Raw genomic sequence first — 57,671 nt, forward strand, 5'->3', positions numbered from 1 at the left:
ACCGACGACCTTCGATTCTTTCCAGGTTTAGCGAGTCCGACGAATGATTTATCATTCTGCTCCATCCCGCGCCTGTAAATTCTTAAAAAGGACTTCCTTTTCAAGAGGCCGCTATAATAATGGATTAAAATTTTATTGCAAGGGATTTAACGCTTAAAACAATCCAAGTGCGCAAAAATCCCACAACCTTCAACTTAAACCGTTATTTATTCTATCGTTCGATGATGTGGACTGATCAACTTTTGCCATTGCCAATCGGGGTGCCCCATAACAATAAAGTCTGGGTTTTCGGTAGTTTCTCGTCGATTGTAGGTCAGCGGGTTAAACTCTGCATCGGTAATACAACCCCCGGCTTCTTCCACGATGATTTGTGACGCGCCAGTATCCCACTCTCCAGTTGGTCCTACACGTAAAAAACAATCCGCCTTACCTTCTGCGATAATGCAGGCTTTTAATGAACATGATCCAAGTGCCACAGTGTCAAACTGACTATTTAAGTACTGACTTACCGCTTCAAGCTTTTGTCTACGACTTACAGCCAATGTCAGCGTTTCTCGTGGCGAGACGAAAATACGTTTACTTTCGCCTGAGTCACTACGTTTAAACGCTCCTTCATCTTTGCTGGCGTAATATGTCAGCCCTTGAGATGGCCAGTAAATGACGCCTAACACAGGATGATTATTTTCGATGAGCGCAATATTGACGGCAAAGTCACCGCTTTCAAGAATAAACTCCCCAGTGCCATCCATAGGATCGAGTAACCAGTAGCGCTGCCAACTTTGTCGCTCACTCAATGGTGGAATTGGTGTTTCTTCAGACATTACCGGAATGTCAGGTGCTATTTCAGCAAGACCCGCCATTAAGATCTCATTAGATGCCAAATCTGCAGCAGTAACAGGAGTGTGGTCAGACTTTTCTTTTTTACCAATATCGTCAGCTTGATAAATTGCCATAATGGCTTCACCGGCACGTTTTGCCAGTGCGATGCAAGGCTCTAAATAGGACTGCAATTTACGCCTCCAAATTCAAATGTGCTTTTAATAACAGTAGTGCCGCGACACTTCTTGCTTCGGTAAAGTCCTCTTGATGTAACAGGTCATATAGTTTATCTAGCGGCCACTTCACTACTACCAGTGGCTCTGGCTCATCACCTTCAAGCTGCTCAGGGTAAAGTTCACTAGCGACCAAAATATGCATTTTGGCATTAAAGTAACTCGGTGCCAGTGACACTACTTTGAGTTCAGAGAAAGCATTTGCACCAAAACCCACTTCTTCTTTTAGCTCTCGGTTACCCGCTTCCACCGGGGTTTCGCCAGGGTCAATTAGCCCTTTGGGAAAGCCGAGTTGATAGTCATGTGTTCCTGCACAGTATTCTCTCACTAATAATAGCTCATTATCAGCAGTTATGGGCACGATCATTACTGCGCCACGACCACCGCCACGAACTCTTTCGTATTCTCGTTGCTCGCCATTCGAAAAAGATAACGAAAGTGCTTCTACCGTGAACAATTTGCTTTTAGCCACGACGTCGCAAGCTAAAATTTCTGGTGGTGTGGGATGCTTTTTATGTGACATAGATCATTATTTGCTATCATGGCGAATAACCTAATCATAAAGCCTTTGAAGTTAAATGCCTATGCTAAATTGGTCAAATATCGATACCGTTTTGTTAGATATGGATGGCACATTACTCGACCTCCATTTTGATAATCACTTTTTTCTCGACGTCGTGCCTAAGGCACACGCAAAACGTCAAGGCTTAACCCTTGAGGCTGCAAGGGCCGACATCCTCGCCCGTTATGACGCAGTAATGGGCCAGATAGAATGGTATTGCCTAGATTATTGGCAGGAGCAACTACAGCTGCCCATTATGGAGCTTAAACGTGAAGTACAACACTTGATCTCAATTCGTGAGGATGTACCAGCGTTTTTAGAGGCCTTAAGAAAGAGTGGAAAACAGCTTATCTTGTTGACCAACGCTCACCCAAACAGTCTAAGTTTGAAAATTGAGCGTACCCAATTCGATAAGTATCTCGACAAATTGGTTTCAACCCATGAATATGGCGTAAGTAAGGAAAGTCAGATATTGTGGCAACAGGTAGAGCGTGATTTGGGCTTTGATAAGTCCCGCACTTTATTTGTGGACGATAGCATTAGCGTGTTAAATGCTGCGAAAGAGTTTGGTATTGGGCATTTGCTTGCCGTTGCTAATCCTGATAGTCGGCAACCAGAGCGAGAGATCACTGAATATCTTTCAGTCTCCGATTACCGTACCTTGCTACCTATTATAGATTAAGCTGGGTAGCGAGCTTTTAAGCCGTCGTACACGTGTGTTTTAAAGTCTGGGTGCGCTGTATCTAGACTTTTCACCACTTCGACTAAGTGTTCGTTATCTTCTTGGCCATTCCATACCTTGATATAAGAACCATCTTTATAGCCATGGTCTTGACGGAAGAAGTTAAGCGTGTTTTTACCGACATATCCACGGTATAGGTCATCAATAGACATCCCGATTTGCTGCATACATCCCGCAAACGCATGGGCATCAAATTCGCGTTTGGTCACAGCCGCACTTGCAAGCAATTCAAGGGTTTCCTTGAAGTCTTCTGCGGTAGTCGGCTTTGCCAATTCAGCTTCTAACTGAGTCGCTAGTTGCTCAAATGACGTTTCGCCATCGATACGTAAAGACAAGCCAAAATGAAAAATATCCACTAGCTCTAAAATCACTTGCTCAGTATCTGGCGTTTGCTTTTTCCACCATTTCCAACCGTAGTGATCTAGCATTTCTGCACACTCAACCCAAATTGCGCGGTACCATTCAAACCCTTGTTCAAACCATTGTTGGTGTACTTTGGTGTTCATGGCATGTTGCATTTCTAGCATAACCACAAGCTTAGTGATGTTTGCAGACATTGTGCTCTCTCTTCATGGAAATCAATTACGAGCGATATCATACCGAAGTGAAAGATTTTCGCCAGCGCTTAGGTCTTCTGAGTCGATATCAACTTGAAACCCTAGGAACTTTTTATGCGTCATTTTATTTTATCGCTCGCTTTGGTTTGCTCAGCCTTTGTCAGCGCAGCTGAAATCACCAATATCGCCGCAGCACCTGAGCAAGTGAGCCCACTCCTTCCCGGCATTGATGCCCCTGCATTACAACTCAAAGATAAGTCAGGTAAAACTGTCGACCTCGCGACACGCTATAAAGAAAATATCACCGTACTGGTGGTTTATCGTGGTGGCTGGTGTCCATACTGTTCAAGACAGCTCGCGGGGATCCAAGAAATTGAACCACAGCTTGTTAAAATGGGGGCACAAATTATTGCTATCGCACCAGACTCACCTGAGGCGCTGGCAAAAAGTACAATTGAATCCCCTCACTACCAACTGTTGTCTGATAACGAAATGCGGATGAGCCAAGCGTTAGGTCTCGCCTATTTCCTAGATGATAAAACAGCCCTTGCTTATCGCAACAAGTTGGGCGTAAATTTTGTTGATTTTGAGGGGAACGATAAAGTTGCCTTGCCGGTGCCGGCGGTATTTGTAGTCGATAAGAAGGGCTTGATCCAATTTCAATACGCAAACCCAAATTACAAAGTGAGATTGGATGAAAGTGTGCTACTAGCTGCGGTAAAAGCCGCGAGTCAACTATAGGAAAAGCACATAAAAATGGAGTCCGAAGACTCCATTTTTAGCGATTTTCTAACCGGTTATAATCAAATAAGCCATATTCAACGCCACGTGTTTGCTTGGCAATATCGTGGATCAAATCACTGTAACGCCAAAACTCTGGGTGAGTCCTGCGGATCCCGTATTTCGCTCGTAGCGCTCGGTAATCCGACTCACTATTCATGTGGCTAAATGATGAGACGAAGTCCTCTTGTGCTGCCTCGCTTTCTAAATACCAAATTGCCTCTGGGTAATCTCCGATAAAGCCTGGCACAATCGTCGCAGTGTCTTCTGTATAAGCTCTTTGCCCTTCTTCATTTAACAAACTGGAGATGTTGTAGTGAGCATTATGGTGTAATAGCGAGAACGCTTGATGTGAACCGTCGCTTTGTTTAGTAATAATAAACGAGACCTGAGGAAGCAAATTAATCGCCCTAACGGACATGCTATTGAGTGCCTGCAGTGGCTTGCCTACGGCTTGATAGTCATAATCCCGATTTAGAACGGGTTTAAGCACAGCATGCAGTTTGTCATACAGCTCTTGCTTTGGATCGTCCGTTTCGTATTTTATCCCCGTTGGCGCACCGATTAGTGATTTACGATTGATAAACTCACTTAAACTCAAGTGTGACTTACGATACCAATAGCGTTTAATTTCCTGACGATGACTAAGTGGCAGTAAATTTAAAAAGTTTTGCTCACCTTCAAGCCTCAAGAAGTCCATATATAAGCGTGTGATCAGCTGATGACCAATGTTGCCATACACGTCAAAACCCGCCACCAGCAAGTAGTGAATGCGCTCGAACAAAGCATAGTCTAATACCCAAGCTGTTTTGGGAGGCTGACCAATAAAACCTTTAACCACCGTTGCGCTATCAAAATGACGGAAGATAGTTAATGCTGCATTCGGGTTTTCCCCCTCACCACGCCAAATCAAGTCCATATTGAGGCGCTGCCCATCGGCAAACATCTTATCTGCAAGCTCAGTTTTAGCATGTAAGTAATCCTGCTGCTTAGTGGCGTATTTAGCCCAACTGGAAAGCGGTAACGCATTACTTTGCTCAGCCGCAGGTAGCACCAAATCTTCATCATGTTTAAGCAGCAGCTGGTTCACCGCTTCATTGCTATTTTTTTCAGGATCAACAAACGCCACCCAAAAATGGTCGTTAATGACGTTAAGCGCTATTTGACCTCGGCATACAGGGCCTTTGATAAAGCCTTTTACAATTAACTCGGCCTCATCCAGCATAAATTGATAACGAGAATTGACCGGAATATCTTTGAATACCTTAAATGGGTTTGCTGCAAGCTCTGGCTCATAACCTAGCAGTTCATCCACGTGATAATCCGCTGCATAAAATTGCTGATGTAACCGTGATAGCTTAGCGTCGTTCAATGCCAGTGGCATGTGAGTTTTTGACAAAATAGTACTGCGCACTTGCATCAATCGATAATACACCCTATCGATCTTAGGATCGTCAAACGGACGCACCGAGCTCACCAGCGCGATTGGCTGACCAGGCGGTGTGCTTGAGCGTACCAATTGGAAAAACGCGGGGTCATCCAGATGAGGAAAGTGGATATGGGCTAAATACCAATGCTCAAAAATATAACGCGCGGCAAGGCGGTGTTTATTCGAGTCCTGATTAAGAAATTGTTCCCACTTCTTCACTTCTTTTTGTGCTGCAACACTTGGCTTCGCAATCTGGCTCATTTTACTGCCACTTTGCAGCCATGCTTCCAAGGTTTTGAATTCATCCTGCGTGAGCGCTGGTAAGCCGTAGGGCATACCCGCATGAGGCTGTTGTTTCGCAAGGGTAGAAAATTCATCCATGGTTGGGCAAGACTGCGTTCTATCTAAAGAGAAATCAAACTCTTTACCCAAGATGCCTTGCTCAGGAAAACGATGAGACATTTTTAACAGCAAGCTATTATAAAGCACACTTCCAGCTAGGTTGCTGTATTCAGATTGATTGCGCTCATTCAGCACTGGGGTAAAACCACGCTCACGCCACTGTGTCGTGGTTTGGGCGTCAAACAACAGCCGGGTTGGTGTTTGAGCTAACAACCGCGTGCCGTCATACACTAATTCCTTCGACAATCCCCTATCTATTCCTTCTGGAGATGACAGTTTGAGCTGGCAAGGTGCATCATAACAACCATGACAAACCACACAACGCGACTCCAAAATGGGCTTCACGCTTTGTAAGTAACGTGCACCGCCTTGGTGATATTGTTCGATTCGTGCTTGGGGTTGCTCTGGTCCAAACATATCATCATATTTAGACATACCCAAAGCCACACAGCCAGAAAGCACGGCGACAACCACCGCACAAAATAGTGCACGTTTAGACATTTACTCGCCCTCGTCGTCATCCAGCCCAAGATCAAAAGTAGGCATCATTTCTACTGGAGGCGAGACAAATAATGCATCGCTACTGGTGCTCAGCACAGCACTGAGAATAGGCCCACGATTAATGAGCAATTGCAACTGATGTTCTGCCCCTATCAACTCAGTCACTGTCGTACTAATGTTGTTGAGCGCATAGTCATCAATATGCAAGCTAATATTCTCATCTTCTTTTGGGTTTTGGCACAAATGAGCAAGGAGGTTCTCACTCAATATCACTGATACTTCAGCATCTGGAGAGTCGATATCACGATTCTCGATGTTGTCATCTAACAAAAAAAGCGGCAGTGACAATGGGGTATCTTGTTGTAATTCCATCAAAGGTTACCATCTGAATATTTGCTTTATATTAGCACAGTTAGATGGCTGATGGCTGAAAAGGGGGCGACGATGCGCCCAGCTTGATTACCAAGGAAGCGTGTCGCCATTGGAGTGCCAAAAACCACCACTGTTTTCGATAGTTAGGTGTTCAATTCTCTTAATTAAACGTTCCGCCGCAACATCTGGACCAATATCACCTGCAAATCCCACCATCTGCGTTTGTACAAAGCCTGGATGGAATAGTCCAACAGCGATATCTTGGTTTTTCAGTTCGTGAGCCATACTCACACTCGCCGCGTTTAATGCTGCTTTCGACATTCTATAACCAATGTAACCACCAGAACCATTATCTGCAATCGAACCCATACGACTTGTGATCATGGCAACTTTACTACCTGTTTTGAGGTTATCGAGCAGTGCATGAGTAACTCGAATTGGTCCTAACGCATTAACGTTAAATTGGTGGTCGATATTTTCAAAATCCATTTCCGCTAGCGTTTCATTATGAAATACCCCAGCGTTATTAATAAGAATGTCTATCTTCTTCGAGCCCAATGCCGCCAATAATTTTTTCGCACCATTTTCTGTCGCAACATCGATATCTTCAATGATATCCACGCCTAGAGATTCTAGTTCTGCCGATGCTTTGCGAACAACCGCAGTTACTTTGCAGCCTAGAGATAAGTATTGTTTACAAAACTCTAATCCGATCCCACGGTTAGCACCGGTCACTAAAACATGTAGTGTCATATCCTTCTCCTCACGATTTTTATGCTCAAACTATTACAATTGGTATGAGTTTACTAAACTCAAGGTCAATCTCGACTGAATTCATTTTTATGATGTACTTTTTCACTTTCTGACAACTTTGCTACAGTTATAACTCTGAAATCCGTAAGGATATGTTGTGAAACTCGCACTTAGCACCCTCTTGCTTCTCTTTATCCACAAGGCGGCGTTCGCCTACCAAATCAATGTCAGTGAGCTGGTCGCTTATCAGCTTGGCCAACAGCAAATCGCGCAACTCATGCAAAAGATATACGCACCTTTGGATATCACCCCCACACTCGTCGTGTTACCCAGTGAGCGCGGATTAGAATATGTAGATCAAGGGTTTTATGATGCGGAAGCAGGACGCACTAGCGCTATTGCAAATGCCTATCCTAACTTATACCAATTGCACTAAGTCTCCAATCAATTTGAAGGGTGAAATACCATATTAACGTCGTTAAAAATTTCTCATTTAGAACAACTAAATAGCAAAATTTTTGCCTAGCTACTAAAGCTATTTCTCCGCTTCAAATAGCTCATTTACCTAATACAATTGGTATTACTGCAAATACCCGAACCACTTGTAACCGTGCAAATGGCGGTGTTTTGTCTCAAGAAGGAACATTGTACTTTGTCGACCCAGCAAGACTATGTGGTCATACAAGGAAGTTTAATAACGGAGCAAGTTTGTCAGCGTAAGAAGTTGACCTGTAATGCGGTTTCTAACGACGTTTCTGCGTTTCAAGCGCTTGAAAAAGGTCATGTAGAACAAATTTTAGCTGATGACTTATTTGCGCTTGGTGCGCTATGTCAGTCAGGACTCGCCGCGGTTTATGTGCGTAGGCTACGAGATGCGAGTTATCCTATTTATCACTATATCAATCGCAAACACCAAGACCTACTGCCTAAATTAACTGCGTCTATCAAGCAGCTAAATAGCAGTGGCGAGCGCGACATTATCTTTAGTAAACTCTCAGGTCACTTTGCCACTTGCCATGGCAAAGTGATTGAATTAGAAATGCATTAAGTTGAAATATCATCCATAGCAGATTCTATGATAGAGAATACCGCCCCTTGAGGGTCGGTTATCACACTAAAGCGACCCACTTCTGGTATATCTGTCGGCGGTACACAAATTTCTCCGCCAAGCTTTTGGGCATATTCAGCTTTACTATCACAGTCCAATACCGCAATGTAAATCATCCAGTGCGGAGGAATGTCTTCACCCCACTCTGTCGTCATTTCTAACATGCCAGCGACGGGTTGCTCATTTACTTTAAATAAGGTGTAGTCCATATTTCCCATGTCTTTAACTTCGATTTGCCACCCAAATAATGCTGAATAAAAGTCACGACTTTTGGCGCTGTTTTTACTCACTAATTCAAACCAATAAGGGGTATTCGCTTCAAGGTGACGTTGCGTCCCAATATGACCACCCTCTTGCCATAACGCAAAAACCGCTCCACCAGGCTCCTTTAACATCACCATCCGCCCTGCCCCTGGGACATCGTGAGGGCCTGCAAGCACTTCAGCACCGAGTTCGTAGGCTTTGTTTAGACATTCATCGACATTGTCTACCGCCACATAAGCAAGCCAGTGACTAGGCATGCCTCCTTGTTGTTGCTCAGCGGTCATCTGATACATAGCAGCGACATCATCGGCTTCTTTTTGCAACATGGTGTAATAACAATCTTCACCAATGGGTTGGTCAAGAATTTGCCAATCAAATAGTTGGCTATAGAAGGGTTTTGCTGACTGCCAGTCGCTTGAACACAATTCAATCCAACAAAAATAACCGGGTCTAAATTCACTAATTATTGCCATGGGGATCACCTGTCAATCAAAGTCTAATGAATATAGCAGCAATCAGCCGATAAGAAAGCGTAGTCACAATATGGCTTATTTTTCAATTTGCCCATACTTAGGTGAGCGCACGCCATAAAGCAAACCATTGCTTGAGTCCGCTGATAATAATCTCTGTGATGCTTTCTGTGAAACTTCGAATCCTTTATCTGAAGTGCTTTCAATCACCTGATTTAGTACCGCGCCAATCAATGCGCCAGCCAAACTGTTATCATGGTCATCTCTGTCTTCACTACTTGACGCTTCTGACTTACCACGCCAAATTACTTGGCCAGTTTTTAAATCAACCAACCTTGCCGATAACGCGACTGTAGTGTCACTATCTAATACAACGTATGACGTACCATAATCTTGAATCTCTATGTATAAAGCAGCGTCGGCAGCAAATATTTCATAGAGCTTATCTATCGCGACACTGTGAACATCATGAGCCACAGTTAGACCGTTATTTTTAAAAGTCTCATTGACCAAAGATACTGGAAAAACATAATAGCCAGAGTCTGCAAGTGGCTTCACCACTGTCGCCATAACCCCAAAAGGTGCAACAATTTCATTGGAATTATTGATAGGCGGCAACACCAGTATCGACTTAGGATCGCTTTGGATAAAGGCACTATAATCCTGTTTAGGTGCTGTCGCACAGCCATTCAATAAGGCAAAAGTCAAAAGCACCAAGCTCGCTTTAATCCATTTCATCTTATTCTCCCTGTGCATTTTTTAGTAAAAAGTCGATATATTGCCTGGACTCAGGATACAGTTGTTTTTCCTGTTCAAAATACGCAAAACCTTTGCTGTCATCCCCTTGCATCAAATATAAGTAACCGAGATGCGCATACATGCCTGGTGCGGGACTGATCTGCTTTACTTCGGCGCGCGCTATGCTTGACTCTAACTGACTGATCTGCTGCTCAAGGGACTGTCCGTCACCTCGAAAGAACTCATAGAGGTTACGTTCGTAAGAACCGTAATAATATTGTGGTGTCGTACTCTGACACCCAGACAATATTAATAGTAAAGTGGCCACAAATATCGTTTGCTTCATAATTTACCTGAGGTTTAGATTAGCTGTCTGTGGGGGATTGCCTATAAAGGCTTCCAATCGCCTTTCTCAATGCCGCTAACCAAGTTATTAACGGCCTCGCGAATAGCTAAATCCAGTACCTTGCCGTTTAGCGTTGAGTCATACCCCGCAGTGCCACCAAAACCAACTACTTCGCGATTAGATAAACTGTATTCTCCAGCACCTTGCACTGAGTAGACGACTTCTGAACTAGTCACATCAACGATGTTCAGATTTACCTTAGCGTAAGCAATTTGCGATTTTCCTTTACCTAGAATGCCGAATAGCTGTTTATCACCTACTTCTTTTCGACCAAACTCAGAAACATCTCCCGTGATCACAAAGTTAGCACCCTTAATACTTTGTTTTGCGCCAGCAAATCCAGCTTCTTGAGCAATCTCTGTCATGTTTTCTCTATCTAAAACAATAAAGCGATTACTCTGCTGTAAATGGGTGGTCAGAATAGTTTTAGCCTGAGAGCCCAAGCGGTCCGGTCCTGAACTAAACACACCATTGTGAAAAGCTGAACGGTTTTGCAATTTACCAACCGCTAACTGGCTTTTTGGGCCATTGTAAGCTTGATTATATGAGGCCACTTTTGGTGTTTCTACCGTTCTTGATGCTTCCGTTGCGCAACCCGCGGTTAATCCGACAAACGTCAATGCAATTACTGTGGCGAGCGGTTTATTCATTATCATTCTCCTAGAGTCATATGCGTCTGTCTGTGACGCGACGATTCATTTTGTTAATAACAATGTAGATAAATTTAGCTGACTTTAGTGTTAATTTTTGTTTGGGAAAAATGCAATAACACTACATCTAGTGAGAATTTTAAAGATAGTGCAAAATCAAACCGAATACAGCACTGAAAAAAGTAGTGCAGACGACTTTTGGAAAGGCCATCAACAAACCTAGAATCCTTTTAGCAACAAACAGTTATGAATTTATAAGTTTGTGATTTGCTTAGTGCTGCACAAAGCACCAAGCAAAATTACTGTTAAAACGCACCATACACTTTCCAACAAATTATCGTTGGCGCATCACGCCTTCTTGAATAGTCGACGCAACTAACTCACCTTGGCGGTTGAAAAATTGACCACGTACTAGGCCTCGGCCATTAGACGCGCTCGGACTATCAACGCTATATAAAATCCATTCATCCATTCTAAACGGACGATGGAACCACATCGCATGGTCTATTGTCGCGACTTGCATATTTGGCTGCATAAACGACAAACCATGTGGTTGTAGTGCAGTTGGTAGAAATTCAAAATCAGAGGCATAAGCCAGCAAATAGTTATGGATCCTTCTGTCGTCCGGCATGTCACCATTGGCTTTAAACCAAACATTTCTCACCGGGTCCTGTTTTTTAGGTTTGAATGGATTTTGAAAGTTTACAGGGCGCATATCCAGCGGCATTTCTTGCGTAAATTTCGCTCGAAGTGATTCTGGAATGAGGTCCGCATGCTCTTGATAAAAGTGAAGTGATGACTTTAACGTTTCAGGCTCTGGCACATCCGGCATCAAAGATTGATGAGAAACGCCGGGTTCATCCCCTTGGAAAGAGGCAGTCATGTAAAATATCGGCTTACCATATTGAATGGCACTGATCCTACGGGTGCTAAAACTGCGACCATCACGAATGTTTTCGACATCGTAGACGATGGGCTTGCTTGCATCACCAGGACGCAAAAAGTAAGAGTGCAGCGAGTTAACAAAGCGCCCTTCTGGTAAGGTGTATTTTGCTGCGGACAACGCCTGCCCCATCACCTGACCTCCAAACACTTGAGGAAAACCAAGGTCTTGGCTTTGACCTCGATATATCCCTTGCTCAATTTCTTCAAGGCTGAGTAAATCCAACAGATTTTGTAACACTTGACTCATGTTGCACTCCGAACGTCTAGTAGAACTGGCGATAGTCGTTATAATGAGATAATACTTTTACCAAATCCAAGTAAGACTCGGACTGGTAGCAAACCAAGTACATTGCTCAAATGAGTATAATACATCATAACTCAAACTATTGGACTAACCCATATGGCTTATTGGCTGTTTAAAACAGAACCCGATGCATTTTCCATTGATGACTTAAAAAACGCGCCTGAGCAGCAAACTTTTTGGGAGGGAATTCGTAATTATCAGGCAAGAAACTTCCTGCGCGACGAGGTTAAGGTGGGTGACTCAGTGTTTATTTACCACTCAAGCTGTAAAGTGCCTGCGGTTGTCGGTATTGCCAAAGTGGTGAAAGCAGCAGAGCCAGATCCACATCAATTTGACTTAAACAGTGATTATTATGATGCCAAATCAAGCACCGATAACCCTCGCTGGGTAGGCGTCACGCTAGCATACGAGCAGCACCTACGCCCGGTAACCCTGCAAGCGATAAAAGCCAACACTGCGCTCACCGAACTGGCTCTAAAAAAAGGGGGGCGATTATCCATCATGCCCATCATCGAACCTGAATGGCAGGTTATTTTAGAGATGTCGGGGCAAAGCTAACGTTTTGCTTTGCCTTTTTGTCGCCCGTGTTTAGGCACAATGCTGATATATAGCAGCAAAGCAACCCAAGAAAATAGTAGCGTTCCTATCAGCCAGCCGTTTTTTTCATGCCCTTTGCTGCGCTTGCTTCCTGCAACTAAAGCTACAGGAAGTAAGTAAGCGCACACAACGGCAATCATCAAGAAGAGTTCTTCGAACATAGTGATGACCAGTCAACCTCTGATGCTAGCACCCGTTGCGGTGCAATATAGTGCAAAATATCTCCCCCAGTGATGTTGTAATCCAAAGGTGGGTTTAGATCCATATTTAACGCATTTATATCGTGCGCAACACCGAGCAACGTCGCATCATGATGCTGTTTAAAATAACCAAAAATATCGCCAAAGGTTAAACAGCTTACCTCTGCAGGTAAGGCTAAGCTGAATTGCGTATCGCCGTGCAGCGTCGACAGTAATTCCTCTTGTACTCGGCTTGAGCCTGGGTCTTGCATGGCTCGCACTAAGATTTCCGCAGACATAGATGCGGAGCATTCTACATTTTTACAATGTTCTCTTAAAAGAAGCGCTTTACTATCGTCCAAGAAATGCGCGCTAATATGCGCTTCGGGTTTTACTACCCGGCTAAGCTTTAGCGCGGTGGTAAATGTCTGGTTATCATCATCGCCATCAATGATGATTTTGTCAGCCCGCTCGATGTTAATCCGACTTAACTGTTCGTCATCAGTAAAGCTGGTTAAACGCGCAAATGCGACTTCCGGATAACTCAACAGCGGATGCTCCATGGCCTCAGTGACGGCCAATACGATTTTTCTATCTTCGCGTTTATTGTCACCTAAAATGTAGTCCACCATTTTTTTCGTTCTCACATCATGCCAACCAAAAATTACGATGTGGTTTTGCAAATGTGCAAAGTCTTTTTCCCCTGTCATGCCTCTTCTCACCCAATACGTCACAAATTGTCCAGCTTTTCCCAATAACACACCAAATAGCGCAAGGCCAAATGGGATCTGTATAATGGCAACGACTAAACGGCCAAAATCCGTTGTTGCACTAAAGTCTCCGTAGCCAACTGTTGAAGTCGTCACTACGTAGTAATAAAAGAACGTGCTCAGTGGCAATAATGCCGATTCATTGCTGAGCCATAACAACCCCCAAGTCACCGACATATGAATGAGCGTTGCCATAAATAACAGTTGCCAGCTGGCCTTATCCACATGAGCCCGCATCAAAACAACTAAACGCTTAAAAATTATAGGCATATTGCTTCCCTATCAAATACATACTGCTACCTTACTGCAGATTTTAGCCAAAAAACAACACGACATATCGACTTCTTTGATATAGTCTTAGAAAAGGTTACAAGAAGTAATGAGGGGTTAACATGGCTGGCGTATTGGCCTCAGTAGATCAACGTACACAACTGGTGGGTGAAAACCGCCTTGAGTTGCTATTGTTTCATCTTCATAGCCGCCACTTTTTTGCGCTCAACGTCTTCAAGGTAAAAGAAGTTGTTAAGCTCCCTCATCTCAATAAAATGCCCAATGCACACCCTAAAGTATGTGGCGTAACCAATATTCGTGGCGAGTCTATTCCGGTTATCGATTTACGACAAGCGATATGCATGCCGCCATGCGACCGAGACAAAGACTGCAACCTTGTGATCACAGAATACAACCGCTCAGTGCAGGCCTTCTTAGTTGGTAAAGTTGACCAAATAGTCAATACTACGTGGTCCGATATTATGCCAACCCCTAAGTCTGTTGGCCGCAATCACTACCTCACCGCACTGACTAAAATCAAACGTGACGGCGTTGAACACATCGTTGAAATTATCGATGTAGAAAAGGTACTTGCCGAAATCGTTGAGTACAAAGTTGAGATCCCGCAGGACATTCTAGATAAAGATATCATCAACGAGTTTCATGGCCGCAAAATTCTACATGCCGATGACTCGCCGACCGCTCGTCGTCAAGTTGCCGATACCTTGGCACAATTGGGCATAGAAATCATCCCAGCAACTGACGGCCAAGAGGCGCTCAATGTGTTAAAGCACTGGGCCGACGAAGGTATCGACGTACAAAAAGAATTACTTGCGGTGATCACCGATGCCGAAATGCCCGTTATGGATGGTTATCGACTCACCTATGAAATTCGCAATGACAGTCGCCTGAAAGACCTTTATGTCATTCTCAATACCTCTCTCAGTGGCAGCTTTAATAATGCCATGGTCGAAAAAGTGGGTTGTAATGCGTTTCTATCAAAATTCCAGCCCGATTTATTGGTGACAGAGGTACAAAATCGGTTAAAGGACGTTTTGCAAAAACAAACATAAACACTGTATAAAAAACCAGTTTATGTTTCTTTATAAATCATAATGTTACCTTTATTCAGTTAGGTTTGCTTTGCGATATGCTGGGATTTACGGCAGCGACTCGGTATACTTGCCATCATTTGAGCAAATAGGCAAAGCAATGGACGTATCAGAATTACTCGACGGCCTCAACGACAAACAGCGCGATGCAGTCGCCGCACCTCTGCAAAACATGTTAGTGCTCGCAGGTGCGGGGTCAGGTAAAACACGAGTACTGGTTCATCGTATTGCTTGGCTTATGCAAGTTGAGCACGCCTCTGCATTTAGTATTTTCGCGGTAACCTTTACCAATAAGGCAGCCAAAGAAATGCGTGCTCGTGTTGAAGCGACGCTCAATGGCCCTGTTGGTGGCATGTGGATAGGTACTTTCCACGGCCTAGCCCACCGCATGTTACGCGCCCATCACCGTGAAGCTAAATTACCAGAATCATTTCAAATTCTAGATAGCGATGATCAGCAACGAATGATCCGCCGTTTGCTCAAAGCCATGAATATCGATGAGAAAAAGTGGCCACCTAAGCAGTTAAGCTGGTACATCAGCGCGCGTAAAGACGAAGGATTAAGACCCAAAGATATTCAAGCATACGATGTCAATGAACAGCTGATGTTGAATGTATATAGTGCTTACCAAGATGCCTGTGATAGAGCCGGTCTTGTTGATTTTGCCGAGATCCTATTGCGCTGCTACGAGCTATTACAGCAACAACCTACCTTGCTACGTCACTATCAACAACGCTTCCGCCATATGCTAGTGGACGAGTTCCAAGATACCAACAGCATTCAATATTTGTGGTTGCGCCTGCTTGCAGGTAGTGACAACAATATCATGATCGTAGGGGATGACGACCAGAGTATTTACGGCTGGCGTGGTGCAAAAATAGAAAACATCAAACGTTTTCTGGACGACTTTAACGCCGAAACCATTCGCCTTGAACAAAATTATCGTTCTACCGCAACCATTCTAAAAGCATCCAACGCGCTCATTGAAAACAACGCGGAACGAATGGGTAAAAGTCTCTGGACTGACGGAAACCAAGGCGAGCCAATTTCAATTTATGCCGCTTTTAATGAACTTGATGAAGCACGCTTTGTGGTTGGCAAAATTAAATCTTGGCTACAGGCTGGCAATGCACTTAGCGACAGCGCCGTACTCTACAGAAACAACGCACAGTCCCGGGTGTTAGAAGAAGCCTTACTTCAAGAAGGGTTAAAATACCGCATTTATGGCGGTATGCGCTTTTTCGAGCGCCAAGAGATTAAAGATGCCCTGTCTTACCTTCGTATAATTAGCAATCGTAATGACGACGCGGCATTTGAGCGTGTGATAAACACGCCTGCCCGAGGTATTGGTGATAAAACGTTAAGCCATATTCGCGATTGTGCGCGTCACGAATCACTCTCACTTTGGGATGCAGCCAAAGCCGTACTTGCGCAAAAGCATTTAGCGGGAAGAGCAGCTACGGCGGTGACAAAATTTATTGAATTAGTCGAGCAGCTCGACGATAAAATTGCCGTGCTTGAACTGGCACAACAAGCGCAGACAGCCATTGAGCAGTCAGGTCTCATGGCAATGTATCAAGCCGAAAAAGGCGAAAAAGGCCGCGCTCGAGTGGAAAACTTGGAAGAATTGATCAGTGCTTGTGGTCAGTATGAGCTGCCTATCGATGAAGATTTTACTTCACCATTACAAGGCTTTTTAGCCTATACCTCTTTGGAGGCAGGCGAAGGCCAGGCTGACGAGCACGAAGACGCGGTACAAATGATGACGCTGCACTCGGCCAAAGGTCTCGAGTTTCCATTGGTCTTTATGGTTGGGGTCGAAGAGGGTATGTTCCCATCGCAGCAAAGTAATGAAGAGTCGGGCCGCTTGGAAGAAGAGCGCCGTTTGTGCTACGTCGGTATGACGCGTGCCATGGATAAGCTATACATTAGCCACGCAGAAAGTCGCCGCTTGTATGGTCAAGAAAAACATCACAGCCCTTCAAGGTTCTTACGTGAAATTCCTGAAGACTGCATGGAAGAAATCCGGATTAAAACGCAAATATCTCGTCCGGCTAACTCGGGCCGATTCAGTCCATCAATCAGTCACGCGACCTTTGAAGATAGCGGTTTTAATTTAGGCCAGCGTGTCCTCCATGCCAAATTTGGTGCAGGCACAGTGCTTAACTATGAAGGTGCGGGTGCTCAGTCACGCATCCAAGTTAGCTTTGATGATGTTGGTAGTAAGTGGTTAGTTACCGCCTATGCAAGACTTCAAGCACTCTAATCTGCAACTATTACGTTCTCAGCTTGCCGATGCCCGCCATCGGCAACTCTTGCTTATCACTGGCAGCCAAACTTGGTGTTACACGCAGTGCCAGCAGCTATTAGCAAACTCAAACGATAATCTAATCCTAAGTAGCAGTAAGACATTAGAAAATGCCGTTTGGCCCGAGCATTTACACCAAATACTCGGACAAGAATTTAGCAACCTAGTCTACGACAGCTTTAGTGGGATTGTGCCTAACAAAATCGCAGCGGCCGCGGGCACGGTAAAGGCAGGCGGCTTACTCCTACTGTTACTTCCCGAGTTAGATGAACTCGACCACTGGCTAGACCCTGCAATTACCCGCTGGTGCTCAGAGGGGCAAACGCCCATACGTAGCTACTTTTTAAAAAGGTGGCAACAACTCTGGCAGCAACAACCAGCTTGGCATATCAGTGAGCACTTTGGGGTTCAACTGCCCTTAGCGTATCTTGCTGCAAGTTCGGCGGTTTGTGGTATTGAGGAGCAACAAAACGTACTGACACAACTCTCCACAGCATTGGAAAACCAGCAAACACCTGTATTACTAAGCGCTGACAGAGGCAGGGGAAAGAGTGCGCTATTAGGCCTCTTGGCATCAAAGCATCCTACGCAACAATTTGTTATTTGTAGCCGTCACCTTCATGCTCTGCATAGTTGCTTTAGCATGCTTGCTCAAGCACTCAATACCGAGGTTGATGTAAAAACGAAGAAGCTGGCTAATCTCAGCTATGTGGCACCAGATGCGTTACTACAACAAGCCTCTGCACTTGATAGCAATACGGTTATTTTGGTAGATGAGGCAGCCGCCCTGCCAGTTCCATTTTTAATACAAGTCGCTCAACTTGGCTTTCGCTGCATTTTTTCCAGCACCTTAGTTGGTTATGAGGGTAATGGTAGAGGCTACACCTTACGGTTTAAACGCTACTTAGAATCACATTACCCAAGTTATCTTGATTTCACCTTATCGACTCCTATTCGTTACGCATCGAATGATCCACTGGAGCAGCAGATCAGGGATTTATTTGTACTCGAGTGTAAAGCGACATCACCCATACTCACTTCCTCAACCACAATGCGTGCTATTTCCCAGAGTGAGTTGATAGAAAATAGCTCGTTACTTGAGCAAGTTTTTTCACTGCTCGTATTAGCCCATTATCAAACCAGCGTGGATGATTTAAGGCAATTATTAGATGCACCCGATCTGCATTTACGAGGTGCATTTTGCAATAACGAGCTAATAGGAATTTGCCTTGCTGTTATCGAAGGCGGACTCGCTTCAGATCTCGCAGAAGATATTCTAGCGGGAAAGCGAAGACCCGCAGGCCATCTCATGGCGCAGCAGCTAACAACAAGCTTTGGTGATAGCCAGTTTGTCACCGAAAAAAGCGTAAGGATCGTTAGAATAGCCGTGCACCCGGATGTACAACAGCAAGGGATTGGCCGCCGCCTACTGGCGTTCTTTGAAACCACATTACCAGAAGATATCAGTTACATAGGAACCAGTTTTGGCCTTACAGCGCCATTGCTTTCGTTTTGGTCACAACGTCACTATCAGCCAATGAAACTGGGTTTTAAGCAAGATAAGGCCAGTGGTGAGTATGCGGTTTTGATGTTCAAAAAAGTCCGAGGCGACATAGGCAACACCTATACTCGAATATTTAAACAAGCTTTTTTCTATCAGTTACGCTCGCACTATCAACAACTCGATACTGAGGTGGTGAGCGCACTATTAGCGACCTTACCCTTTGAACATATAACTAATGAGCAGCTGGATTATTTGCACTATTTACGTAACAGCAATCCGGTTGAGCAACAAGTATGTCCTTTTATATGGCAGCTGATCACAACCGATCCTCGATTACTTAAAAACTTAACTAAAGTTTCCAAAGCATTAGTAATTCGTCTAATATTACAGCAACATTCGACCCAAGTCGTAATTAATCTGCTTGGATTATCTGGTAAAAAGGCCCTCACCACAACGCTAAGAGAGACAGTGCAGCAAGTATATGAGTATTTTCGGTGTTAAGTTTTTACTATTCGTTTTTGCTTCTGCTGTACTGAATTTTACAGTATCTGCTCAATCTGTGGTGAAAGTTGGCATGTCTACTGCCCTTTCAGGGCCCGCAAAAGAGATCGGTCAACAACTGAAAGCGGGTGCCGAACTACACTTTAACTTTTATAATCAGCACAAAGCGAATGGTGCTGCTGCGATTGAGTTGCAGGTATTGGATGATGGTTATGAGCCACACAAAACCGTAACCAATGCGCGTAAGCTCGTCTACGAAAATAAGGTCGATGCATTGTTTGGCGTCATGGGCACCCCCACATCTTATGCCATAAAGCCGATTTTAGAGCACTCTAAGGTTCCCTTTCTTATGCCATATACTGGCGCTGAGTTTCTTCAAGAGCCACATACATTTAATGTCTTCAACCTCCGCACTAGCTACAATAAAGAAGCACAAGATATCATCCGCTACTTTATTGATGAACAAAAGCTAAAGCGGGTGGGTTTACTCATTCAAGCCGATGAATTTGGTCTAACCGTAGAAAAAAGCCTTACTAGAGCGCTTGCGGAACATGGATTAAAACCCGTTGTGATAACGCGTTTTAGACGTAATACCGATGATATTGAACGAGCCCTTGAACAAGCACAGCAGCATAAAATAGAAGGCTTCGCGATGGTAGGCACCTACACGCCACTGTCTAAGTTTATTAATCGTGCCATGGAGGTTGGCCTTGAAACACAATACGCAACGGTTTCATTTGCTTCCTCAAATGAGCTGTTTGCTAGACTCAAAGGCAAACCCAAAGTTTTAGTCACCGAAGTTGTACCCGATCCTGCGATTTGCAAGGGCAAGCTTTGTGATACCTTTCGCGAGGCAGTTCGCAATACCACACTTTCCCATAACGAACAGGTTTTTGAGGGCTATCTCAATGCCTACTTATTGACGACTGCTATCCAGCAATGTGAGCTGCCCATTGATAGCGATTGTCTGCTAAACGCATTACAACAGGAGTTGGAGCACAACTCCGTTATTCGAGAGGTATTTATGCTCCAGCCAGCGCAAAAGAAATTGCCAGTTTACCGCTCCTTTTTCTAATAATGTTCTATGCTTAGTTGATACTGACCATATGCGAGGCTGACATGGATTTAATTAACTTTCGCGTCGGGAAAAAAACAATATCACTGCAAATCCTCGATATTCTATTAACTGAACGCTACGAAGAAAATTTAACGGATTTACCCAATGACAACCCCAGCTTTTTGGGCGTTAAAGATTACATGGGCGTACCTACCCCTATTTTTGATTTAGGGATCATATTGAACAAGCGCTCGTCCTACGAAACCAATCAAGAATTGGTCAGCATGCTAAAGCAGCGAGAGCAAGATCATAAAGAATGGCTTGTCGCACTCGAAGCAAGCATTTTTAACGATGTCCCCTTCACTAAAGCCAAAGATCCAAAACAATGTGCTTTCGGGCAGTGGTATTACGGCTTCAAAACTGAAAATGACGACCTCAAAGCACTTCTAAAACGCTTTGAAGAACCGCATGCAAAACTACATTCATTAGCAGATAAACTATTAGTGATGTGCGCACAGGGACACAAACAAGAAGCTATAGATACGCTCGCTCGTGAAAAGAGCACCACTTTTAATAAACTCATGCGATTATTTGAATCCGCTCGTGATCAGATCATGCTCGACCATAAACCTATCATCGTCTTTACCACTCAAGATGGCCAAAGTCCGCATATCGGTTTGCTTGTCGATAAGGTAGAAGATAACGTTCACTGTGATGAAAGCGATATTAAATCACTGCAGGAAATGACGAGTATTGGTTTTGAAATAGATGCGCAAACCAAAAAATTGATGAAAGGCTTAGTCAAGATGGGAAAACGCCACAGCGTATTGATTGACCCTAGCGCCATTTTCCGCCCTGAACATCTACAAAATTATGAGCCAGAAGAAACGGAAGAGTACGGCTTGTTTTAGAGTTAGTAAATGGAGCACAAAAAAACGCCGCAAAAATTGCGGCGTTTTTTGTATTCTAAGTAACCTGCCTTCGAGATAAGTTGTTATCTCAAGTCCAGGTCAATTATTATTTAGCTTGGCGGCTAGCGCGTTTACGCTCGCTTTCAGTCAATAATTTCTTACGAATACGGATGCTTTCAGGCGTTACTTCTACAAGCTCGTCGTCATCGATGAACTCAAGTGCTTGCTCTAAAGACATAACAACAGGTGGCACAAGGTTTTGTGCTTCATCAGTACCAGATGCACGTACGTTGGTTAACTGCTTACCTTTAAGCGCGTTTACCGTTAGGTCGTTATCACGGCTGTGAATACCAATAACCATACCTTCGTACACTTCAACACCGTGACCGATGAATAGGCGACCACGCTCTTGTAGGTTAAATAGTGCGTTTGTTAGCGCTTTACCTGCTGCGTTAGCGATTAGTACACCGTTCTTACGCTGACCGATGTTACCGCCTTTGTGTGGACCGTAATGTGAGAACGTGTGGTACATCAAACCAGAACCAGACGTTAACGTCATAAATTCAGTTTGGAAACCAATTAGACCACGTGCAGGCATCATGAAGTCCATACGCACACGGCCTTTGCCGTCTGGAGACATGTCAGTCATTTCTGCTTTACGCAGACCAAGCTGTTCCATGATAGAACCTTGGTGCTCGTCTTGACAGTCAATTGTCACTGTTTCGTACGGTTCTTCTAGCTGACCATCAACATGGCGCAAGATTACTTCTGGACGAGATACTGCAATCTCGTAGCCTTCACGACGCATGTTCTCGATAAGAATACCTAAGTGAAGTTCACCACGACCAGATACACGGAAGCTATCTGGGTTATCTGTTTCTTCAACGCGTAATGCAACGTTGTGCACAAGCTCTGCTTCTAGACGCTCAAGGATATTACGAGAAGTTACGTATTTACCTTCTTGGCCTGAGAATGGTGACGTGTTTACAGAGAAAGTCATTGTTACTGTTGGTTCATCAACAGATAGTGGCGGTAGTGCTTCAACATTATTCTGACAACAGATAGTATCAGAGATTTTAAGCTCACCAAGACCTGTGATTGCAATGATATCACCCGCCGTTGCTAGCTCAACTTCGTGACGGTCAAGACCTAAGTAACCAAGTACTTGGCCAACTTTACCGTTACGCGTCTTACCATCAGCACCCACGATAGTCACTTGTTGGTTAGGTTTAACTGAACCACGCGTGACACGGCCAACACCGATAACACCAACATATGAGTTGTAATCAAGCTGAGAAATTTGCATCTGGAACGGACCTTCAGGATCCGCGTTAGGCGCTTCAACTTCGTCTACGATAGCTTGGAACATTGGTTCCATGTTGTCAGACGGCTCATCTAGGTCAAGTGTTGCCCAGCCGTTGATTGCTGATGCGTAGATCACTTTAAAGTCTAGCTGTTCGTCAGTTGCACCTAAGTTATCAAATAGATCGAAAACTTGATCCATTACCCAATCAGGACGAGCGCCCGGCTTGTCAATTTTGTTGATTACAACAATTGGCTTAAGACCCTGAGCAAACGCCTTTTGCGTTACGAAACGCGTTTGTGGCATCGGACCTTCTTGTGCATCAACTAGTAGTAATACTGAGTCAGCCATCGAAAGAACACGTTCTACTTCACCACCGAAATCGGCGTGTCCCGGAGTATCTACGATATTGATACGGTAGTCGTTCCACTTGATTGCGGTATTTTTTGCAAGGATGGTGATACCACGCTCTCTTTCAAGATCGTTTGAGTCCATCACTCGCTCTTCATTGCCACCGCGCTGCTGTAGTGTACCTGATTGCTCAAGTAGCTTATCTACAAGCGTTGTTTTACCGTGGTCTACGTGCGCGATAATCGCGATATTTCTTAACTTTTCGATGCTCATATTATTACTCAGTGAAGTTGGCCCTCAGTGATCCTAGTCGATCTACGCAAAAATGCGCGTTGAGATTGCCCGATTGAGAATTAAAGGTCGCGTATTATCTACTATTAATGTGACAGATGAAAGTTTATCCAACATTTTTTTCAATAATCCTGAGCGGTGTGCGCATAAATCAACACCCAGTGTGGCTTCTGCACGGTCTTATGCAGCTAGAGTCCATTTATGGTCTTTTATCGTCCGATTATGGACTGAACACTTGTAAATAAAATACAAATATTATTAATATCAATAAGGTAAGTTTGGCATAGGCGTTGCTATTTCCCTATAGAGGAGAATAACTATCACAACATACCGATACACAATGTGAGCGGATTTGGAGTAAATATGGTAACGCATTCACTTAAAATGGCCTGGCAAAAACTTCGCTGCCATATCAGTTACACCCTAACAATAACAATTACCCTAGCGCTGACACTCGGTGCGCTAGTGGCAATGTATAACCTAAACTACCAATTGCTCGCAGCTCCGCTCCCATACCCAGATGCAGAACGCTTGGTATTAATGCGTGGCGCGTTGGTAGATGACAATAATGAAGTGAAGCAACGCAATTTTATTCCTCATGCAGGCAGTTTAGAGGCGTATGACAAGCAAGCACAATTTTCTGATATCGAAGTGATGGCCATTCAGAATATCAGTATTGATGTTGAACAAAGTTTACCGAGCAGCCCAACATTTAATACTGGCGCAATCACCCCCGAGTTTATGTCGATACTCAATGTACCACTGGCACTGGGACGGTACTTTTCAGAAGATGAAGGGATAGGTAGCCAACAACCTGTCGCGATCGTTTCGTACCAAGTGTGGCAACGTTATTTCGGCGGAAATGCAAATGTTCTAGAGCAAACGTTGGTATTTAAGGGAGTGAGTTTCAAAATTGTTGGCGTCACCGACGAACGATTTATTGAACCGGTATTATCCACACCTAACTGGCACACCGATGTATGGATCAGCTATGACTATAATGATTCTCCAACGCCAACATGGCAAAGGAATAATATCCAGACATATCAATTGCTAAAGTTGCATGATGTGCAACATGCACGTCGCACAAAGCTTTCTCTCGAAAACTGGCTTAATGAACAACTACAACAACAAACCGCAGGCGAGCAAACTTTCGCTAATAGTAAAGTACAACTCGAATTTGTACCGATAAAAATGCGCATTATTGGTGAAGCATCACAAGTGAGTATAATGATGCTACTCGGAAGCACAGTATTACTATTAATCGCATTAAGTAATATTTGTAATTTAGTGCTTTCTCGTGCCGCCGAGCAACAAAAAAGCTTTGCCGTTCAGGCTGCCTTAGGTGCCAAGCCTAATCATCTATTTTTTCACATTGCGATAGAGTTGGGGCTGTTATTTATCAGCGCAGCAGCATTATCGCTTTTAATCGCTGAGGGGATCATAGGGCTACTAAAATCAGGGGTTGTCGGCCCGCTCGCTCGGTTGCAAGAGCTACAACTCGAAGCACATACTATTGCTTTCGCCTTTACAGTCAGTACCTTATTATGTTTATTACTTTCTTGGATAGTAAGCCGTCAGCTTAACTACCGTCATATTATTCAACAGCTGCAAAGCAGTGGTAAAGGTACTGGCGTTCAGATTTCCGCGATGACCCGTACTTTATTAGTATCATTTCAATTATTTGTTTGCTTGTCACTACTCACTATTTGTCTGGGGATATTCCAAACAAGCTGGCAAAACTTGCAGCGTGATACAGGGATACGAGAACAAAATACCTATCAAGTAGCACTAAACTTAGGTACTTTGCTACAGCAGATGAGCCGCCAGGAGCGTTCACAATTGCTTTTATCTGCCGTTGACTCTTTAGCAAAGTTACCGCAGGTAACCAAAGTCGGCATTGGCGGCTATCCCCCCTTTTCCTATTGGCTACCGGGCTTTTCAAATCGTCAAATGCAATTTGAACCGGGTATAGAAAAAAACACGTTTGAATATCAAAGTACAGCTGGTACTTGGCCATACTTTGACACCTTTGGGGCAAAACTTATCGACGGTAGGGCTTTTACTCATGAAGAAGCCATTAATAATGCCCCCGTTGTCATTGTCAATCAGACCCTAGCTGCGCAATTACGCCAGCAAGGACAAGTATTGGGCGCTAAACTATATCCCCGAAATGGCCAACAAAGCGTTGAGGTGATTGGTGTTGTAGAGGATATTTATCTTCCCAAACAATCTAATATTGCAAGGGTTTTTATCCCCTCAGTGCCAACTGGTTACCCCTTTGTGTTAATTGAAACTCAAGCACATGCCGCAATTAGTCGAGCGGAAGTAAATCAGGTACTCACAGGTATCCACCCGCAAATGCGCGTCTATAACTTTCAGTCCACGACCATGCTTTTAGCTACGCACTTACAGCAAGCTCGCGTCATTAGCATGTTCACTTTGATGCTATCGATATTTGCACTTGCGCTTGCGGCCCTTGGTATTTACGGTGTATGTAAGTACAGTGTGGCGTTACGTCGGTTTGAGTTAGGCGTGAGAATGTCGGTTGGTGCAACACCGGCTGCCGTATTTAAACTGGTATTACAAGATAATTTGCGCCCCGTTATTGCAGCAGCGTGCGCTTCTATCTTGGTGTTATTGAGTATTGCGATACTTCAAGATACGCTTGTACCTATTACAATAGATAGCGCTATCCACTGGTTAATTTCACTAGCCACTGTTATCACCTTAGTCACAGGTGTTACGCTACTATCTTCAAGAAATATTATTGCCCGCCCCGCATTACATGCACTTCGCGGAGAGTAATGTAGTGACTGGGATGATAATAATAAATCAAGGAAGCTTACTGTGAGTGCTAAACCACAAATATTGCTAATAGAAGACAACAGAGAAGTTAGATTAGCTGCGCGATTTGTATTGGAAGATTTAGGTCTAGCCGTCGAAGAGGTCGAAAATCCAGTGCAAGCACTCAGCTTTCTTGAACAACACCAGCCTAGCTTGATCCTACTCGATATGAACTTTGAGTTAGACTCTACATCGGGGCAAGAGGGGCTGAGGTTTCTACGACAACAACAGCAACTTGGCAATACTACCCCTATTGTCGCTATGACGGCATGGTCACATACTGAGCTTGTGGTTCAAGCCATGCAACTGGGCGCGGCAGATTTTCTAGAAAAGCCATGGAAAAACCAGCGCTTTGAACAAGTTATTATAGGCCAGTTACAACTCAATAAACTAAAAAATAAAAGCCAAGCTTTTCAGCATGCCCTCGCTGGAGATGCTAAACCTGTGTTATGGCGCAGCAAAGCCATGCAACACCTAATGACGCAATTAGAAGTCATGGCTCCCACGGATGCCAATATTCTGTTAACCGGAGAGAATGGAGTTGGCAAAAGCTTAATAGCCCAATGGATACATCAACACTCGCTGCGTGCAGCGCAGCCATTTATTTCCGTTAACATGGCAACCATCCCTGAGCAACTGTTTGAGAGTGAGCTTTTTGGTCATACCAAAGGCGCATTTACTGACGCCAAATCAGACCGTGCAGGACGGTTTAAATTAGCGGATCTTGGTACCTTATTTTTGGATGAAATCGGCACTCTCCCGCTTGCACAACAAAGTAAGTTGCTGCGAGTGCTAGAGTCTCGAGAATATGAAGCAGTCGGCTCAAGCGTCACTGAAGTCGCTGACGTGAGGCTCATCAGTGCAACGAATGCAAAATTAGAGCAGTTAATCGCTCAAGCAGAATTTCGCCAAGATCTTTTCTACCGCATCAATACCTTTACAATCGAAATCCCCCCCTTGCGAACACGTCCTGAAGACATTGAATTATTAGCGGAGCACTTTATCAAAACCCATGGTCAGCGGTATGGAAAAACACAATGTTGGCTTACACCCACAGCGCTAAATCAGCTAAAACTTTACGATTGGCCAGGTAATACCAGAGAACTTGGGCACTTGCTCGAACGCGCCGTGCTACTAACACAAACGGGTGAAATCGGCCCCGAGCACTTACATATGAGCACGCCTTCACAGCCAAGTGCGAATAATTCCATGTCGCTGCCACTCATCACATTGGAGCAAGCAGAACAACAACTGATTACTCAAGCTTTGACTAATACGGCAGGAAACAAACAACAAGCTGCTGAGTTACTGGGGATCACTAAGCAATCACTCTACCGACGCCTTGAAAAATATGCACTTATTTAAAGAACCCTTGGCGCGCTATTTCGTAGGTAAGTTTTTGCTACTCATCGCCATTGAAATTGCGGGAGTGTGTGTCGTCAGTTGGCAAATGGGGATTCGCATACCTATTTCCATGCCTCTACCTACCTTACTCTTAATCGTTGGCCTGATTGCCTGCCAAGGATTATTACTAAAACAGCTTTACAATCGCTGTAAGCTATCGTTTGAACGCTGTGGTTACCAAGCCGAAGCGTGGCTTAAGCGCGACTTTAGCCTAAAAGCCAAATCGACATTTTCTTCGGGCGTTGTCGCCCAGCTGCACAATCAGCTGAATGCGCTCTCCGATATGCTACAAAGTGAAAAAACCGATGAAGATATGCAATCTTTCCTCGTTGCTGAACTGATCAGTGTGTTAAATACCCCGATGCTTATTTTCGACCAACGTATGCAACTGTGCTTTGGCAATGACGCCTGCTTTCAACTATTTCAAAGGCCATGGCAAACCCTACGATATAGCCACCCAGAGGCGATAGGGTTAACTCCTTCTCCACAGTGGCATTTTATCGATATACAGAACAACAAGCGCTGGCAAGTTAGACACAGCACCTTTACTCAGCAGAGTCAGTCATATCATCTTGTCGTCTGTATCGATATTCAGCAAGCACTGCGCGATCAGGAGCTTCAAGCTTGGCAACGCTTGATCCGAGTGATTAGCCATGAAATAAGAAACTCCCTCACCCCAGTGTCCGCCATACTGGAACGCCTACAAACTCGCGCAAAAAACCCAAGGGATCACGAAGCATTTAATATCGTACTTGAGCGGTGCTTCCATTTGCAGGATTTTATCCATAAGTACAGCCAGCTCAACCAACCAATAAAAGTAGAGATAAAACGTCTGTCGGGGTTAGAAGTAAGCAAAACCGTTCAAGGCCTTTTTACAGATGTAGCGTGGCAAATTGAACTTTCTCCGGTCTACTTCCATGTGGACCCGACCTTGTTTAATCAAGTGCTAATCAATATTATCAAGAACGCCATAGAAGCGAGCCCCGCGGGCTCTGTGCTTACACTGAAGCTATATACCAAAGACAATATTGCTATCTTGGAGGTGCTTGATGAAGGTACCGGCGTTGCCAACCACGATAACTTATTTGTGCCATTTTACTCCACCAAACAAACGGGGGAAGGTATTGGCCTTTATCTTAGCCGCTATTTTGTCGAGCAAATGTCTGGCTCCATTAGCCTAAGCAATCGTCAGGATAAACAGGGAGCGATTTGCCAACTCGCCTTTCCTGTGCCACTAAACTGACCCAATATGCTCAGTCCAGTTTTTGAATTCTCACGTCCACTATCGGACCTTTCGGTAAAACAAAAACATTAAACACCAATAAAAACAACAGGATAAAATTTGGCATATCGTTTGCTCTCATTGGTTAACCGATTAAAGTAAGGTAACTGATGATGGACGTAATAAAACAAAAACAAGCAAAGCCGCTACAAAAGCTAGGGCTTGTTATCGCAATTCCCCTAGTGCTGATATTCGCTTGGCTTAGCCTTAAGCTATTCTCAACATCGGACGAGTTCAAATTACCAAGACAAACCATCATTGTTGGACAAGTTAAGCAAGGTGATTTAGATGTTAGCGTTGACGGCTATGGTGTGCTTCGCTCTAATAAACAAAAACTGATCACCACCCAAGACCCTGCCACCGTCTATGAAATCTTAGTACGCCCCGGTGGTGAAGTTCAGCCTGATACCATCATTTTGAAGATGCAAGACCCGGACCTCTTACAGCAATTAGAAAGTGCTGAAATGGAGCTGAACCGTCAACAAGCAAACTTTCGCAGACAAAAGCTCGCAAACCAGCGCGAGTTATTAATGGAAGTCGCCACCCTTGCCGAACTTACCAGTGAGCATCAATCGCTAGTCATGCGCCGAGAAGCTCAGCAAACCCTCAGAGACCAAGGAGTTGTTCCCGCCATTGATGTAAAAACCGCAGAGCTTGAAGAGCAGCAGCTGTCAGAAAGAGTACAGCTCCAACAACAACGTATAGAGCAGCTAAAGCTATTACATTCGGAAGATTTAACCATCTCGCAAGAACTGATCAACCAAGCTCAGTCTCTTTTCGCCCGGTTAAAAGAAAGAGAAGCGAAACTAACAGTCCGAGCAGGTACAGAAGGTGTGTTGCAACGGCTCGCAGTTGAACTTGGACAAAGTGTTGTGGCCGGCCAAGAACTTGCTCAAGTTGGCAGTACCAACGACCTTCAAGCGCTGGTCAGAGTATCTCAGTCTAAGGCAGAACAAATTCAGGTAGGTCAATTTGCTATGGTCAATACACGCCGCGAACAAGTACCAGCAAAAGTCACAAGGATCAGCCCGCAAGTACAAGAGGGCACCATTGAAGTTGAGCTCACTTTTGTCAATGGCGTACCAGACTCTGCGCGCCCAGAACTTAACGTAGATGCGCAAATTAGCACACATCAGCTGAAGAACGCATTGTATGTTGAGCGTCCAAGTAACACCCAGTCACACAGCCAGCAAACGCTCTTTGTGTTAGACAATGACATCGCAACCCCTCAGATAGTGTCGTTTGGTATAGATGCAGGAAAATTCTTGCAAATTGAAAGCGGTGTCACCCCAAATCAGCAAATCATACTCTCTGATACAAGTACTTATAAAAACGCTAAACAAGTACGGATCATTCAATAATAAATCATCATTAGGATACGATTATGAAAGAAACTATTTTAACCATGTCAGGGATCACCAAAGTTTTTAGTACCGAAGAAATGGAAACTCATGCATTGCGTGGGATTGACTTGGAAATATATAAGGGTGATTTCGTGTCAATTTGTGGCCCTTCTGGATGTGGTAAATCTACCCTGCTGTCAATTCTTGGTCTGTTAGACATGCCAACAGATGGTAGCTATAAAATTGAAAATCTTGAGGTTAGCCAATTAACTTTGGCGGCTGCGGCACATATTCGAAACGAAAAAATTGGCTTTATCTTTCAGTCATTCAACTTAATTGATGAACTGACAGTCTACGATAATATCGCGCTGCCATTGCGTTATCGTAAAACTCCGATGAGCAATGCCGATATTGATCACGTTGTAATGAGCTGCCTAACAAAAGTAGATATGGCACACCGCGCAAAACATCGCCCAAACCAGCTTTCAGGTGGGCAACAGCAAAGGATTGCTATTGCCCGCGCACTCGTCGGCAACCCCGCATTACTGCTTGTTGACGAACCTACAGGTAACCTTGACTCAAAAAATGGTGATGCCGTTATGGACATGTTGAAAACGCTAAACCTAGAAGGGACAACATTATGTATGGTGACGCACGACCCTAGATATGCCGATATGGCGACACGCAAACTACACCTTCTAGATGGCAAAATACTGGCCCCCCAAACACACACTAACGCCAACACAGTCGTTGACACGTTTTAGTTCATGATGGAAGCGAGGAAAGTAATATGCTTGTCAAAGACATGAGTGCCAGTCTGTACTCTCTGAGTAAAGTAAAAGTATTTACCATCACGATTATCTCTACGCTTGCGCTCACACTAGGTACGCTCGTGGCGATGTTTAATTTAAACTTTACTATTCTCTCTGCGCCGTTGCCTTACCCCAATGCAGAGCAGCTTTACGTTTCAAAAGCAGTGCACTATATCAAGGATAGAGTGGAGTTTGATGATTTCACTCCGATACCTATGCTGCTTGAGATCTATGAAAATGAAAAAACGCCGGAGTCGCAAACCGCCCTATTTGGCTATTCCGAAGAGGTGATTAGAAGTAAAGTTGAAACGCCGCAAGTCAATACCACTTACACCACCCCTGAATTTATGCCGATGCTTGGATTTACTTTTCACTTAGGTCGTGGACCGAGCGCAGACGAAGGCCTTAATTCAATGCAGCCAATCGCGGTATTGTCCTATCAAGCTTGGCAAAAATATTATGGTCAAGCAGCCGATATCGTCGGTCAATCGATTCAAATAGACCAAGTAAATTTTAAAATCATTGGTGTGCTATCGGAGCAAAATCGCGAACCTGAAATGCTTACTCCGGGTCGTCTGACTGACGTATGGTTGCCTTGGGATTATTATTCATTCCAACGCCGCGATGCGCAGCACTGGGGGATCACCGGTCCTAATCGACACGTGTTGATTAAAAAAGCGGGGGCGGTAGACATTCCCACTATCAACCACCAGCTATCCACGCATTACAACAGCCGTTTTAAAACCCAAACAGCCAGCTCTTCTTTCTTTGATGATATGACCATTACGTTGGAGCTGTTACCGCTGCGAGAAAAAATCCACGGTGATAGTGCCAGCAAAACTATTTGGCTACTTTTAGGCGCACTTTGCCTGCTACTCATTGCTTGTGCCAACATTGCTAACCTTATTCTAGCCAGAGCAGTAAATCAGCAACGTGATATGGCTATCAAGGCTGCACTTGGCGCTGGACGCGGCCACTTATCTCGGGGCATATTTATCGAACTCTTAATCCTCACAAGCAGCGCCGCGATGCTTTCCTTCGCGGTGAGTGAATTATGCTACTACTTACTTAGGCTGGTAGCTGCTGATAGCCTACCTGGCGTACTCAACCTCAGCACAAATTTCATCACGGTTGCCTTGTGCTTAATTCTTGCCGTGTTATTGGCATCGCTCGGTGCATGGCTTGTGAGCAAACGCATTAACTTTAAGCAGCTCAATAGCCAACTCCAAAGCAGCGGAAAAGGCACTGGGATCCAAATCAAAACAGAAACCCGAAAAGCCTTAATTTTTAGCCAACTATTTCTAGCCAGCCTATTGTTACTCGCTTGCTCGCAAACTTTTATCAATGCATGGGGATTACTCAACCAATCTCCTAATTTCTCAACCTCTGAACGCTATGAGGTTGAACTCAACCAACTTGTAGAGCAACGTCCAGCCCGTGAACAAAGAGATGCATTTTATGCCGAGCGCAGACAACAATTACTAGATGTTACCGCTGCGCTCAAACAAAACCCACAATTCAAAGCGGTCAGCTTAACTACTGGCACACCGATTGAATTTGGACTCAGTACCTTTCTTGCAACTGATTCAGGATTCCAGACGCAGTATTCAGTGTCTGGTAACATCGTTGATGAATCTTACCTGCCACTGATGGAGATTAGTCTGCTACAAGGCCGCAATTTCACCACTGAAGAAGTGAATAGCCAATCAGCTGTGCTTATTGTTAATCAAGCCTTTGCAGAACAACTTGCGCCACAAGGAGACGCTATAGGTAAACGCTTTTATTGGCTCAATGGCCGTCGTAATGTTCAGTATGAAATCATAGGTATTAGTGAAAATTTAGCCATTCCAGATAAGCCTGATACCGCTCGCATGTGGGCTGTGGACAGACTGTCAGCCTATACACCAGCGTTTATTATTCAAACGCACACAGGGCAGCAGATACTTCCCCAATCCATAAACCAGACCATGGCGCAAATATCTAAACGCTGGCGCGTTGCTGAAATTCAACCTTTGTCTCAACAGCTATCTAACTCGCTCGCAATTCACCAAGTTGCAGGTTGGGCTGCGCTATCTCTGGCAACCATCACCTTACTTATCGCACTAATTGGCATATATGGCGTACTCAATTACGGTGTTTCTATGCGTCGCTATGAACTCGGAGTGCGTATGGCAATTGGTGCGTCGCCAAAAAGTATTGTACTTGGATTACTAGGAGAAAATACTAAAGTTATCTTTACGGCTCTTGGATGTGCGACATTTGCAACCGTTGCAGCGATGGCATGGCTGGCAAACTCGGAGGTCATGTTTAGTGTCTCCCTGCTTGGATTCGTATTACCACTGTCGCTTATCATCGGAATTACCGCTGCAACAACTGTATTAGCCGCCAGCGGGGTTATTACTAAGCCCGCGTTATACTCGCTGAGAAGTAACTAGGGCCTGTTTACCTTTCAAGTTTGTTTTTGCAGCAGTTTGATTGGTATTTGTACAAGGCAGAGCCTGCGTAGCATAGTTATTCTATGTGAGTCAGGCGATAACACAGTAGAAATGCTAATCAAGCGCTGCCCTTTGGGTTCACCTGAGTGCGCTTTGTTCATTGTTGCTCAACTTTTGCCTAGATTACTAGGCGGCAAGTCGAGCGTCGCGACCAAAACACACTCAGGAGAACAAAAATCAAACAGCAAAGATCAACAGGCCCTAGCCTGAGCTTCGATAAAGTCAACTCCCTGAAGGCATGGCGTCTCCCTCAAGGCGCCTTGCTTTTTTTATTAAAACACGACCCCTGATCCCAGCTATCACATTAAATTAATTTTTGCTTTGTTGCACTTCATAATCTATACCAATACTCCAAACACTTACTCGAAGATAAAGTGACTATCACAGGGAATCGCTTGCACCAACATTGCGCACCATAATGAAACATTTACGCACCAAGTTAGTGCAACAAGCTAATCCCTAAATTTCCCAAAAGTTAAAAATCAATACTTATCAAAAACTTAAAAACATGGCACAGATCAAGCTTATCTGTGTGCAATTGCAGTACATTGCAGCAAAAAATAACCCAACGAGTCGGAGGACACATGTCACAATCGGTTTTAGATTTTATTAAAGAGCACGACGTAAAATTTGTTGATTTACGTTTCACAGATACAAAAGGTAAAGAACAACACGTATCGATCCCACATCATCAAGCCGATGAAGACTTCTTTGAAGACGGCAAAATGTTTGATGGCTCATCTATCGCTGGTTGGAAAGGCATCAACGAATCTGACATGGTACTTATGCCTGATGCAGAAAGTGCAAAGCTAGACCCATTCGCAGAAGAAACAACGCTTATCGTTCGTTGTGACGTGGTTGAACCAAACACACACCAAGGTTACGAGCGTGACCCACGTTCAGTAGCTAAACGCGCTGAAGAGTTCATGCGTTCAACAGGTATTGCAGACACCGTATTATTTGGTCCAGAGCCAGAGTTCTTCTTGTTTGACGATGTTAAATTTAAAACTGACATGTCTGGCTCTATGTACAAAATCGATGCTGAAGAAGCAGCTTGGAACTCAGACAAGCACTACGAAGGCGGCAACACAGGTCACCGCCCTGGCGTAAAAGGTGGTTACTTCCCAGTAGCACCGGTAGACTCGTCTAATGATTGGCGTGCAGCTACTTGTTTAGTACTTGAAGAAATGGGCCACGTTGTTGAAGCGCACCACCACGAAGTAGCAACTGCTGGTCAAAATGAGATTGCGACTCGCTTTAATACTATGGTGACTAAAGCAGACGAAATCCAAGAGATGAAGTACGTTATCCACAACATGGCTCACCTATACGGTAAGACAGCAACCTTTATGCCTAAGCCAATCGTTGGTGATAATGGTTCAGGCATGCACTGCCACCAATCACTTGCTAAAGACGGCAAGAACATCTTCGCAGGCGACAAGTACGGCGGTCTATCTGAAGAAGCGCTTTACTACATTGGTGGTATCATTAAGCATGCTAAAGCAATCAATGCATTCACTAACCCAGCAACAAACTCTTACAAGCGTCTAGTACCAGGGTTTGAAGCGCCAGTTATGCTTGCATACTCAGCACGTAACCGCTCAGCATCAATCCGTATCCCTGTGATCCCATCAGAGAAAGGCCGTCGTATCGAAGTACGCTTCCCAGATCCTGCGGCTAACCCATACCTAGCTTTCGCAGCCCAGCTGATGGCTGGTCTTGACGGTATCCGCAACAAGATCCACCCTGGTGATGCAATGGATAAAGATTTATACGACCTACCAGCGGAAGAAGCAGCAGAAATCCCAACTGTTGCAGCATCACTTGATGAAGCGCTTGCTTCTCTAGATGCTGACCGTGAGTTCTTAACTCAAGGTGGCGTATTCACTGACGACCTAATCGATGCATATATCACACTTAAGTCGAAAGAAGTTGAAAAATTAAACATGACAACTCACCCAGTTGAGTTCGAAATGTACTACAGCGTTTAATCGCTAACCGACTACTACGCTCAATACTGCCGTATTGAGCTTGTAGAGCCAAAACTCATTATGCGTTTCTGGCACTCTTAATCATATGTGTTCTCAAGCCCGTTGTTACGGGCTTTTTTGATGCAATTCAAAAACTTAAAGAAAGTCGCCTTTATGTTGTCATTATGGGAATTATTCATTTGCAACTCGCAATTCCAACTGCGCTATACTACAGTATGAACAGTAGTTTGCTCTGGAGATTTGTGGTGCGTCAGTGGTTTCTTATAATGTCGGTTAGCATGACGCTAGCCCTAACAAGCATTGATGCTGCAGCAGAGTCCAATCCAAAAATCTATCGCTGGAAAGACAAAAACGGCCATTGGGTCTATTCGGATGTACCGCAACCTGGCTCGAAAGAAGTCAAACTCAATGCCAGCGCCTTAACCATGCCAAGTGTTGATACTAAAATTCTCGAGCAAACGGATACAACACCAACGATTCAATATACAGCTAAAATCACTTCCCCAGCGCATGAGCAAACAATCCGTGATAATAGTGGCAGCGTATATGTGACGGGCACCATTGAGCCTAGATTTACCCAAGGTTTAAGCGTGCAACTCTTTCTCAATGGAACGGCCACAGGGCCAAAGCAAACGAATACTCAGTTTGCTTTGCGTGGCATTGATCGCGGCGAGCATTCTGTGGTTATGAAAGTGTTTAATCAAAAAGGTATGTTAGTCGCCCAAAGCGATGCTCATAAGTTCTTTTTGCACCGCAATACCGTGAATAATTAAAGCGATATTGCTTACCTACACTGACTTTCAACCAGTAGTTGCAAACATACTATGCTCATTTCCTCTGGTATTGAGGAAGCCAAATTCGACATGTCATTGTGTTCAATCCACAACCTTTGCTCACCAACCTGAACTTGATAGTAGACCTCGGCCTTTGTTCGCAATAAATATTTATCTCGCCAGTTAGGTTGGACGACCCGCATCACACCTGTAAGGGTGGCTTTCTCGCCATTCGTAGCTCGATGTACACTCGCAGCTTGAGGAGGAAAGCAGTCACCCTGTTCGGTAACATACTTAGCGCTTTGAAAGTCACACCCGCTCATGCAGAGCGTGACAAAAAGGCTCCCCCCACAGACACGAGCTAGATGTATTTTTTGACACAAAGCACTAAGACCTTAAAGTTGGCATGCTTTATTAATAACAAGTTTAGGATACGAGTTCGAAAACCCCTAGTTTCTGAGCTTAGGTAATAATTTACTTCAATGGATGCAAAGCTATGCTATTCTCATTGCACCACATTGGTGCACGGTGAACATATATGGATCAACATAACTCGATTGACTTGGATAAAGTTTGGCAATCTCTCTCAACCGCGATTTTAGTGCTCGATCAAAATTTAATGATCCACTATGCCAATTACAGCAGTAGTGAACTGCTGGGACTCAGCACTAAACGGCTTGTTGGACTGGCGATTGATAGTGTGTTTAATCATCATCATATAGACCTGCCTCGGCTCTCTAAATACGTGCTACAAGATGGTGTAGACTGCCAGCAACACAGGGTAGACGTGGTATTCGTAGATAATCGTGTTGCGACACTAAGTCTGCATGCCAGACGAGTTTACCTTGCAGAAAAGGCGTATATTTTAGTGGAATGTCGCCGTGTTGATGATGCCCTGCGTTATGACCAAGCATCCAATCAAATGCACCAATTTCAGGCAGCTCGAAACCTCATTCGCGGTCTTGCCCATGAAATAAAAAATCCACTTGGTGGGATCCGCGGTGCGGCGCAATTATTGCAGTACGAAACTGATCAACAAGAACGGGAAGAATGTGCCACGCTCATTATTGAGCAAGCAGATAGATTGCGCGAGTTGGTAGATAGATTACTTGGACCCAATCAGTTACCACAAAAAGAGCCGTGTAATATCCATCAGTCGTTAGAATCGGTGATTAAATTAACCACCTTGGAGCGCGATGCCGATATCATCTTGGTAAAAGATTATGATCCCAGTATTCCAGCCATTGTGATAGATCAAGCCAAAATTCAGCAAGTTCTGCTGAATATGCTACGCAATGCTCAACAAGCGCTACAGCATGACGGTACGATCACCATAACAACGCGCATTAAACACCGTCTTCATCATGGTGAGCGGCTATTGAAAAAAGCATTACTCATCCGTATCAGCGACAACGGTCCGGGGATCGCCGATGAGGTAAAAGAGACATTGTTCTTTCCGATGATCACGAATAAAGAAGGAGGATCTGGACTTGGACTCTCTATCGCGCAAACTTTGGTAGAGCAACACCAAGGGTTTATCGAATGCGATAGTTGGCCAGGACACACTGAGTTCAGTATCTACCTTCCCTTTGACAACACCGAAACAGGAAACGTGCAATGAAATCAGTTTGGTTAGTCGATGATGACGCTTCAATCCGATTTGTTTTAGAAAAGGCATTAAAGCGAGCTGAGTTTGAAACCGAGAGCTTCGCCAGCGGTCAAGATGTATTGACCGCGCTTGAATATGAGCAACCCGCAGTGCTGATCTCAGATGTACGTATGCCAGGTATCGATGGCATGGCCTTGTTAGATAAAATTGCAGGACTCTACCCAAACTTGCCGGTGATCATTATGACCGCGCACTCGGACTTGGACTCTGCGGTCAACGCATTTAAGAAAGGAGCATTTGAATACCTCGCCAAACCTTTCGACTTAAACGAGGCCGTTTCCCTTGTGCAACGTGCATTTCGCGCAGGCCAGCAAACTAAAAAGCAAAAGCGCCACAGTGAAAAAGCCAATAGCCCCGACATTATTGGTGAAGCCCCAGCGATGCAGGAAGTGTTCCGCGCCATCGGTAAACTTTCCGCTTCAAGCATGAGTGTATTGATTAACGGCGAATCAGGCACGGGTAAAGAGCTTGTGGCAGGCGCGCTGCACAATCACAGCCCGCGAAAAGACGCTTCTTTTATCGCGCTCAATATGGCTGCCATCCCCAAAGATCTCGTCGAGTCTGAATTGTTCGGCCATGAAAAAGGCGCTTTTACTGGCGCTGACAGCATGCGCCGTGGCCGCTTTGAGCAAGCCGACGGTGGCACCTTATTTTTAGATGAAATCGGTGATATGCCACTGGACGTACAAACTCGGCTATTGCGCGTACTCGCCGATGGTGAGTTTTATCGGGTTGGTGGTCACAACAGCGTGAAGGTCGATGTCCGTATCGTCGCGGCTACCCATCAAGACTTAGAGACACTGGTAAAGCAAGGTAAATTCCGTGAAGACTTGTTTCACCGTCTAAATGTCGTCAGGTTAAAACTACCAGCCTTACGTGAGCGCCCTGAAGATATCGCTGCCCTGTGCGAGCACTTTCTTGCAAAAAGCGCCAAAGAGCTAAAAGCCGAGCCAAAAATCATCTCCAAACATGCCCTGCAAAAAATGCAAGCCTATCATTGGCCAGGCAACGTTAGACAGCTGGAAAACACCTGCCGCTGGTTAACGGTAATGGCGCCGGGCGAACTTGTTACCCCAGCGGATCTGCCCGAAGAGCTAGAAAAACCACAACAGATTGACGCCTTAGAACATGGTAATTGGCTGGACGCATTCCAAACTTGGTTAGACTCAGAGTTACGTACAGGAAAAGACCATATTTGGCCAGATGTACAGGCACAATTAGAAACACGGCTGATCAAATCCGCACTCAATGCCTGCCATGGTCATAAGCAAGATGCGGCATTAAAGATAGGTTGGGGGCGCAATACGTTGACCAGAAAGCTAAAAGAGAGAAATATTCAAGATTAGACGACAAGCTGAGTATTATGACTCAGCTTTTTCCCACTACTCCAGTTCCCAAAATGAATAATATCTGATTGAAAATCATACAAACAACCAGTAGCTTGGACTATGCCGTATCTTGTGACTCGGCATAACTTACATTTTGTAAAGGAATCGCTATGAAAATTACATTGAATAAAAAACCACTAAAACATCTATCTAACAGCAAGAAGCTAGCAAATGAGCTTACACCGCAAGCAGCTGGTGGTTATGATGTTACCTCACCACACAATAAAGGCTGTATCAGCTATCAGGGGATGACATGCCCTACTTCGCCGTACGACCCTGCTTGCTAGAATGATCTAACTCATGTCGCTTATCGTTATATACCAATCCACATAAATAACCTGAGCTGCGGATAATTAATGCCTTTCTAGCAGCCAGTTTTAGCGCTAACTGCGTTGAATTCACTTCCAATAGCCAGCTATTGGTGCGTAAATTCGCCTTGTTTTCCCTAAAACTTGCTGGCTAGACAAGGAAAAAACTAAGTTGTGCTTTAGCAACAATGAGTTGGAACATTCCTTATCCAAACCTCAGGTTAAATAGTTGGCGACATAATCAAGTAGATTGGTGTAAGCGACAATAAAAAATCATTGCTCTAATCAAAAAAAGTCGCCACTATTTAATAAAGACAATGTACTAACTTATGTAAGCCTGTGAAACTGCTTGAAAATGTCCCACTGTTCAAACAACTAGAGATCATCAATCGCTTAGCGTTTTTTAAAGAGTTTACGCTTGCCGAGCGTCAGGTGTTACTCGAGTCTTTTGGCCACTTATATCTGGTGCAACAAGAGCGTCATGCCTTCAAACGCTTTGAAAAAGACAATCGCCTGTATATTGTATTAAGCGGTGAGTTTTTGATTTTTAAACAAGATGCGGCCCATGATTTAGGCAAGGTTGGTCCTGGTGAATTTTTAGGTGAAGGTGCATTTATCACTAACCGAGAACGCAGCACCAGCGCACAAGCGTTAAAAGACAGCATTATATTGGCAATAACCCCAGATGCACTAACACGCTTGCCCAATGTGATCCGGGAAAAAATCAAAGACAAGCTTATTGAAGGTATGAGCCATCGCATTGCTAAGCTCAATGCATTTATTGAAGGTGTAACTGACTAAGTAAAGTAGCCCAAGCAAAACATAAAAGAATGGCACTACACCAAAGCAGCTTGTCTTGCCCGCTGTGATTTGTAATCCACTTTGACTTTGAAATGACATACTGAATAAGCATCATCAGCGGGATAGTAAAGCAGATAAATCCGTAAAAGAGATAACTTAGTGTTGCCGTCCACCAAAAGTGTGGACTCGTTAAGTCCGTTTCATTGACCATACCAACCATGGGGACAGGAAACTGATATACATAAATAAATATCAGTGATAGAAGCCAACAAAACAGAGGAATAATAGTAATTCTTATCACGCCATCAGCAGTCCTTTCCATAATTTCCTCCAGTTAATGTAATACATATAATTAAAGTATACTATTAAAAAGCGGTATCGAAATAGAAGTGAAGCTACTAGAGAACTCGATTGTTGCGAGAAGAAATGGGAGCCGTAGCTCCCAATTTTTATTATGCTAATAACTCACTGAATGCATCAAACAAGCTATCTAGCTCTTCAATGGTGTTGTAGTGCATACAACCAATACGCACCACCCCACCTTTATCCATCACACCCAGCTGCTCACATAAACCTTGGGCGTAGAAGTTGCCATCCCATACACACATGTGCTTTTTACCTAAGAATTCAGACACGGTACGTGGCTCGATGCCCTCAAATGTCAAAGCAAACGTTGGTGTGCGCTCAGCGAGTCGCTCGCGTGATTCAATACCAAAAAGTTTAACCTGTTTAAACTCGGCTAAACGCGTTAAGAAGTGTTGGCTAAGCTGCATCTCATGCGCTTTTGTGCGTGCAAACGCCTCAACCAGCTTCTCTCGGCGTGGTGTATCCGCACTCATCTCGCTTAGTGAAGCAATGTAGTCAATCGCCGCAACAACACCCGCTAGCCCTTCGAAACTCTGCGTACCAGTTTCCCAACGACCTGGAATAATGTCTTTTGCCGGCTCCACCTTATACGGAGTAAAACCTTCTAAATGCTCACGCTTACCATACACAATGCCGACATGCGGACCAAAGAACTTATAGGCAGAGCACGCAAGGAAGTCGCAATCCAATGCCTGTACATCGATTAGCTCATGAGGAGCATAATGCACAGCATCAACATATACCAATGCACCAACTTGGTGCGCAAGCTCCACAATACGTTTGATATCGTTGATTGAGCCCGTTGTATTTGATGCATACGTCACCGCAACCAACTTAGTCTTGCCGTTTAGTAGTGATTCAAAATGCGCTAAATCAAGCGTGCAATCGGCTTCATTAATGCGCACTGCATGTACCGTCGCACCTTTATCTTCGGCAGCTTGACGCCATGAAGAAACGTTTGAATAGTGATCGGCATTGGTCACAATGACTTCATCACCCGCTTGCCATTCGCGAGATAGCGCACGGCTAAAGCTAAAGGTTAAGCTGGTCATGTTGGCACCAAATACAATTTGATCTGCACTTGGCGCATTGAGTAAGTCAGCAACTGCTTGGCGCGCTTCACTCATCAAACTGACGGTCTTATCGCTTGAGAAAAATGCACCACCTAAGTTAGAGTTAAAATAACCAAGGTAAGCAGACATCGCGCTCAACACGGACTGCGGGACTTGAGAGCCACCTGGGCCATCAAGGAAAATTGGCGCGGTTCCACCAATACTTTGCATAAGCGCAGGGAACTGACGACGCACTTGATTTAAATCCATACTACCCTCTTAGGCTGTAAATACGAAGCAGTCTAGATAACCAACTTGCTCGGCATCTAGCTTGTTCATCGGTGTTGCGTTATGCCACACTTCACGGTCATTCACGAGTGCAAATAAACCGTCTTTGATTTCCATTTTGAAGCAAGGTTCGGCTTCTTTGTGCTCATATACCAATAGCTCACCACCGGCGATATTTTCGTGAGAAACACCGCAAACACACACATGGTCAAAACCATCTTGGTGCACACCTTCTGGCGCTGGAGGGGTATCGCTTTCAATCGCTAACATGCGAAACTGATGCACTTCTATGCTGGTATCGTCTGCAATTCCTGTCATGGCTTTAAATTCAGCAAGCATATGCTTAAAGCCATCAGTGTTTAACATGTCCAGCTCAAGGTTTTCGTAAACACGCTCAATATTACCTTGGAAAGTATTAATTGAATCGTCTTGAACGAAAGCCTTAGTCGGCTGCAATGTCACTTCACCGCCAGTGAATTTAACCACAGAATAGCGGCGCTTTCTGAATGCACCATCGGCATAAGGGTTATCTGGAAGTTGATTGAAAAAAGGCTTAACTGCGTCGATATGTGACTGCGGTAAAAAGCGTAGTTGTAATAAATTCTGGTTGTTTACTGTTGTCATGATCCTCTCGCCCATTGATGAGAATTTGCCGACAATTCTAATAAAACCAGAGAAAATTACTGTTTAAAAAAACGGGATTTTAATTACCAATACGCAATAAAAACCCAATTATTACCACTTTAGTAGATTACTTATCTAGGTTTAAAATGATGCTTGATAACAACATTTAACTTGAGCGTTTTATGTGCATAAAAAAAGCCAACATGCGCTGGCTTTTTTCTTTCAATGTATTCTAGAGCGAGTAATTAAACCGCTTGTTGAATGATCACTGAGTCTGCCTTTTTAGTGTACTGAGGCATCTTGTGGAAGTTCAAGTAACGGTACGTGTCCGCAGCCGTTGCATTGATCTTCTCTGCATACTCTTGATATTCAGCAGGCGTTGGTAGTTTACCAAGAATAGCAGCTACCGCTGCAAGCTCTGCTGATGCAAGGAATACGTTTGCACCTGTACCTAAACGGTTAGGGAAGTTACGAGTCGAGGTAGAAACAACCGTTGCTTTATCAGCAACACGTGCCTGGTTACCCATACATAGTGAACATCCAGGAGTTTCGATACGAGCACCTACACGACCGTAAATACCGTAGTAACCTTCGTCAGTTAACTGATCGCGGTCCATCTTCGTTGGTGGAGCAACCCATAGTTGCGTTGGTAGACGACCACCGAAATTATCCAGTAGTTTACCCGCTGCACGGAAGTGACCGATGTTAGTCATACAAGAACCGATGAATACTTCGTCGATCTTCTCACCTGTTACCGCTGAAAGTAGACGTGCGTCATCAGGGTCATTTGGTGCACAAAGGATTGGCTCTTTGATATCAGCAAGATCAATCTCAATGGTGTGCGCGTATTCTGCATCCGCGTCAGCAGTCATTAGCTCAGGATTCGCTAGCCACTCTTCCATCTTAGTGATACGACGCTCAATGGTACGTACATCACCATAGCCTTCAGAGATCATCCACTTAAGCATAACGATGTTAGAGTTTAGGTACTCTTCGATAGACGCTTGTGAAAGCTTAACAGTACAACCTGCTGCGCTACGCTCTGCAGATGCGTCAGATAGTTCGAACGCTTGCTCAACCGTTAGGTGCTCAACACCCTCGATTTCAAGGATACGACCGGAGAATTCGTTGATCTTACCTTTTTTCTCAACCGTCAATAGACCTTGCTGGATTGCATAGTAAGGGATAGCGTGTACTAGGTCACGTAATGTGATACCCGGCTGCATTTCACCTTTAAAACGAACAAGGATTGACTCAGGCATATCCAACGGCATTACACCTGTTGCGGCTGCGAATGCTACTGCACCTGAACCTGCAGGGAATGAAATACCTAGTGGGAAACGAGTATGCGAGTCACCACCTGTACCTACCGTATCAGGAAGTAGCATACGGTTTAGCCACGAGTGGATAACACCGTCACCAGGGCGTAGCGATACACCGCCACGGTTCATGATGAAATCAGGAAGTGTGTGATGTGTGTTTACATCGATTGGCTTAGGATAAGCTGAGGTATGACAGAATGACTGCATCGTAAGGTCAGCAGAGAAGCCAAGACAAGCAAGGTCTTTAAGCTCATCACGCGTCATTGGACCCGTAGTATCCTGAGAACCTACCGTTGTCATTGTTGGCTCACAGTATTGGCCTGGGCGTACACCTGCCATATTACATGCTTTACCAACCATCTTCTGTGCAAGCGTAAAGCCTTTACCAGAATCAGCCACTAACTTAGGCTTACGGAAGATATCTTCTGCTTCAAGACCAAGAGACGTACGTGCTTTGTCTGTAAGACCACGACCGATGATCAGTGGAATACGGCCGCCTGCACGCACTTCATCAAGAATTACGTCTGATTTCAATGAGAACGTTGAAATAACTTCGTCAGTACCGTGACGCTTAACCACACCTTCGTAAGGGAAGATGTCGATTTGGTCGCCCATGTTTAGTTCGTCAACTGGAAGCTCAATTGGTAGTGCACCAGAATCTTCCATGGTGTTGAAGAAGATTGGCGCAATCTTGCCACCTAGACACACACCGCCAACACGCTTGTTTGGTACGAATGGAATGTCATCACCCATGAACCAAAGTACAGAGTTAGTTGCAGATTTACGAGATGAGCCTGTACCAACAACGTCACCTACATACGCTAGCGGTAAACCTTTACCATTAAGCGCTTCAAGTTGTGCAATTGGACCTACCTCACCTGGCTTATCAGGGTTGATACCATCACGCTCGTTTTTAAGCATAGCCAGCGCGTGTAATGGGATATCAGGACGAGACCAAGCATCTGGTGCTGGAGACAAGTCGTCTGTATTTGTTTCGCCAGTTACTTTAAATACAGTCACTGAAATCTTGTCTGCAACGGCAGGCTTCTCAAGGAACCATTCTGCATTTGCCCATGACTCAATCACTTGCTTAGCAAACTCATTGCCCGCTTTTGCTTTTTCTTCTACATCGTAGAATGCGTCAAACATCAGTAGCGTGTGAGACAAACCTTTAGCAACGATTGGCGCGATAGCAGCATCGTCTAGAAGGTCTATCATAGGCGCGATGTTGTAACCACCAAGCATAGTGCCAAGTAGTTCAGCTGCATACTCTCTTGAAATGAGCGGTGATTCCGCTTCGCCTTTCGCTACTGCAGCCAAAAAGCCTGCTTTTACATAAGCGGCATCATCTACACCTGGCGGTACACGGTTGATAAATAGATCAACGATGAACTCTTCTTCACCTGCAGGTGGAGTTTTTAGTAATTCGATAAGGTCAGCAGTTTGCTGCGCGTCTAACGGCTTAGGCACGATACCTTGCGCGGCACGCTCTTCTACGTGTTTACGATATTCTTGAAGCACAATATTGCCCTCTTGGTGACGTGGACAGACAAGTAAATGATCTGGCTGCGATTATTGATGCAATCGCCTGAACCATTCCCTTGACCATAAAATATAATGAACAATTATAAGGTCTTTGAGTATAGATGAAAATCTTGCATGCGATACCTCGCCTTATAGTCACTATAAATACAATGAATAAGCATACCGAAACAAGTATATTTTGATGAATATTAGTCAAACGAGAATCATTTTAATTTTGCGAAAAGGTATGCTTGGTGGGATCAAAAAAGGCTCCTGAAGGAGCCTTTTTGCATAAGCTAAGTGAAAATTAACGCTTAACTTTTACTTTCTCTTTAGAAGAAACGTGCGCTTCTACACGACGGTTTTCCGCATGCGCCTCCAGCGTATTTGCTGGGTTTTTTAAACGCTCTTCACCGTAACCAACCGTGGTAATACGCATTGAATCTACACCCATATCAACGAGTTTCTCAGCAACGTTTTTCGCGCGGCGCTCAGAAAGCTTTTGGTTGTAATCAGCATCACCCACAGCTGACGCGTGACCTTCAATCACTACATCTGCATTTTTATGCTCTTTCAAGAACTTAGCAACCGCGTTGATATCATCAACATATTGCTGTGAGAAAGAAGCATCATCATGCGGGAAGCGGACTAGCAGACTTACTTTGTCTTCTTTAGTTTCGTACAAAGTACAACCAGACGCATCAACAGCATCCGTCATTGGTGTGTTAGCACACTTGTCTTCGCTATCCACAACACCATCTTTATCACTGTCTTGCGGTGCTTCTGCAACTACAGGAGCAGGGGCTGGGGCAACCTCTTCCGACTTACCAGCGCTACCGAACGAGTAGTTAATACCGATTTTACCACCAACATCAGTAAAACCTGCTTCGAGGCCTTGGTAAACCGCCGCTTCTGCATTCACGAACAAGTGATCGGTGAAGTAATGACGAACACCAGCACCTACGTTAGCAAAAGTGTTATCTGAAATTACATCTAGGTTCATCTTCTTGATACCCACTAGACCATAGAAAGGACCACCATCAAAATGGTACAAACCGTCGATACCGTAACGCTCTGCATCTAGTGAACCATTGCTGATACCGCCAAGGTCAAAGTCCATATCTGCATATTCGATACGACCACTCCAGAATTTGTCAAAACGGTAGCCGATTTCAGCACCCCAACCTGTAGAGTCTTCTACGTCTAGACCGGCCATATCGCGGTGATTTTGCCAGTCAGCATCATAGTAATCACCAAATACACCAAGATATACACCTTCTGTAGGCTCAGTAGTATTTGCATTTGCATTGGCTGTCACTGCCATCGCAACTAGTAAGCTCAAAGTTTTAATTTTCATCATTCCTTCCCATCTCTGTTAGTTTACGCATTGAGTATCGACTCGGATAGTCTATCAGAAAATGCGTCTACCGATTACGTTGCATAGATAATATTAGCTCGTCTATTAATGTTTACTTAACGTTACATAAGGAATTTTTGCTATTTATGAATTAATTTTGATGACCAAATAGGATTTGATACAGACCTTGTTCCTTTAACAAATCCTTGTGTTCTCCATACTGGGACACTTCACCATCATCTAAAACATAAATTAAGTCGGCTTGTTTTATTGCGCTCAATCGATGTGCAATAATCAAAGTCGTTCTATCAGCCAAAAACGCTTGCAAATTGCGATGAATTTTTGCCTCAGTCTCAATATCAAGTGCCGAGGTTGCTTCATCCAGCACCACCACTTTAGGGTCGGCAACAACCATTCTTGCAATGGCTAACCTTTGCTTCTGTCCTCCGGACAATTTAATTCCATTGCGACCAACTTGCGCATCTAATTTGTCGGCCAGAGCAAGTACGGTATCTGCTAGCTCTGCAACGCTGAGTGCCTGCCACAGTACTTGGTCAGATACCTCTCGTCCCATTGCTAGATTTTCACGGATGCTGGTATTAAAGAGTATCGGCTGCTGCAATACGGTTACTATATTATCTCGCACTGCTTCGTAACCAATTTGCTCTACTGGCGTGTCATTTATATGGATCTCGCCACTTTGTTTTTCATACAATCCCAAAAGCAATTGCACCAAAGTAGATTTACCACCCCCAGACACCGCTACTAACGCTACCTTCTTCCCTGCTGGAATATGCAAAGATACCTGTTTGAGCACGGGTTGCTCTGCAACGTAAGCGAAGTCTATATTGGCAAATTTGATATCAACCTGAGATGAATCAAAGACGGTTTTCGTAGCGGGATATTGTGCTTCTGTCGCAAAATTAAAAACCTGATTTAACCTACTAAGCGCCGCCGAGGCACCATAGTACGCATATTGAATACCAAGAATTTCCTGTACAGGCCCCATCATGAACCAAAGGTAACCAAATACCGCAAATATCTGGCCGACCGTTAAATCAGAAAACACCACCATAAACATAGCGACAGCACGGAAAAACTCGAACCCCACCAAAAACACGGTAAAGCTTAAGCGGTTAACCGCGTCCGTTTTCCATTGTGACTGCACCGCGTAATGTTTGAGATCTTTGGCGGCTACTTTAACCTGTGCAAAGTAGTTACCCTCTCGACGAACAGCTTTTAACTGAGAAATAGCATCTAGCGTCTCGACTAGTGAAGTTTGCAGTGCTTCAAATGCAGCATTCTCTTCCTTTTTCAGCTCTTTAACATGTTTGCCAAACTGCCGAGAAAAATAGATGACCGCCGGATTGAGCAACAGGATCACCAGCCCCAACATCCAATCAATCCAAAGCAAAATCGCCGCAGTGCCAATGATTGTGAGTAAACCGATTAAAAAGCGTGACAAGGTTTGGCTGATAAATTTATCCAAGGTTTCTACATCGGTAATACAACGAGAGCTAATTGCAGCACCACCTTGGCTTTCATACTCCTTAAGTTGAACTTTAGGTAAATGCGTAAGTAAGCGCTCACGGATTTGATAACTAATGTCTTTGCCAATAATAGTAAACTGGCGTGACTGCATCACCCCTAGCACCAAACTGGCCAAGCGCATGGTTATTACAGCCAACAAAATAACCACGATATAGCCACTGGGGCCATGCCATTGCTCGGGCAATACTGAGTTCATCCAAGCCACTGCTCTGCCTGGTGTATCTAGTAAGACTTCATCTACCAGCAACGGCATCATCAAAGGAATAGGTACACTCACCAACGCGGCAAATAAGGCGATGATATGCGCATTAATAAGTGGCCGTTTGTGCTCAAGGACTTTACGTTTAATTTCTTGCCAAGAAAGCTGCTGTTCTGCCATTTAGGTTCCACAAAAAGTTTGATAGTGGGCCGGTGTAGACGCGCTGGTCCACGATTCAGGATAATCTTTGTAATCATAGGGCGACGTCAACGCGGTTAGCCAACTTTCTAGCGTTTGACTTATGCCTTGCTGATTAAATAGCGCAATCTCAGCCTCCACCAACGCATTACGGGGGATTAGTATCGGGTTAGCTTGACTCATCAGGTTAGCCGCAACGTCATCGGCAGCACGCCTTTGTGCCCATTGTCGCCCCCAGCTCTCCAACTCCGTTGGCACGGATAAAGCTTTGTTTGGATGACCAAGCAAACTATTGGTTAGTGCCGCAAAGGTATTGGTAAAGTCTAGTTCATGCTCCGTCATCAACTTGAGTAAGTCACTAAGGAGCATGTCGTCTGCGTCGCTCCATTCATCAATACCAAGCTTAGCCGCCCACATATCTTTGTACTTGCGATTAAACGATTCAGAAAACTCCGCCAAAATTTGACTAAATGCTTCAATTCCCGCTTGCTCATCTTGCCACAACACCAATAAGGCCTCGGCAAGTCGCGCACAGTTCCAATTCATGATGTTTGGCTGATTACCAAACGCATAGCGGCCTTGGCGGTCGATAGAGCTAAACACGGCGTTAAAATCAAACTTTTCCATCATTGCACAAGGGCCAAAGTCTATCGTTTCACCACTGAGCAAAATATTGTCGGTATTCATCACGCCATGAATAAAGCCAACCCGCATCCACTCCACGACTAAGTCAACTAACTGTTCACACACTTCACGAAACAATTCGAGTACATCCTGTTCGGTTTCAACTTTAAAACCCTCGAATAATTGCTCGCCCAGCAAGTTGAGCAGGCTCCATAGCTCATCTTTATCTTGCTGTGTAGCCAGATATTGCAAGGTACCGATGCGGATATGACTTTTTGCGACACGACACACAATCGCGCCAGGTACTTCACCTTGACGATAAACATGGTGTCCAGTGGTTACAACAGCAAGGCATTCCGTAGTTGGAACACCCAAGCCAACCATAGCTTGGCTCATGATGAACTCGCGTACCGCAGGTCCTAGCGCACAAAAACCATCACCGCCTCGAGAAAATCGCGTCGCTCCAGAGCCTTTCAAGTGCAGGTCGTATTGACGTCCGTCATCAAGTTTCACCCCACCAATTAAATGCGCTCGGCCATCACCAAGTAACGGGTTAAATTGCCCAAACTGATGGCCACTGTAAGCTAAGCTCGTCGGTTCAATATTACCTAAAGAACGTTGACCACTTAACAGCTCAGCAAGCGCTGTGGTGCCGTATTTCTCTAGCTCAAGCTTAACTAGCAACGGCGTATTGGATAGTAGTAATGTGGGCTGATTAAATCTTGCTGGTTGCTCCTTAAAGAGCAGAGCAGAGCCTTGATAGGGCTGAAAAAATACCATGCGGTCACCTCCATTTTACTAGCGAATATTATCACCAACACTCATTGACACAATTTGACTTAACTCTTGTAAGCTAAGCCCGCTATATTGACGCATTTCATTGAAAAATTGCTGCGTCGCTTGCAGTGACTTCTGACTTTGCAAGCCACCGTCGATGATCTCCTCGGCACGCAGTACCGTTTCGACATCTTTACTCAGTAAAAACGTATCTTTACCTAACACACGAAGCGCGTAAGGACCGGTATTCCCGCCGAGTCTCGAGCCATGCTTTTTCAAGTACAGCCACAAACCAACAATGTTGTCTTCCGGCCAGTTTGCGACGAATTCACTAAAACGACCATGCTGTTGTTGCACTTCAAAAATCATATGGCAATTGTCAGCGATACTTTTTACCTTTTTAGCATTACGAATGATCCGCTCATCCTGACTACGTTGCTCGTACATTTCAGGAGACATCATTAACAGCTTCTCGATTGAGAATTGCCAAAACACTTCTCTAAAGCCGTCCCATTTATTATCAACCACCGCCCAATAAAACCCGCTTTGGAATATCTTTCGCGTAAATTCTTCTAGCCATTGATCATCACTTAATGCCAATAACGATGCGGTACTCAATGGTTGACTAAGCTTCGCTTTTAGCGCCACCTCAGAACCTTTACGCTCAGCAGCCCTATGATAAATTTTTTCGAATACTTTCATGCTCATGACCGAGTTTGCTTGGTATTGTATACAGGGTAACTTATCTCGCCTAAGCTCGGAATAACAACCTGTTCTCTAACGGTAGTTTTTCCTTACTGCGACCTGAGCCAGCCATTAATGTGAGAGGTTTTGATGAAATCTTAATGAAGGGCTAGGCCTAGCCGCGTTACTGACTGCGGCTAGGTTGATGTTTCATGTATAAAAAAATCTAATTAGGCTAATGCAGGAGTTTGAGTTACAGGGAGTTGGGAGACTTCGGTTAGGCAACCATTTTCCATTTTTAATAACCTGTCAGCCAATGAGAAGTATTTATCATCATGGGAGATCACCAAAATCGTTTTTCCTTTGTTTCTTAGCTCAGGTAGAAGCTCTCGATAAAATACATCTTTAAAGACCGGGTCTTGGTCCGCTGCCCACTCATCAAAGAGATAAAATGGCCTATCCTCAAGGTAAGCAACAACTAAAGCAAGACGTTTTCGCTGGCCTTGTGATAGACGTTGTGTTGTGAAGCGGCCCGATTCAATACTCACTTTATGGTGTAAATTAAGCTTACGAATTAGTTCATTTCCTTTTCGCTCCAGCTGATCGCAAGGCACATTTAACAAACGATCGAATAAGTAGTAATCACCAAACACCGTACTAAAAAGCTGGCGATAAGCATCTAATCCAGCGCCGCTAATCGGCTGGTTATCTACTACGATCTCTCCTTCGTCTGCTTCATACAAACCGCACAGCACTTTAGCGAAGGTTGTTTTGCCACTACCATTGCCACCAACAAGATAAATGAGTTCGCCTTGTTTAAACTCAAGATCTATTGGCTTCAGTGAAAATATATCGTCGCTTTGCTCGTGATAGTAACGGTGACACAGTGCGTGTAATTGGATACTGTTAAACTGTGTAAAAACTTGCACACTATTTCCATCATCACTCATCAACTCATCAGTTAGTGTTTTGATGGTATTCGCTGAGGCTTGCGCGGCGAAAGCTCTGGGTATATTTGCCAGTAAGGTTTCTAATGGCGTTAGCATATAGAGAAATAACAGTGCAAAGCCAGACATAATGCGCTGACTCTCTTCACCAGTTTGCTGAGATAAAAAATATAACGCCCCACCAATGAAGGTAAAAATCAAAAAGCCACCCCAAGAGGAGGCCATATGCAGAATGGAAACCCCCTCAATGCGTTCTTTTCTTAAAGCGTCTATCGCCGGATGCAATACTTCTAACTTGAAGAATGCTCGCTTACTGCGATTCAGTTTAAGCTCTTTGATACCGTCAGTGATCGCATCAAACTGTTGAAAAAGACTGTCTTGCATCGCTGCAGCGTTCGCTATTTTTTTAAACGCAACATTGTTTGCAAAACTATAGCTCACCGAACCTAAAACCAAGGTCAGTAATGCGAAAAGAAATATTAACCAGTCTAACCAAGCCATATATACGAAAGCACCAAGCACTATCATGGCATTCGTCAATATACCCGGCATACTCATGAAAAACCCTGCCACCTTTAAACTATGCTCTGTTAAGCAAGATTTGATCTTCGCGTCTCCCTGTAACTCTATGTGACTAATTTTTGCTTCTATCGTTTTATCAGCAACGAGTTTTCTTAACTCGGCTTGGCTATGCTCACTCAACTGTTCAGCAACTAATTTAGAAATTAGCTGTACCACGACCCCTGATATTGCCAGCGCCGCAAAAACCCAAAAGAACTCCGTCTGACGCTCGCCTTTGGCATTTATGATTTCGTTAATAAGTGCCACCAGTGAAACACTAATAATGCCGAATACAACGCTGCTCAGCGCAGTGGCCACAAAGCGTTGCCAAGTCTTTTTTATCAGAAAAACTAACACGATTTCTCCCAAGGATGATCAAATCCCTTACAGGACGACTTTGAACTAAAAAAATTCACTTGGATCGCGTCTTATATTAAAAACTCAACAACCTTGACTATGTTGCCAATTCTTAAACCTTACCTGTCACCACCGCTTGATAACTATGCTAGAGGTGTTGCACTTATTTCTGGTGATAAACCCTCTTTTGCTCAGCAAATCAAAAATATAACCACCTTAAGTGACGCGATCTCTCGCTTTAGTTCAACAAAGGGAGTGACAAATAAAAAGGCGCAGGCCTCAGTTTGGCACATGCACTACACACTACGTATCATGCCCTCAATTTTATTTACGCACAGTGTGTTGGGCCGTGCACTCCCATTGGCTTTAGATAAAGTCGTGATCGACATGGAAAGCTGGCAACTACAGCTGCCTAATCAAGGGAAAGCCGTGGAGTGTCACGATACGGCTACGCACTATGCCGAGTTTATTAACGCGCATTTATCTCCCTTACATGCCTTTTTAAATCAGCATTTTGGAGTTGCTGAACACGTTTTATCGAGTAATTGCGCTTTTCGTTTGAGGCAGTTTTTTCCAACCATCATTCATTATGTCGGCGAGCGCCCTAAGGTAAACGATGACTATCACACTTTATCTCAGGCAGTGAAGATTGGGGGACATGTAAACCCTTTTTATACCCCAAAGCTGCAACTCTGTGACGAGCGTGGCTCCTATCAGCTGAGGGAGTCATGCTGCCTGTTACATAAAACAAGCGATGGCAAGCTTTGTCGCGACTGTCCAAAGCATCCTCATCACTTTGACGCCCATCAACAACAACGAACTTTGCGCAGGGCTGTTTTAACAAACTAGATATAAATCTAAATCTTTATTGTTTACCTTCGTCTTGATTTCAATTAATTCGTTTTCACTGCTGTGATATCAGCAAGGTGTGCTTATGGACTTTAGCCAAGTTATTCAACTCGAACAATATGCAAAAGCCACGCAATTTAACCCGGAGAACAACTGCCTGTTTACAACGGGTACGCATTGCTTAGTTAGTCAAGGGATCAAGAAACGCGTCACTTTACCGATTGGTGATACTAAGGATTTAGTCGCTGCAATTGACTCTCACATGCATAATGAGCCGGACAACACTATCGCCTTTGCCGCTTTGCCATTTTGCAAAACAGAGCACGCGCAAATTATTATTCCAGAGCAAGTTTCTCGTTGGGAAAAAGCGGCATTCAGTGCCTGGTTTGACGCTGAGTTAGCGTCATGCCAAGGCGTACCAAACTCGCTATTAGAAATTACCGATTTACAGCCTCAAGCTCAATTTGAAAACGCTGTTTCTCAAACCAAACAGCTATTTGATACTGGGCTACTAAATAAAATTGTTTTGAGTAAACAGACTCAACTGCGCTTTGCAGAACCAATTAATTCCCAAGCCGTACTGCGGAATTTGCTACAACAAAGCCAATCTGGCTACCACTTTTCATTCCCTACAACCGACAACGCAATTTTAATGGGTGTCAGTCCCGAGCTATTACTGCGCAAGCAAGCTGAGAAATTAACCACTAACCCGCTGGCAGGTTCAATTCCAAGGGATACTTGCCCAAAGGAAGAAGCACACCGCCGCAGTGTATTGTTTGCCTCTAAAAAAGATAGATATGAGCATGCCGTTGTCATTGAAGACATTCAGCAAGTATTGACGCCACTTTGCAGTGCACTACATATTCCAGCTCAACCTGAGCTGTTGAGCACCGCCACTATGTGGCATTTATCTACAGTCATTTCAGGGGTCTTAAAAGAATCAGCAACCCATAGCTTGGCAATTGCAAACCAATTACACCCAACCCCCGCACTCTGCGGTAAGCCAACTGCTGATGCTTATCCCAAAATAGCAGAACTAGAACAGCGAAGCAGAGGATTGTTTTCGGGGATCATTGGCTGGTTTGATAAGCACGGTAATGGCGAATGGGTAGTGGTGATCCGCTGCGCAGAATTACGCGATAAGACCGCTAAGTTATTTGCTGGAGCGGGTATTGTCGCTGCATCAGACCCGCGCTCTGAATGGCTAGAAACAGAAGCAAAACTCAATACCATGCTAAACGCACTCGAAACCAAGCAAGCATATTACGCAATGAGAAATACATTCCATGAAGCAAATTGATTTTACTCCTTGGCCAGCTGAATTAGCCGAGCGCTACCGCGAAAAGGGTTATTGGCAAGACCTACCGCTAACTTGTGTTATTAGCGATCAATTAATACGGCATGCAAACAAGCATGCTGTCATTGATGAACATCGGTGCTTAACTTATTTGCAGCTTGATCAATATAGCAATCACTTAGCTGCTTATCTCTCAGCACAAGGGGTTCAACAAGGAGACACAGCACTTATCCAATTGGCTAATCAGGTCGAATTTTATATCAGCTTATTCGCACTTCTCAAGCTTGGCGCAGCCCCGGTGTGCGCACTATTCAGCCATAAACAGACTGAAATTAGAAGTTACTGTGAACAGCTAGCGCCCAAGGTGTTAATCGTTTCTTCAGCACATGAATTGTACCGAGATGAGCAGTTTATATTATCGTTACAAAAAGACTACCCTAGCATACGGGCAACACTGATAGATCACCCAAAAGGTAATAGTCAGCTTAAACAAGCTTACTTGCAATCGCGGCCATTTTCAGCGCCAGATTTAGACCCGACTCAGGTAGCATTTTTCCAGCTATCAGGTGGAAGTACTGGCACGCCAAAGTTGATCCCAAGAACTCACAATGACTACTTATATTCCGTGGTGGCAAGTAAAGACATTTGTGAATTGACGGAGCAACATGTTTATCTTTGTGCTCTGCCAGCCCCGCATAACTTCCCGCTTAGCTCTCCGGGCGCCTTGGGTTTTTTTGCTGCGGGCGGCACCGTTGTTTTAGCCCCAGATCCAAGCCCCAGCAGCTGCTTTAGTTTGATTGAAAAATATCAAGTAACACACACTGCATTGGTTCCTCCAGCTTTGCAGCTATGGTTACAACATGCCCCAAAAAGCCAATATCGCCTAGACAGCCTTGATGTCATTCAAGTGGGTGGCGCTAAATTGAGTTTAACGATTGCACAACAAGTCAAACCTGTTCTTGGCTGCCAATTACAACAAGTTTTTGGCATGGCTGAGGGGCTAGTTAACTACACACGTTACAATGACGACCTATGGCACATTCTCAATACTCAAGGATGTCCAATTAGTGAAGATGATGAAATCAGAGTCGTGGATGAACACGGCAACCCCGTGCCCGATGGTGAAGAGGGGCGATTGTTAACACGAGGACCCTATACGATTCGAGGATACTATCGCTCACCTAAGCACAATCAAACTGCATTTGATGAGCAGGGATTTTATAGCTCTGGAGATTTGGTAAAACGCCTGCCATCAGGACATTTAATCGTTACAGGTCGTGTCAAAGATCAAATCAATCGAGGCGGGGAAAAAATAGCAGCGGAAGAAGTTGAAAACCTGTTACTCAGCCACCCAAATATTCAACAAGCCGCCATTGTTGCAATGCCTGACCCAACCTTGGGAGAAAAAAGTTTCGCTTTCCTGACCGGTATACCGCTGAAACCATTAGCTATTCGCAAATACTTACGTGAACAGGGAATTGCAGATTACAAGGTACCGGATAAGTTTAAGTTTATAGATAACTTACCACTGACTCCAGTGGGTAAAGTCGATAAAAAACAGCTCCGTAGCGAAACCGAAGCACAACAAAAATCCATTCAACTTTAGAGAAGTAAAATGACTATACCTAAATTAAATCACTATTCTTTACCTCGCGCAGCTGAACTTGCGCCAAGTCGAGTGGATTGGCAACTTGACTCGCAACGTACTGCGTTACTTATCCATGATGTGCAACATTACTTCGTCTCTTTTTATGGTGCAGATAATCCGCTAGTACAAGCCATGATAGAAAACATTCAGCGAATTAAAACGTATTGTTACCAACATGATATTCCGGTCTATTATACCGCCCAGCCGATCAAACAAGGTCGCAATGAACGAGGGTTACTGCTAGACATGTGGGGAGCTGGACTACAAGATCCGAGTCAACAACCCATAGTTGATGCATTAGCGCCAACCGAACAGGATATTGTCCTGACAAAGTGGCGATATAGCGCTTTTCAAAAATGCGATTTTGAAGCGCAGCTAAAAGCGCAGCAACGAGATCAACTTTTGATTGTCGGTATTTACGGCCATATTGGTGTGATGACCACGGCTATTGATGCATTTATGCGTGACATACAGCCTTTCGTTGTCGCTGATGCAATTGCAGACTTCACCAAAGACGAGCATATGATGGCCCTACACATCATAGGTCAACGTGCAGGAAAAGTGATCACGACAGCAGAAGTGGTTGGCGAAGCAAGTATTGACCTGACTATGCTCGCGGGACTTAAAGCATTCATTTTGCCTTTGATCGACTGTGAGCCAGATGAGTTTGATGAACATGAAAGCTTGATTGATTACGGTCTAGATTCAGTGCAAGTGATGAACTTGATTTCATTATGGCAACAACAAGGTATTGAAACTAACTTTATTGAGCTAGCACAAATGCCTACTCTCGCAGCTTGGGTCGAGCTGATTGAATCTCGGATGGCAGAATAATGGCATTGCCATTAACCGCTTCTCAAAACGCGATGTGGCTACTACACACGATTAGTGGTCAAGGCAACTTATTTAATGTCGCTGAGTGCTTGGAGTTTCAAGGTAAAATAGATGCCGAGCAGTTTTCCATCGCACTCCAGCATGTCTTTGGGCAAAGTGATTTGCTGCGCAGTAACTTTATCCATAATGATGATTTTATTCCAAGTATAGTAGTTGGACAATCGCTGCCTCTGCTGATCACCGAATATCTTGATCATGATATTGCTTCTCTAGCTGAGTTTATGCCACAACAAGTAGCGCATGAGCTGGC

General features: G+C 44.4%; 50 protein-coding genes (1 of these 50 running past the window's edge). 27 read left to right on the forward strand and 23 right to left on the reverse strand.

Features of this window, described 5'->3' with window-relative positions; genetic code table 11:
* Positions 1-206: 206 nt before the first annotated feature.
* Both cysQ and nudE read right to left on the reverse strand, forming a co-directional pair.
* Entirely contained in the window at positions 207-1,010 is an 804-nt protein-coding gene (gene cysQ / locus NO992_RS15675; RefSeq protein WP_039494709.1) for a 3'(2'),5'-bisphosphate nucleotidase CysQ, read from the reverse strand.
* Between the two features lies 1 nt (position 1,011).
* Positions 1,012-1,575 carry an ADP compounds hydrolase NudE gene (nudE, locus tag NO992_RS15680; protein ID WP_017219353.1) on the reverse strand — a complete coding sequence of 188 codons (564 nt, stop codon included), beginning with the start codon at positions 1,573-1,575 and terminating at the stop codon, positions 1,012-1,014.
* 61 nt (positions 1,576-1,636) lie between these two features.
* On the opposite strand from nudE, the gene yrfG reads away from it, so the two are divergent.
* Complete coding sequence (yrfG, locus tag NO992_RS15685; RefSeq protein WP_010374509.1) at positions 1,637-2,296, forward strand: GMP/IMP nucleotidase; 660 nt, start codon at positions 1,637-1,639, stop codon at positions 2,294-2,296.
* On the opposite strand, the gene NO992_RS15690 is transcribed toward yrfG, so the two are convergent.
* Positions 2,293-2,913, reverse strand: coding sequence for a dUTP diphosphatase (locus NO992_RS15690; protein WP_017219351.1), 621 nt, complete (start codon positions 2,911-2,913; stop codon positions 2,293-2,295). The genes yrfG and NO992_RS15690 overlap by 4 nt on opposite strands.
* Before the next feature lie 114 nt (positions 2,914-3,027).
* On the opposite strand from NO992_RS15690, the gene NO992_RS15695 reads away from it, so the two are divergent.
* Positions 3,028-3,654, forward strand: coding sequence for a peroxiredoxin-like family protein (locus NO992_RS15695; RefSeq protein ID WP_017219350.1), 627 nt, complete (start codon positions 3,028-3,030; stop codon positions 3,652-3,654).
* 37 nt (positions 3,655-3,691) lie between these two features.
* Here the strand turns inward: NO992_RS15695 and NO992_RS15700 are convergent, their stop codons facing one another.
* The 3 genes from NO992_RS15700 to NO992_RS15710 form a co-directional block, all read right to left on the reverse strand.
* On the reverse strand, positions 3,692-6,025 hold the full coding sequence (locus NO992_RS15700; RefSeq protein ID WP_371378773.1) for a fatty acid cis/trans isomerase: 2,334 nt from the start codon (positions 6,023-6,025) through the stop codon (positions 3,692-3,694).
* Complete coding sequence (locus tag NO992_RS15705) at positions 6,026-6,397, reverse strand: hypothetical protein (RefSeq protein WP_371378776.1); 372 nt, start codon at positions 6,395-6,397, stop codon at positions 6,026-6,028.
* Between the two features lie 87 nt (positions 6,398-6,484).
* Complete coding sequence (locus NO992_RS15710) at positions 6,485-7,150, reverse strand: SDR family oxidoreductase (protein ID WP_010374499.1); 666 nt, start codon at positions 7,148-7,150, stop codon at positions 6,485-6,487.
* Positions 7,151-7,307: 157 nt separating this feature from the next.
* Here NO992_RS15710 and NO992_RS15715 point away from each other — a divergent pair, with 157 nt between their 5' ends.
* Positions 7,308-7,586, forward strand: coding sequence for a hypothetical protein (locus tag NO992_RS15715; RefSeq protein ID WP_017219348.1), 279 nt, complete (start codon positions 7,308-7,310; stop codon positions 7,584-7,586).
* 216 nt (positions 7,587-7,802) lie between these two features.
* Positions 7,803-8,198, forward strand: a complete 396-nt coding sequence (locus NO992_RS15720) for a hypothetical protein (protein ID WP_371378778.1) — start codon at positions 7,803-7,805, stop codon at positions 8,196-8,198.
* Here NO992_RS15720 and NO992_RS15725 read toward each other — a convergent pair.
* The 5 genes from NO992_RS15725 to tesB form a co-directional block, all read right to left on the reverse strand.
* Complete coding sequence (locus tag NO992_RS15725; protein WP_371378781.1) at positions 8,195-8,995, reverse strand: VOC family protein; 801 nt, start codon at positions 8,993-8,995, stop codon at positions 8,195-8,197. The two genes, NO992_RS15720 and NO992_RS15725, sit on opposite strands and share 4 nt — an antisense overlap.
* A 75-nt stretch (positions 8,996-9,070) precedes the next feature.
* On the reverse strand, positions 9,071-9,730 hold the full coding sequence (locus NO992_RS15730; protein ID WP_193522501.1) for a DUF799 domain-containing protein: 660 nt from the start codon (positions 9,728-9,730) through the stop codon (positions 9,071-9,073).
* A gap of 1 nt (position 9,731) precedes the next feature.
* Complete coding sequence (locus tag NO992_RS15735; protein ID WP_017219344.1) at positions 9,732-10,076, reverse strand: DUF4810 domain-containing protein; 345 nt, start codon at positions 10,074-10,076, stop codon at positions 9,732-9,734.
* Between the two features lie 41 nt (positions 10,077-10,117).
* Positions 10,118-10,786: a CsgG/HfaB family protein gene (locus NO992_RS15740; protein ID WP_253105854.1), complete on the reverse strand. Its 669-nt coding sequence runs from the start codon at positions 10,784-10,786 to the stop codon at positions 10,118-10,120.
* A 334-nt stretch (positions 10,787-11,120) separates the two neighbouring features.
* Positions 11,121-11,978: an acyl-CoA thioesterase II gene (tesB, locus tag NO992_RS15745; protein ID WP_095728597.1), complete on the reverse strand. Its 858-nt coding sequence runs from the start codon at positions 11,976-11,978 to the stop codon at positions 11,121-11,123.
* 153 nt (positions 11,979-12,131) lie between these two features.
* On the opposite strand from tesB, the gene NO992_RS15750 reads away from it, so the two are divergent.
* A complete protein-coding gene (locus NO992_RS15750; protein ID WP_253105853.1) occupies positions 12,132-12,593 on the forward strand; it encodes an EVE domain-containing protein in 462 nt (153 codons plus the stop codon).
* Here NO992_RS15750 and NO992_RS15755 read toward each other — a convergent pair.
* Positions 12,590-12,772: a hypothetical protein gene (locus NO992_RS15755; protein ID WP_010374482.1), complete on the reverse strand. Its 183-nt coding sequence runs from the start codon at positions 12,770-12,772 to the stop codon at positions 12,590-12,592. The two genes, NO992_RS15750 and NO992_RS15755, sit on opposite strands and share 4 nt — an antisense overlap.
* Positions 12,772-13,851, reverse strand: a complete 1,080-nt coding sequence (locus NO992_RS15760) for a potassium channel family protein (protein WP_017219340.1) — start codon at positions 13,849-13,851, stop codon at positions 12,772-12,774. The genes NO992_RS15755 and NO992_RS15760 overlap by 1 nt, the downstream gene beginning before the upstream one ends.
* 122 nt (positions 13,852-13,973) lie before the next feature.
* Between NO992_RS15760 and NO992_RS15765 the strand changes: the two genes are divergently transcribed.
* From NO992_RS15765 to NO992_RS15785, 5 genes are all read left to right on the forward strand, one after another.
* Complete coding sequence (locus tag NO992_RS15765) at positions 13,974-14,924, forward strand: chemotaxis protein CheV (RefSeq protein WP_253105851.1); 951 nt, start codon at positions 13,974-13,976, stop codon at positions 14,922-14,924.
* A gap of 139 nt (positions 14,925-15,063) precedes the next feature.
* Positions 15,064-17,229: a DNA helicase II gene (uvrD, locus tag NO992_RS15770; protein ID WP_371378787.1), complete on the forward strand. Its 2,166-nt coding sequence runs from the start codon at positions 15,064-15,066 to the stop codon at positions 17,227-17,229.
* Positions 17,207-19,276, forward strand: coding sequence for a GNAT family N-acetyltransferase (locus NO992_RS15775; RefSeq protein WP_371378790.1), 2,070 nt, complete (start codon positions 17,207-17,209; stop codon positions 19,274-19,276). Before uvrD ends, NO992_RS15775 begins: the two co-directional genes overlap by 23 nt.
* Positions 19,257-20,351, forward strand: coding sequence for an ABC transporter substrate-binding protein (locus NO992_RS15780; RefSeq protein ID WP_371378793.1), 1,095 nt, complete (start codon positions 19,257-19,259; stop codon positions 20,349-20,351). Before NO992_RS15775 ends, NO992_RS15780 begins: the two co-directional genes overlap by 20 nt.
* 44 nt (positions 20,352-20,395) lie before the next feature.
* Positions 20,396-21,244 (forward strand): CZB domain-containing protein, encoded by an 849-nt coding sequence (locus NO992_RS15785; protein ID WP_039494743.1) that lies wholly within the window; start codon positions 20,396-20,398, stop codon positions 21,242-21,244.
* Between the two features lie 106 nt (positions 21,245-21,350).
* On the opposite strand, the gene typA is transcribed toward NO992_RS15785, so the two are convergent.
* Positions 21,351-23,171: a translational GTPase TypA gene (gene typA, locus NO992_RS15790; protein ID WP_010374470.1), complete on the reverse strand. Its 1,821-nt coding sequence runs from the start codon at positions 23,169-23,171 to the stop codon at positions 21,351-21,353.
* A 381-nt stretch (positions 23,172-23,552) separates the two neighbouring features.
* Here typA and NO992_RS15795 point away from each other — a divergent pair, with 381 nt between their 5' ends.
* The 12 genes from NO992_RS15795 to NO992_RS15850 all read left to right on the forward strand — a co-directional run bounded on the left by NO992_RS15795 (position 23,553) and on the right by NO992_RS15850 (position 40,302).
* Positions 23,553-25,997 (forward strand): ABC transporter permease, encoded by a 2,445-nt coding sequence (locus tag NO992_RS15795; RefSeq protein ID WP_371378797.1) that lies wholly within the window; start codon positions 23,553-23,555, stop codon positions 25,995-25,997.
* 42 nt (positions 25,998-26,039) lie between these two features.
* Positions 26,040-27,401 (forward strand): sigma-54-dependent transcriptional regulator, encoded by a 1,362-nt coding sequence (locus tag NO992_RS15800; RefSeq protein WP_371378800.1) that lies wholly within the window; start codon positions 26,040-26,042, stop codon positions 27,399-27,401.
* The gene (locus NO992_RS15805) at positions 27,388-28,683 is read left to right on the forward strand and encodes a PAS domain-containing sensor histidine kinase (protein ID WP_371378803.1); all 1,296 of its coding nucleotides are present in this window, start codon (positions 27,388-27,390) and stop codon (positions 28,681-28,683) included. Before NO992_RS15800 ends, NO992_RS15805 begins: the two co-directional genes overlap by 14 nt.
* A 149-nt stretch (positions 28,684-28,832) precedes the next feature.
* A complete protein-coding gene (locus NO992_RS15810; protein WP_371378806.1) occupies positions 28,833-30,083 on the forward strand; it encodes an efflux RND transporter periplasmic adaptor subunit in 1,251 nt (416 codons plus the stop codon).
* A gap of 23 nt (positions 30,084-30,106) precedes the next feature.
* Positions 30,107-30,829, forward strand: coding sequence for an ABC transporter ATP-binding protein (locus NO992_RS15815; RefSeq protein ID WP_253105842.1), 723 nt, complete (start codon positions 30,107-30,109; stop codon positions 30,827-30,829).
* Between the two features lie 26 nt (positions 30,830-30,855).
* A complete protein-coding gene (locus NO992_RS15820; protein WP_371378809.1) occupies positions 30,856-33,312 on the forward strand; it encodes an ABC transporter permease in 2,457 nt (818 codons plus the stop codon).
* Between the two features lie 644 nt (positions 33,313-33,956).
* Entirely contained in the window at positions 33,957-35,363 is a 1,407-nt protein-coding gene (glnA, locus tag NO992_RS15825) for a glutamate--ammonia ligase (protein ID WP_010374454.1), read from the forward strand.
* Between the two features lie 266 nt (positions 35,364-35,629).
* Positions 35,630-36,136 (forward strand): DUF4124 domain-containing protein, encoded by a 507-nt coding sequence (locus NO992_RS15830; protein WP_026345584.1) that lies wholly within the window; start codon positions 35,630-35,632, stop codon positions 36,134-36,136.
* A 538-nt stretch (positions 36,137-36,674) separates the two neighbouring features.
* On the forward strand, positions 36,675-37,757 hold the full coding sequence (gene glnL / locus NO992_RS15835) for a nitrogen regulation protein NR(II) (RefSeq protein ID WP_017219330.1): 1,083 nt from the start codon (positions 36,675-36,677) through the stop codon (positions 37,755-37,757).
* Entirely contained in the window at positions 37,754-39,151 is a 1,398-nt protein-coding gene (gene ntrC, locus NO992_RS15840) for a nitrogen regulation protein NR(I) (RefSeq protein WP_371378814.1), read from the forward strand. Before glnL ends, ntrC begins: the two co-directional genes overlap by 4 nt.
* A 152-nt stretch (positions 39,152-39,303) precedes the next feature.
* Positions 39,304-39,480, forward strand: a complete 177-nt coding sequence (locus NO992_RS15845; protein ID WP_157757218.1) for a hypothetical protein — start codon at positions 39,304-39,306, stop codon at positions 39,478-39,480.
* A gap of 360 nt (positions 39,481-39,840) precedes the next feature.
* Positions 39,841-40,302: a cyclic nucleotide-binding domain-containing protein gene (locus tag NO992_RS15850; protein WP_045989409.1), complete on the forward strand. Its 462-nt coding sequence runs from the start codon at positions 39,841-39,843 to the stop codon at positions 40,300-40,302.
* Here the strand turns inward: NO992_RS15850 and NO992_RS15855 are convergent.
* The 9 genes from NO992_RS15855 to NO992_RS15895 all read right to left on the reverse strand — a co-directional run bounded on the left by NO992_RS15855 (position 40,280) and on the right by NO992_RS15895 (position 52,733).
* Complete coding sequence (locus tag NO992_RS15855) at positions 40,280-40,624, reverse strand: hypothetical protein (RefSeq protein WP_371378819.1); 345 nt, start codon at positions 40,622-40,624, stop codon at positions 40,280-40,282. The two genes, NO992_RS15850 and NO992_RS15855, sit on opposite strands and share 23 nt — an antisense overlap.
* 130 nt (positions 40,625-40,754) lie before the next feature.
* Positions 40,755-41,990, reverse strand: coding sequence for a cysteine desulfurase-like protein (locus NO992_RS15860; RefSeq protein WP_017219326.1), 1,236 nt, complete (start codon positions 41,988-41,990; stop codon positions 40,755-40,757).
* A gap of 9 nt (positions 41,991-41,999) precedes the next feature.
* Positions 42,000-42,632: a 2OG-Fe dioxygenase family protein gene (locus NO992_RS15865; protein ID WP_010374441.1), complete on the reverse strand. Its 633-nt coding sequence runs from the start codon at positions 42,630-42,632 to the stop codon at positions 42,000-42,002.
* Positions 42,633-42,877: 245 nt separating this feature from the next.
* Positions 42,878-45,475, reverse strand: coding sequence for a bifunctional aconitate hydratase 2/2-methylisocitrate dehydratase (acnB, locus tag NO992_RS15870; RefSeq protein WP_045965778.1), 2,598 nt, complete (start codon positions 45,473-45,475; stop codon positions 42,878-42,880).
* A 310-nt stretch (positions 45,476-45,785) separates the two neighbouring features.
* Positions 45,786-46,835: an OmpA family protein gene (locus NO992_RS15875; RefSeq protein ID WP_371378920.1), complete on the reverse strand. Its 1,050-nt coding sequence runs from the start codon at positions 46,833-46,835 to the stop codon at positions 45,786-45,788.
* Positions 46,836-46,986: 151 nt separating this feature from the next.
* Positions 46,987-48,765 carry an ABC transporter ATP-binding protein gene (locus NO992_RS15880; protein WP_010374436.1) on the reverse strand — a complete coding sequence of 593 codons (1,779 nt, stop codon included), beginning with the start codon at positions 48,763-48,765 and terminating at the stop codon, positions 46,987-46,989.
* A complete protein-coding gene (locus NO992_RS15885) occupies positions 48,766-50,187 on the reverse strand; it encodes a YdiU family protein (protein ID WP_371378825.1) in 1,422 nt (473 codons plus the stop codon). It abuts the gene before it with no gap.
* 18 nt (positions 50,188-50,205) lie between these two features.
* Positions 50,206-50,886, reverse strand: a complete 681-nt coding sequence (locus NO992_RS15890; protein WP_026345583.1) for a DNA-3-methyladenine glycosylase I — start codon at positions 50,884-50,886, stop codon at positions 50,206-50,208.
* Positions 50,887-51,098: 212 nt separating this feature from the next.
* Positions 51,099-52,733, reverse strand: coding sequence for a cyclic peptide export ABC transporter (locus NO992_RS15895; RefSeq protein WP_371378828.1), 1,635 nt, complete (start codon positions 52,731-52,733; stop codon positions 51,099-51,101).
* 99 nt (positions 52,734-52,832) lie between these two features.
* On the opposite strand from NO992_RS15895, the gene fhuF reads away from it, so the two are divergent.
* The 5 genes from fhuF to NO992_RS15920 form a co-directional block, all read left to right on the forward strand.
* The gene (gene fhuF / locus NO992_RS15900; RefSeq protein ID WP_371378833.1) at positions 52,833-53,582 is read left to right on the forward strand and encodes a siderophore-iron reductase FhuF; all 750 of its coding nucleotides are present in this window, start codon (positions 52,833-52,835) and stop codon (positions 53,580-53,582) included.
* An 85-nt stretch (positions 53,583-53,667) separates the two neighbouring features.
* The gene (locus NO992_RS15905; protein WP_371378836.1) at positions 53,668-54,882 is read left to right on the forward strand and encodes an isochorismate synthase MenF; all 1,215 of its coding nucleotides are present in this window, start codon (positions 53,668-53,670) and stop codon (positions 54,880-54,882) included.
* Positions 54,869-56,485, forward strand: coding sequence for a (2,3-dihydroxybenzoyl)adenylate synthase (locus NO992_RS15910; RefSeq protein WP_371378839.1), 1,617 nt, complete (start codon positions 54,869-54,871; stop codon positions 56,483-56,485). The genes NO992_RS15905 and NO992_RS15910 overlap by 14 nt, the downstream gene beginning before the upstream one ends.
* A 9-nt stretch (positions 56,486-56,494) precedes the next feature.
* Positions 56,495-57,361 carry an isochorismatase family protein gene (locus NO992_RS15915; protein WP_371378842.1) on the forward strand — a complete coding sequence of 289 codons (867 nt, stop codon included), beginning with the start codon at positions 56,495-56,497 and terminating at the stop codon, positions 57,359-57,361.
* Positions 57,361-57,671 carry the 5' portion of a condensation domain-containing protein gene (locus NO992_RS15920; protein WP_371378846.1) on the forward strand. The gene runs 997 nt beyond the window's last position, so only the first 311 of its 1,308 coding nucleotides appear in the window; it begins with the start codon at positions 57,361-57,363; its stop codon lies beyond the right edge, outside the window. The genes NO992_RS15915 and NO992_RS15920 overlap by 1 nt, the downstream gene beginning before the upstream one ends.

The sequence above is a fragment of the Pseudoalteromonas sp. DY56-GL79 genome (assembly GCF_041414765.1).
Lineage (GTDB): Bacteria > Pseudomonadota > Gammaproteobacteria > Enterobacterales > Alteromonadaceae > Pseudoalteromonas > Pseudoalteromonas piscicida.

Bases quoted from the DNA above. Each gene is read 5' to 3' on its own strand.
- nudE (WP_017219353.1), bottom strand. From the start codon at position 1,575: ATGTCACATAAAAAGCATCCCACACCACCAGAAATTTTAGCTTGCGAC.
- yrfG (WP_010374509.1), top strand. From the start codon at position 1,637: ATGCTAAATTGGTCAAATATCGATACCGTTTTGTTAGATATGGATGGC.
- NO992_RS15690 (WP_017219351.1), bottom strand. From the start codon at position 2,913: ATGTCTGCAAACATCACTAAGCTTGTGGTTATGCTAGAAATGCAACAT.
- NO992_RS15695 (WP_017219350.1), top strand. From the start codon at position 3,028: ATGCGTCATTTTATTTTATCGCTCGCTTTGGTTTGCTCAGCCTTTGTC.
- NO992_RS15700 (WP_371378773.1), bottom strand. From the start codon at position 6,025: ATGTCTAAACGTGCACTATTTTGTGCGGTGGTTGTCGCCGTGCTTTCT.
- NO992_RS15705 (WP_371378776.1), bottom strand. From the start codon at position 6,397: ATGGAATTACAACAAGATACCCCATTGTCACTGCCGCTTTTTTTGTTA.
- NO992_RS15710 (WP_010374499.1), bottom strand. From the start codon at position 7,150: ATGACACTACATGTTTTAGTGACCGGTGCTAACCGTGGGATCGGATTA.
- NO992_RS15725 (WP_371378781.1), bottom strand. From the start codon at position 8,995: ATGGCAATAATTAGTGAATTTAGACCCGGTTATTTTTGTTGGATTGAA.
- NO992_RS15730 (WP_193522501.1), bottom strand. From the start codon at position 9,730: ATGAAATGGATTAAAGCGAGCTTGGTGCTTTTGACTTTTGCCTTATTG.
- NO992_RS15735 (WP_017219344.1), bottom strand. From the start codon at position 10,076: ATGAAGCAAACGATATTTGTGGCCACTTTACTATTAATATTGTCTGGG.
- NO992_RS15740 (WP_253105854.1), bottom strand. From the start codon at position 10,786: ATGAATAAACCGCTCGCCACAGTAATTGCATTGACGTTTGTCGGATTA.
- tesB (WP_095728597.1), bottom strand. From the start codon at position 11,978: ATGAGTCAAGTGTTACAAAATCTGTTGGATTTACTCAGCCTTGAAGAA.
- NO992_RS15750 (WP_253105853.1), top strand. From the start codon at position 12,132: ATGGCTTATTGGCTGTTTAAAACAGAACCCGATGCATTTTCCATTGAT.
- NO992_RS15755 (WP_010374482.1), bottom strand. From the start codon at position 12,772: ATGATTGCCGTTGTGTGCGCTTACTTACTTCCTGTAGCTTTAGTTGCA.
- NO992_RS15760 (WP_017219340.1), bottom strand. From the start codon at position 13,851: ATGCCTATAATTTTTAAGCGTTTAGTTGTTTTGATGCGGGCTCATGTG.
- NO992_RS15765 (WP_253105851.1), top strand. From the start codon at position 13,974: ATGGCTGGCGTATTGGCCTCAGTAGATCAACGTACACAACTGGTGGGT.
- uvrD (WP_371378787.1), top strand. From the start codon at position 15,064: ATGGACGTATCAGAATTACTCGACGGCCTCAACGACAAACAGCGCGAT.
- NO992_RS15775 (WP_371378790.1), top strand. From the start codon at position 17,207: ATGCAAGACTTCAAGCACTCTAATCTGCAACTATTACGTTCTCAGCTT.
- NO992_RS15780 (WP_371378793.1), top strand. From the start codon at position 19,257: ATGAGTATTTTCGGTGTTAAGTTTTTACTATTCGTTTTTGCTTCTGCT.
- NO992_RS15785 (WP_039494743.1), top strand. From the start codon at position 20,396: ATGGATTTAATTAACTTTCGCGTCGGGAAAAAAACAATATCACTGCAA.
- typA (WP_010374470.1), bottom strand. From the start codon at position 23,171: ATGAGCATCGAAAAGTTAAGAAATATCGCGATTATCGCGCACGTAGAC.
- NO992_RS15795 (WP_371378797.1), top strand. From the start codon at position 23,553: ATGGTAACGCATTCACTTAAAATGGCCTGGCAAAAACTTCGCTGCCAT.
- NO992_RS15805 (WP_371378803.1), top strand. From the start codon at position 27,388: ATGCACTTATTTAAAGAACCCTTGGCGCGCTATTTCGTAGGTAAGTTT.
- NO992_RS15810 (WP_371378806.1), top strand. From the start codon at position 28,833: ATGATGGACGTAATAAAACAAAAACAAGCAAAGCCGCTACAAAAGCTA.
- NO992_RS15815 (WP_253105842.1), top strand. From the start codon at position 30,107: ATGAAAGAAACTATTTTAACCATGTCAGGGATCACCAAAGTTTTTAGT.
- NO992_RS15820 (WP_371378809.1), top strand. From the start codon at position 30,856: ATGCTTGTCAAAGACATGAGTGCCAGTCTGTACTCTCTGAGTAAAGTA.
- glnA (WP_010374454.1), top strand. From the start codon at position 33,957: ATGTCACAATCGGTTTTAGATTTTATTAAAGAGCACGACGTAAAATTT.
- NO992_RS15830 (WP_026345584.1), top strand. From the start codon at position 35,630: ATGTCGGTTAGCATGACGCTAGCCCTAACAAGCATTGATGCTGCAGCA.
- glnL (WP_017219330.1), top strand. From the start codon at position 36,675: ATGGATCAACATAACTCGATTGACTTGGATAAAGTTTGGCAATCTCTC.
- ntrC (WP_371378814.1), top strand. From the start codon at position 37,754: ATGAAATCAGTTTGGTTAGTCGATGATGACGCTTCAATCCGATTTGTT.
- NO992_RS15845 (WP_157757218.1), top strand. From the start codon at position 39,304: ATGAAAATTACATTGAATAAAAAACCACTAAAACATCTATCTAACAGC.
- NO992_RS15855 (WP_371378819.1), bottom strand. From the start codon at position 40,624: ATGGAAAGGACTGCTGATGGCGTGATAAGAATTACTATTATTCCTCTG.
- NO992_RS15860 (WP_017219326.1), bottom strand. From the start codon at position 41,990: ATGGATTTAAATCAAGTGCGTCGTCAGTTCCCTGCGCTTATGCAAAGT.
- NO992_RS15865 (WP_010374441.1), bottom strand. From the start codon at position 42,632: ATGACAACAGTAAACAACCAGAATTTATTACAACTACGCTTTTTACCG.
- NO992_RS15875 (WP_371378920.1), bottom strand. From the start codon at position 46,835: ATGAAAATTAAAACTTTGAGCTTACTAGTTGCGATGGCAGTGACAGCC.
- NO992_RS15880 (WP_010374436.1), bottom strand. From the start codon at position 48,765: ATGGCAGAACAGCAGCTTTCTTGGCAAGAAATTAAACGTAAAGTCCTT.
- NO992_RS15885 (WP_371378825.1), bottom strand. From the start codon at position 50,187: ATGGTATTTTTTCAGCCCTATCAAGGCTCTGCTCTGCTCTTTAAGGAG.
- NO992_RS15890 (WP_026345583.1), bottom strand. From the start codon at position 50,886: ATGAAAGTATTCGAAAAAATTTATCATAGGGCTGCTGAGCGTAAAGGT.
- fhuF (WP_371378833.1), top strand. From the start codon at position 52,833: ATGTTGCCAATTCTTAAACCTTACCTGTCACCACCGCTTGATAACTAT.
- NO992_RS15905 (WP_371378836.1), top strand. From the start codon at position 53,668: ATGGACTTTAGCCAAGTTATTCAACTCGAACAATATGCAAAAGCCACG.
- NO992_RS15910 (WP_371378839.1), top strand. From the start codon at position 54,869: ATGAAGCAAATTGATTTTACTCCTTGGCCAGCTGAATTAGCCGAGCGC.
- NO992_RS15915 (WP_371378842.1), top strand. From the start codon at position 56,495: ATGACTATACCTAAATTAAATCACTATTCTTTACCTCGCGCAGCTGAA.